Origin of the sequence: Pseudomonas sp. TWR2-1-1 (genome assembly GCF_049897045.1) — a bacterium.
Lineage (GTDB): Bacteria > Pseudomonadota > Gammaproteobacteria > Pseudomonadales > Pseudomonadaceae > Aquipseudomonas > Aquipseudomonas versuta.
This window is the reverse complement of record NZ_JAFCVM010000005.1, coordinates 457,387-515,057: the sequence shown is the minus strand read 5'-3', so window position 1 is coordinate 515,057 and position 57,671 is coordinate 457,387. Positions and strand designations below refer to the sequence as shown.

The 57,671-nt window shown below is 59.1% G+C and carries 48 protein-coding genes (1 of these 48 running past the window's edge); 27 read left to right on the top strand and 21 right to left on the bottom strand.

Going from position 1 to position 57,671, the window contains the following annotated elements; all coding sequences use genetic code 11:
- Positions 1-14: the 3' portion of a bile acid:sodium symporter family protein gene (locus tag ACP7BO_RS16000; RefSeq protein ID WP_073509969.1), read on the top strand. The gene continues 1,015 nt to the left of window position 1, outside the view; the window shows 14 of its 1,029 coding nt (coding positions 1,016-1,029); its start codon lies off the left edge, out of view; the stop codon is at positions 12-14.
- Between the two features lie 102 nt (positions 15-116).
- Here ACP7BO_RS16000 and ACP7BO_RS15995 read toward each other — a convergent pair whose 3' ends face one another.
- A complete protein-coding gene (locus ACP7BO_RS15995; RefSeq protein WP_426211368.1) occupies positions 117-1,391 on the bottom strand; it encodes an acetyl-CoA C-acetyltransferase in 1,275 nt (424 codons plus the stop codon).
- A gap of 122 nt (positions 1,392-1,513) precedes the next feature.
- On the opposite strand from ACP7BO_RS15995, the gene ACP7BO_RS15990 reads away from it, so the two are divergent.
- The 7 genes from ACP7BO_RS15990 to ACP7BO_RS15960 all read left to right on the top strand — a co-directional run bounded on the left by ACP7BO_RS15990 (position 1,514) and on the right by ACP7BO_RS15960 (position 8,287).
- Entirely contained in the window at positions 1,514-2,866 is a 1,353-nt protein-coding gene (locus ACP7BO_RS15990) for a 3-oxoacyl-ACP reductase (protein ID WP_426211366.1), read from the top strand.
- A gap of 3 nt (positions 2,867-2,869) precedes the next feature.
- Positions 2,870-3,724, top strand: a complete 855-nt coding sequence (locus tag ACP7BO_RS15985) for a MaoC family dehydratase (RefSeq protein WP_426211364.1) — start codon at positions 2,870-2,872, stop codon at positions 3,722-3,724.
- A gap of 96 nt (positions 3,725-3,820) precedes the next feature.
- Positions 3,821-4,126, top strand: coding sequence for a MazG-like family protein (locus tag ACP7BO_RS15980; RefSeq protein WP_060695566.1), 306 nt, complete (start codon positions 3,821-3,823; stop codon positions 4,124-4,126).
- Positions 4,123-4,872: a methyltransferase gene (locus tag ACP7BO_RS15975; RefSeq protein WP_426211362.1), complete on the top strand. Its 750-nt coding sequence runs from the start codon at positions 4,123-4,125 to the stop codon at positions 4,870-4,872. The genes ACP7BO_RS15980 and ACP7BO_RS15975 overlap by 4 nt, the downstream gene beginning before the upstream one ends.
- 22 nt (positions 4,873-4,894) lie before the next feature.
- Positions 4,895-5,509, top strand: a complete 615-nt coding sequence (locus tag ACP7BO_RS15970) for a DUF4136 domain-containing protein (RefSeq protein ID WP_426211360.1) — start codon at positions 4,895-4,897, stop codon at positions 5,507-5,509.
- A 28-nt stretch (positions 5,510-5,537) separates the two neighbouring features.
- Positions 5,538-6,122: a DUF4136 domain-containing protein gene (locus ACP7BO_RS15965; protein WP_397454964.1), complete on the top strand. Its 585-nt coding sequence runs from the start codon at positions 5,538-5,540 to the stop codon at positions 6,120-6,122.
- Between the two features lie 242 nt (positions 6,123-6,364).
- A complete protein-coding gene (locus ACP7BO_RS15960) occupies positions 6,365-8,287 on the top strand; it encodes a pilus assembly protein TadG-related protein (protein ID WP_426211358.1) in 1,923 nt (640 codons plus the stop codon).
- Here the strand turns inward: ACP7BO_RS15960 and ACP7BO_RS15955 are convergent.
- On the bottom strand, positions 8,276-11,050 hold the full coding sequence (locus ACP7BO_RS15955; protein WP_426211356.1) for a PAS domain-containing sensor histidine kinase: 2,775 nt from the start codon (positions 11,048-11,050) through the stop codon (positions 8,276-8,278). The two genes, ACP7BO_RS15960 and ACP7BO_RS15955, sit on opposite strands and share 12 nt — an antisense overlap.
- Entirely contained in the window at positions 11,047-11,490 is a 444-nt protein-coding gene (locus ACP7BO_RS15950; protein WP_060696975.1) for a TadE/TadG family type IV pilus assembly protein, read from the bottom strand. Before ACP7BO_RS15950 ends, ACP7BO_RS15955 begins: the two co-directional genes overlap by 4 nt.
- Before the next feature lie 71 nt (positions 11,491-11,561).
- Between ACP7BO_RS15950 and ACP7BO_RS15945 the strand changes: the two genes are divergently transcribed.
- Together ACP7BO_RS15945 and ACP7BO_RS15940 are read left to right on the top strand one after the other, a co-directional pair.
- A complete protein-coding gene (locus ACP7BO_RS15945) occupies positions 11,562-12,035 on the top strand; it encodes a prepilin peptidase (protein ID WP_426211354.1) in 474 nt (157 codons plus the stop codon).
- 105 nt (positions 12,036-12,140) lie between these two features.
- Positions 12,141-12,944, top strand: a complete 804-nt coding sequence (locus tag ACP7BO_RS15940) for a response regulator transcription factor (RefSeq protein WP_426211352.1) — start codon at positions 12,141-12,143, stop codon at positions 12,942-12,944.
- A 61-nt stretch (positions 12,945-13,005) separates the two neighbouring features.
- Here ACP7BO_RS15940 and ACP7BO_RS15935 read toward each other — a convergent pair whose 3' ends face one another.
- Genes ACP7BO_RS15935 through cpaB form a run of 8 tightly spaced genes read right to left on the bottom strand, consistent with a single transcriptional unit; the run spans position 13,006 to position 20,433 of the window.
- A complete protein-coding gene (locus tag ACP7BO_RS15935; protein ID WP_426211350.1) occupies positions 13,006-13,272 on the bottom strand; it encodes a DUF3613 domain-containing protein in 267 nt (88 codons plus the stop codon).
- Positions 13,273-13,289: 17 nt separating this feature from the next.
- Positions 13,290-13,982, bottom strand: a complete 693-nt coding sequence (locus ACP7BO_RS15930; RefSeq protein ID WP_060695587.1) for a hypothetical protein — start codon at positions 13,980-13,982, stop codon at positions 13,290-13,292.
- Positions 13,983-13,996: 14 nt separating this feature from the next.
- Positions 13,997-14,881 carry a type II secretion system F family protein gene (locus ACP7BO_RS15925; RefSeq protein ID WP_426211348.1) on the bottom strand — a complete coding sequence of 295 codons (885 nt, stop codon included), beginning with the start codon at positions 14,879-14,881 and terminating at the stop codon, positions 13,997-13,999.
- A 1-nt stretch (position 14,882) separates the two neighbouring features.
- Positions 14,883-15,767: a type II secretion system F family protein gene (locus ACP7BO_RS15920; RefSeq protein ID WP_426211346.1), complete on the bottom strand. Its 885-nt coding sequence runs from the start codon at positions 15,765-15,767 to the stop codon at positions 14,883-14,885.
- 9 nt (positions 15,768-15,776) lie between these two features.
- On the bottom strand, positions 15,777-17,051 hold the full coding sequence (locus ACP7BO_RS15915) for a CpaF family protein (protein ID WP_426211344.1): 1,275 nt from the start codon (positions 17,049-17,051) through the stop codon (positions 15,777-15,779).
- A complete protein-coding gene (locus ACP7BO_RS15910) occupies positions 17,048-18,247 on the bottom strand; it encodes a pilus assembly protein (protein ID WP_397454976.1) in 1,200 nt (399 codons plus the stop codon). Before ACP7BO_RS15910 ends, ACP7BO_RS15915 begins: the two co-directional genes overlap by 4 nt.
- Positions 18,244-19,470: a type II and III secretion system protein family protein gene (locus ACP7BO_RS15905; RefSeq protein WP_060695596.1), complete on the bottom strand. Its 1,227-nt coding sequence runs from the start codon at positions 19,468-19,470 to the stop codon at positions 18,244-18,246. Before ACP7BO_RS15905 ends, ACP7BO_RS15910 begins: the two co-directional genes overlap by 4 nt.
- A 27-nt stretch (positions 19,471-19,497) precedes the next feature.
- Entirely contained in the window at positions 19,498-20,433 is a 936-nt protein-coding gene (gene cpaB, locus ACP7BO_RS15900; RefSeq protein WP_397454979.1) for a Flp pilus assembly protein CpaB, read from the bottom strand.
- Between the two features lie 337 nt (positions 20,434-20,770).
- Between cpaB and ACP7BO_RS15895 the strand changes: the two genes are divergently transcribed.
- Complete coding sequence (locus tag ACP7BO_RS15895) at positions 20,771-20,995, top strand: Flp family type IVb pilin (RefSeq protein WP_397454980.1); 225 nt, start codon at positions 20,771-20,773, stop codon at positions 20,993-20,995.
- 5 nt (positions 20,996-21,000) lie between these two features.
- Positions 21,001-21,390: a response regulator gene (locus ACP7BO_RS15890; RefSeq protein ID WP_073509979.1), complete on the top strand. Its 390-nt coding sequence runs from the start codon at positions 21,001-21,003 to the stop codon at positions 21,388-21,390.
- A 157-nt stretch (positions 21,391-21,547) separates the two neighbouring features.
- Here ACP7BO_RS15890 and ACP7BO_RS15885 read toward each other — a convergent pair whose 3' ends face one another.
- The 4 genes from ACP7BO_RS15885 to pbpC all read right to left on the bottom strand — a co-directional run bounded on the left by ACP7BO_RS15885 (position 21,548) and on the right by pbpC (position 27,917).
- Positions 21,548-23,230, bottom strand: a complete 1,683-nt coding sequence (locus tag ACP7BO_RS15885) for a ShlB/FhaC/HecB family hemolysin secretion/activation protein (protein ID WP_426211340.1) — start codon at positions 23,228-23,230, stop codon at positions 21,548-21,550.
- A 189-nt stretch (positions 23,231-23,419) separates the two neighbouring features.
- The gene (locus ACP7BO_RS15880) at positions 23,420-24,679 is read right to left on the bottom strand and encodes a collagen-like triple helix repeat-containing protein (RefSeq protein WP_354383534.1); all 1,260 of its coding nucleotides are present in this window, start codon (positions 24,677-24,679) and stop codon (positions 23,420-23,422) included.
- Positions 24,631-25,143 (bottom strand): hypothetical protein, encoded by a 513-nt coding sequence (locus ACP7BO_RS15875; protein WP_426211338.1) that lies wholly within the window; start codon positions 25,141-25,143, stop codon positions 24,631-24,633. Before ACP7BO_RS15875 ends, ACP7BO_RS15880 begins: the two co-directional genes overlap by 49 nt.
- A 437-nt stretch (positions 25,144-25,580) precedes the next feature.
- Complete coding sequence (pbpC, locus tag ACP7BO_RS15870) at positions 25,581-27,917, bottom strand: peptidoglycan glycosyltransferase PbpC (RefSeq protein WP_426211336.1); 2,337 nt, start codon at positions 27,915-27,917, stop codon at positions 25,581-25,583.
- A 92-nt stretch (positions 27,918-28,009) separates the two neighbouring features.
- On the opposite strand from pbpC, the gene ACP7BO_RS15865 reads away from it, so the two are divergent.
- Positions 28,010-28,303: a hypothetical protein gene (locus tag ACP7BO_RS15865; RefSeq protein ID WP_397454983.1), complete on the top strand. Its 294-nt coding sequence runs from the start codon at positions 28,010-28,012 to the stop codon at positions 28,301-28,303.
- A gap of 91 nt (positions 28,304-28,394) precedes the next feature.
- Here ACP7BO_RS15865 and ACP7BO_RS15860 read toward each other — a convergent pair whose 3' ends face one another.
- Positions 28,395-33,284, bottom strand: a complete 4,890-nt coding sequence (locus ACP7BO_RS15860) for an alpha-2-macroglobulin family protein (protein WP_426211334.1) — start codon at positions 33,282-33,284, stop codon at positions 28,395-28,397.
- Positions 33,285-33,572: 288 nt separating this feature from the next.
- Here ACP7BO_RS15860 and ACP7BO_RS15855 point away from each other — a divergent pair, with 288 nt between their 5' ends.
- The gene (locus tag ACP7BO_RS15855; RefSeq protein WP_426211332.1) at positions 33,573-34,919 is read left to right on the top strand and encodes an MATE family efflux transporter; all 1,347 of its coding nucleotides are present in this window, start codon (positions 33,573-33,575) and stop codon (positions 34,917-34,919) included.
- Positions 34,920-34,925: 6 nt separating this feature from the next.
- Here ACP7BO_RS15855 and ACP7BO_RS15850 read toward each other — a convergent pair whose 3' ends face one another.
- The 5 genes from ACP7BO_RS15850 to ACP7BO_RS15830 all read right to left on the bottom strand — a co-directional run bounded on the left by ACP7BO_RS15850 (position 34,926) and on the right by ACP7BO_RS15830 (position 40,249).
- Positions 34,926-35,792, bottom strand: a complete 867-nt coding sequence (locus ACP7BO_RS15850) for an alpha/beta hydrolase (protein WP_426211330.1) — start codon at positions 35,790-35,792, stop codon at positions 34,926-34,928.
- Between the two features lie 87 nt (positions 35,793-35,879).
- Entirely contained in the window at positions 35,880-37,796 is a 1,917-nt protein-coding gene (speA, locus tag ACP7BO_RS15845) for an arginine decarboxylase (protein ID WP_060695617.1), read from the bottom strand.
- Positions 37,797-37,992: 196 nt separating this feature from the next.
- On the bottom strand, positions 37,993-38,364 hold the full coding sequence (locus tag ACP7BO_RS15840; protein ID WP_060695619.1) for a translation initiation factor Sui1: 372 nt from the start codon (positions 38,362-38,364) through the stop codon (positions 37,993-37,995).
- A gap of 271 nt (positions 38,365-38,635) precedes the next feature.
- Entirely contained in the window at positions 38,636-39,175 is a 540-nt protein-coding gene (locus tag ACP7BO_RS15835; RefSeq protein WP_426211328.1) for an NUDIX hydrolase, read from the bottom strand.
- A 3-nt stretch (positions 39,176-39,178) separates the two neighbouring features.
- The gene (locus tag ACP7BO_RS15830; RefSeq protein WP_426211326.1) at positions 39,179-40,249 is read right to left on the bottom strand and encodes a DUF2333 family protein; all 1,071 of its coding nucleotides are present in this window, start codon (positions 40,247-40,249) and stop codon (positions 39,179-39,181) included.
- A 363-nt stretch (positions 40,250-40,612) separates the two neighbouring features.
- On the opposite strand from ACP7BO_RS15830, the gene ACP7BO_RS15825 reads away from it, so the two are divergent.
- From ACP7BO_RS15825 to ACP7BO_RS15765, 13 genes are all read left to right on the top strand, one after another.
- Positions 40,613-42,574 carry a methyl-accepting chemotaxis protein gene (locus ACP7BO_RS15825; RefSeq protein ID WP_426211324.1) on the top strand — a complete coding sequence of 654 codons (1,962 nt, stop codon included), beginning with the start codon at positions 40,613-40,615 and terminating at the stop codon, positions 42,572-42,574.
- Positions 42,575-42,692: 118 nt separating this feature from the next.
- Positions 42,693-44,471 carry a protein-disulfide reductase DsbD gene (locus ACP7BO_RS15820; protein WP_426211322.1) on the top strand — a complete coding sequence of 593 codons (1,779 nt, stop codon included), beginning with the start codon at positions 42,693-42,695 and terminating at the stop codon, positions 44,469-44,471.
- A 130-nt stretch (positions 44,472-44,601) separates the two neighbouring features.
- Positions 44,602-45,057, top strand: a complete 456-nt coding sequence (gene aroQ, locus ACP7BO_RS15815; RefSeq protein WP_003439222.1) for a type II 3-dehydroquinate dehydratase — start codon at positions 44,602-44,604, stop codon at positions 45,055-45,057.
- 25 nt (positions 45,058-45,082) lie between these two features.
- Positions 45,083-45,541: an acetyl-CoA carboxylase biotin carboxyl carrier protein gene (accB, locus tag ACP7BO_RS15810; protein ID WP_003439221.1), complete on the top strand. Its 459-nt coding sequence runs from the start codon at positions 45,083-45,085 to the stop codon at positions 45,539-45,541.
- Positions 45,542-45,558: 17 nt separating this feature from the next.
- Complete coding sequence (accC, locus tag ACP7BO_RS15805) at positions 45,559-46,917, top strand: acetyl-CoA carboxylase biotin carboxylase subunit (RefSeq protein ID WP_060695629.1); 1,359 nt, start codon at positions 45,559-45,561, stop codon at positions 46,915-46,917.
- Between the two features lie 187 nt (positions 46,918-47,104).
- Entirely contained in the window at positions 47,105-47,983 is an 879-nt protein-coding gene (gene prmA / locus ACP7BO_RS15800) for a 50S ribosomal protein L11 methyltransferase (RefSeq protein ID WP_426211319.1), read from the top strand.
- Positions 47,984-48,076: 93 nt separating this feature from the next.
- Positions 48,077-49,327, top strand: coding sequence for a DUF3426 domain-containing protein (locus ACP7BO_RS15795; protein WP_426211317.1), 1,251 nt, complete (start codon positions 48,077-48,079; stop codon positions 49,325-49,327).
- Between the two features lie 196 nt (positions 49,328-49,523).
- Positions 49,524-50,537 (top strand): tRNA dihydrouridine synthase DusB, encoded by a 1,014-nt coding sequence (gene dusB, locus ACP7BO_RS15790; protein WP_060695635.1) that lies wholly within the window; start codon positions 49,524-49,526, stop codon positions 50,535-50,537.
- Entirely contained in the window at positions 50,534-50,854 is a 321-nt protein-coding gene (gene fis, locus ACP7BO_RS15785; RefSeq protein ID WP_003439210.1) for a DNA-binding transcriptional regulator Fis, read from the top strand. Before dusB ends, fis begins: the two co-directional genes overlap by 4 nt.
- Positions 50,855-50,935: 81 nt before the next feature.
- Positions 50,936-52,543: a bifunctional phosphoribosylaminoimidazolecarboxamide formyltransferase/IMP cyclohydrolase gene (purH, locus tag ACP7BO_RS15780; protein WP_426211315.1), complete on the top strand. Its 1,608-nt coding sequence runs from the start codon at positions 50,936-50,938 to the stop codon at positions 52,541-52,543.
- A 124-nt stretch (positions 52,544-52,667) separates the two neighbouring features.
- Complete coding sequence (gene purD / locus ACP7BO_RS15775; protein ID WP_060695637.1) at positions 52,668-53,966, top strand: phosphoribosylamine--glycine ligase; 1,299 nt, start codon at positions 52,668-52,670, stop codon at positions 53,964-53,966.
- Between the two features lie 98 nt (positions 53,967-54,064).
- Entirely contained in the window at positions 54,065-56,842 is a 2,778-nt protein-coding gene (locus ACP7BO_RS15770) for a hybrid sensor histidine kinase/response regulator (protein WP_397454993.1), read from the top strand.
- A 100-nt stretch (positions 56,843-56,942) separates the two neighbouring features.
- Positions 56,943-57,539 (top strand): MarC family protein, encoded by a 597-nt coding sequence (locus ACP7BO_RS15765; protein ID WP_073509989.1) that lies wholly within the window; start codon positions 56,943-56,945, stop codon positions 57,537-57,539.
- Positions 57,540-57,671 lie beyond the last annotated feature (132 nt).

Sequence of the window (57,671 nt, the reverse complement as noted above, 5' to 3'; positions counted from 1 at the left end):
TGCCCGCCCGCTAACAAGCGGCCTGCACAATACTGTGGGTGCCGGCTTGCCAGCGATGCAGACGACTCGATCGAACTGAGCGCCATCGCGGGCAAGACCGCTCTCGCAGGGCCGGCTCAGCGCTCAATAATCGCCGTCACTCCCTGGCCACCTGCCGCGCAGATCGAGATCAGGCCCCGGCCTTTCCCGGCAGTGGCGAGCAACTTGGACATGTTGGTCAGGATCCGCCCTCCCGTCGCGGCAAACGGATGCCCCACCGCCAGTGAACTGCCCTTGACGTTAAGTTTGCTGCGATCAATCGACCCCAGAGGCGCTTCAAGACCCAGACGGGTTTTGCAATAGCCTGGGTCCTCCCAGGCTTTCAAGGTGCACAGCACCTGCGCAGCAAACGCCTCATGAATTTCGTAGTAGTCAAAGTCCTGCAATGTCAGGCCATTGCGCGCCAGCAACCGTGGTACGGCATACACCGGGGCCATCAGCAAACCCTCCGCCCCATGTACGAAATCCACTGCGGCCGTTTCGCCGTCGCGAAAATACGCCAGCACCGGCAAGCCTCGCTCCCTGGCCCACTCTTCACTGCCCAGTAACACCACAGACGCGCCGTCGGTCAGCGGTGTCGAATTGCCGGCCGTCAGCGTGCCCTTGGCGCTTCGCTCGAACACCGGTTTAAGGGCCGCCAGTTTCTCCAGCGTCAGGTCTGGGCGCAGATTGTTATCACGGCTCAACCCCAGAAACGGCGTAATCAAATCGTCTTCCCAGCCCGCGTGATAGGCGGCTGTCAGCGCCTGATGGCTGTGCAGGGCCAACTCATCCTGTTCAGTGCGGGGGATGTTCCAGGTCTGCGCCATCAACTCGCAGTGCTGGCCCATCGACAGCCCGGTGCGCGGCTCGCCGTTGCGCGGAAACTCGGGTTTCAGAAAATGCGGACGCAACTGCAACAAGGCCTTGAGCTTGTCCACAGGCGCCTTGGTGCGATTGAGTTGCAGCAGCCACTCACGCAGCCCGTCGTTCAGGCCAACCGGCACATCAGACGTGGTATCGACACCCCCGGCGATCGCGCAATCGATCTGCCCCAAGGCAATCTTGTTGGCCACCAGCAATGCCGCTTCAAGGCCGGTGCCGCAGGCTTGCTGCAGGTCATAGGCAGGGGTTTGCGGTGACAGCCGGGAACCCAGCACGCACTCGCGGGTCAGGCTGAAGTCCCGCGAATCCTTGAGTACCGCCCCGGCTACTACTTCCCCCATCCGCAGCCCGTGCAAGTTGTACCGCTCGATCAGACCTTCCAGCGCCGCCGTCAGCATGTCCTGGTTACTGGCGTTCGCATACGGTCCGTTGGCACGCGCAAACGGGATTCGGTTACCGCCAATAATGGCTACACGACGCACACTCATACGATTCACCCTATTCTCTTACGGCCCATGATCGTTACAAGCGTAGGTCTTATCACTGATAGCGAACGACCCGCCTGTGTTTGTGGTCAACCCTTTGAACCCCATCTGTCGGAGAGTGTTCCATGTCAGACCGTTATATCGACTTCGTCAACTCATCCCTCGGCCAGCGACTGGTCGGCGCGTTGGGGCTGCCGTCACCGGTGCGGCTGGAACGCTGGCAGGCTGGACGGTTGCGTCCCATCGAAGGCCCGTTACTGATTGGCGGCGGCGCACTGGCCGGGCAGGTGAACCGCTTTGCGGCAAAACTCACCGACGCGGTATTCAGTTATGGTCCTGAACCGTTGGTCGCAACACCGTGGACTCCAGGTAGTGGCCCCAAGCTCAAGGCCGTGGTGTTCGACGCCAGCGAGTTATTGCACACCGACCAGCTCAAGCAATTACGCGAATTCTTCCAGCCATTGCTGCGCAGCCTAGAGCACAGTGCCCACCTGGTGATTCTGGGCCGGGCGCCGGAAACATTAAGCGATCCGTTTGCGGCCAGCGCCCAACGCGCCCTTGAAGGCTTCAGCCGCTCACTGGCCAAGGAGTTGCGCAATGGCGGCACCTTGCAGTTGCTGTATGTCGGCGAAGGTGCCGAAGACCAGCTTGAAGGCGCGCTGCGGTTCTTCCTGTCCCCCAAAAGCGCTTACGTCAGTGGCCAGGTCATCCGCCTGAGCACCTGTGCCGACCAGGTTCAGGACTGGACCCGCCCGTTGGCCGGACGCAAGGCGTTGGTCACCGGTGCCGCCCGAGGCATAGGCGCATCAATTGCCGAAACCCTGGCCCGGGACGGCGCCGAGGTGATTCTGCTCGATGTACCACCGGCCAAAGCCGACCTCGACGCTCTGGCTGCACGCCTGGACGGTCGCAGTATCACCCTGGATATTTGCGCCGCAGACGCCGCCACACAACTTGTCGAGCAATTGCCGGACGGCGTCGACATCGTGGTCCACAACGCCGGTATCACCCGCGACAAAACCCTGGCCAACATGACACCCGAGTTCTGGGATGCAGTGCTCGCGGTCAATCTCAACGCCCCGCAAGTGTTGACCAAAGCCCTGCTCGACAGCGGCACCCTGCGCGATAACGGCCGGGTCATTTTGCTTGCCTCCATCAGTGGCATTGCCGGTAATCGCGGCCAGACCAACTACGCCGCCAGCAAAGCCGGGCTGATTGGCCTGGCGCAGGCCTGGGCACCGCTGCTGGGTGAACGCGGCATCAGCATCAACGCCGTGGCGCCGGGATTTATTGAAACCCAAATGACAGCGCACATTCCCTTTGCCCTGCGCGAAGCAGGTCGGCGCATGAGCTCGCTGGGCCAGGGTGGCCTGCCCCAGGATGTCGCCGAAGCCGTGGCCTGGCTCGCCCAGCCGGGCTCGGGTGCGGTCAGCGGGCAAGCGCTGCGGGTATGCGGCCAAAGTATTCTGGGGGCATAGATCATGAGTGTTAATTGGCTCGACCTCAGCAACCCGCCGCATTTACCCGCGCTGTATGCCCACGCGGCGGCCAAACGCAAAATCACCGGCAACACCTTGCCTGAACAGGGCTTGCGCTGCTGGGTGCAGGTCGATGCCAAACCTCTGGCTGCCTTTCGTGACGTTTGCGGGCTGGCACCCGGCCCGCTGCTGCCGCCAACCTGGCCCCAGGTGCTGGCTTTCGGCCTGCAAATGCAGCTGCTGACCGACAAGCACTTCCCCTTCCCGTTGCTGGGGTTGATTCACCTGACCAACCGCATACGCGTGTTACGCCCCCTGGGCGGCGTGACACAACTGCGCATCGGGGTCTTTGTCCACAACCTGCAAAAACACCCCAAGGGCGCGACCTTCGATGTCGTCACCCAGGTTGACGATTTAATCGGGCCATTGTGGGAGGCCGACAGCACCTTGTTGTGCAAAGGCGTGGAGCTCAGCGGCGATGTACCGCAACCCGGTGCACAGCAGCCTGTGGCAATGAGCGAACTGACCCGCTGGTTCGCCCCGGCCAATATTGGCCGCCGGTACGCCAGGGTGTCGGGCGACTACAACCCCATTCACCTCAACGCTGCCAGCGCCAGGCTGTTTGGCCTGCCAAGCGCCATCGCCCATGGCTTGTGGCTCGAAGCCCGGGCGCTGGCGGCCCTCGATTCGCATTTGCCCAAGGCCAATGTCGAGATCAGCGTGGCCTTCAAAAAACCGGTACGCCTGCCCAGCGAGGTGATCCTGCTCAGTAGCGCGGCGGGCTCAAGCGGCGACTTCCAGCTCAATGGCCATGGCGATCTGGTGCACATGACCGGCAACTGGCGACCGATCAGCTAGCTCGCGCAGGGCATGGCCAGCGGGTTGCAGCGCCTTTCACTTGCGCCAACTTCGGTTCGGCCGCAAGCTTTGCGCCTTCTGGAGAGCACACCCTCGATGAACCTCGACGAACTGACCCAACGCCTGCACCGCATCCGCGATAACAACGACTGGAAACAGTTTCACAGCCCGAAAAACCTGGCCATGGCGGCCAGTGTCGAAATGGCCGAGCTGGTAGAAATTTTTCAGTGGCTGAGCGAGGACCAATCGCGCCAGCTCCCCGCCGACAAACTGGCCCACGCCGGGCAGGAAGTGGGGGATATCGTGTTGTATCTGCTGTTGCTGTGCAGCGAGCTTGGCTTGGACATGAACGAAGTGGTGCGCAACAAACTGGCCGACAGCGAAAGGCGTTTCAGCAAATGAGTGACCGTCACTTCGATCAACTGGCGACCCGCTTCGCCGAAAAAATCTACGGCGGTGCCAAAGGTGCCATTCGCCTGGCCGTGCTTCAGGCCGACCTTACAGAGTCGCTGCCCGCCCGACCGCTGCGCGTACTGGATATCGGCGCCGGGCTGGGCCACATGTCTCTGTGGCTGGCCCAGCAGGGGCACGATGTAACCCTGGCAGAGCCTGCAGGCCCCATGCTCGAAGGCGCGCGCCAGCGCTTTGCCGAGGCGGGGCAGAGTGGCACGTTCATTCAGGCACCGTGGCAAGAACTGCTGGGCCAACTGACCGAGCCTTACGACCTGGTGCTGTGCCATGCCGTGCTGGAATGGCTGGCCGAACCTCACGCCATCCTGCCCGTGCTGCACCAACTGACCACCAGGGACGGCTGGCTGTCGCTGGCGTTCTATAACCGTGATGCGCTGATCTATCGCAACCTGCTTAAAGGCCACTTCCGCAAAATGCGCAAGAACGATATGGCCGGCGAAAAACAAAGCCTCACCCCGCAGCAACCCCTCGACCCGCGAGAGTTGGCGACCGCGCTCGAAGGCCTGTGGCAGGTCGAAGCCCAAAGCGGCGTGCGGGTATTTCACGACTACATGCCAGTGGAGTTCCAGGCCCGCGCCGAACTGCAAGCGCTGGTAGAAATGGAGCTGGCCCACCGTCGCCACCCCGCCTTTGCCGGGCTGGGACGCTATCTGCATTGGGTGTGCCGCCCGGTATAAACCGCCCGCTCGGGAGAACATCATGCATCGCCGTTTTGCCTTAGTCGTTTTGAGCCTTGGCCTGGGGGCTTGCCAGAGCCCTAACCCGTATACCCCAAGCTCTATGCCGATGCCGCCGGCCCCGGCACAAGCGGCCAACACCCTGGATTTAAGCGCCTACCCTGCTCCACCACGGGATTACGGGCGCTATCAAAGCTGGGCGTGGCTCAATGGCCGGCTGCCCGCTGGAACAGCCTGGGCCGACTCGGCACAAATCGCCGACGCGGTAAACAATGCACTCGACCAGCGCGGCTTGCGGCCTGCGCAGCCCAATCGTGCGGCTGACTTGTGGGTGAGTGCTGATTTGCATACAGAAAAACGCCTGCGCCAAGTGCAGGACGACTATGGTTATGGAGCGGGTTACGGCAATGGCTACGGCCGTTACGGCAGTCAATACGGGATGTACAACTCGGTCCCGGTTGTACGCACCTATGAAGTGGAAGTCATGGTCGTGCGACTCAATTTCTACGATGGTAAAACCGGTCAGCCCGTATGGAGTTCCAGCGCAGAAACCAGCAGCAAAGGCAGCCTGAGCGAACGCAGTGACGCCCTGCGCGAATCACTGAAAAAGGCAGTGCAGGCTTATCCTCCTCAGTAAGACGGAATGTTGAAGCGGAGAAATCATCATGCTACGACGCATTGCATTATTGGGCCTGGCCCTGCTGCTCAGCGCCTGCGAAACAATGCAGGTCAGCAACGACTACAACCCTTCTGTGGATTTTGCCAAATTCCAGACCTGGGCCTGGAAAGACCCTGCACTGCAATACCAGCCCAATAGCCTGATGCTTAAAAGCGACCTGACCGAGCAGCGGATCATGCAGGCCGTGAGCAGTGGTCTGGATCAGCGAGGCCTGCGCCCGGCAGCCGCCGGCAGTAAACCGGATCTGCTGGTACAAACCTATCTGATCGTCGCCAACCGCCAGGAACAGATCGTCACCAACTACGGCTACGGCGGTCCATGGGGCGGGCCTTGGGGTTATGCCGGCGGCCCATGGGAAGGCTACTGGGGCGCACCGATGTACAACGAGACCCGTAACGTGGTCTATCAGGTGGGCACCCTGCAGATCGACTTGATCGATGCCAAAGACGGCAAATTGGTGTGGCGCGGCAGCGCAGAAAAAATCGTCGACAACAGCCCGACCCCGGCCGAGCGCAATGCGGCCATTCATGAAGCGGTGAACAAAATTCTTGCTAACTATCCGCCAAAATAAAGCCACAGGTTTATACGCAACAACTTACTCGCGATGTATATACCTCAGAAGGTATTAATACTTTCGCGAGTAAGTTAGTTACGCGACGGCCTTTCTTTTAATTTACTGATGACTTTTGATCAGTTGTTCACATCACGCCTATAAAACTGGCAACTGGCCAGCGCCTTGATCACTTTTTGGCTACACTCGCTGAAACTTTGGAGAGTTAGCGCTGGACTCTGTTCCAGCATCAGGAGTGCTCGATGTCTCCCCGTCTACGCAGTATCGGTTTCAATAGCCCACAGCAGCAACAAGGTGCAATCGGTTTAATGGCCGCTGTCACCCTCGGCGTGGTGCTGCTTTTCATGTTGTTGGTGATCGACAGCGGACGGCTGTACCTGGAACAACGCAAGTTGCAACGGGTAGCGGACATGGCCGTGCTGGAAGCGGTCAGCCGGGGAGGGAGTTGTACCAGTGGCACTGCCGTAACCTACGTCAATGAAAGCGCCACGCGAAACGGCTTCACTCCCGGGGCGGTGCAAATAATAACACCTACCTGCGGCACCCTTGTGACTATCAACAACCTGCGTACCTTCCAGGCCAGTACGACCCAGTCGAGTGCCATTCGCGTTATTGCCACAACTACTGTCCCTACCAGCGTGGCCGGGGGGCTGTGGAGCCTGTTTTCCCCAGGAGGATTTCAAAGCAAGACCAATTTGACGGCGAGTGCGGTAGGGGCTACACAGGGGCCGACGCTCGCACAAATCAGTATCCGCACAACGTTAGCCTCCGTCAGCACCTCACAATCACTGCTACTGAACTCACTGTTCTCAAACCTGCTCGGCGGCAACGTTAATATATCGGCTGTCGGCTGGGAAGGTCTGGCAAAAGCCGACATAAACTTGTTGCAATACCTCAATCAACTAGCAGTCAATCTTAATGTAACGGCTGGCGACTATACAAACTTGTTGAAAACTAACGCCACTCTCACTCAACTTATCAATGCCGCTGCAACCGTTGCCAACCTTAACGGCGCGACGCTTGATTTAAAAGGCAACATTGCCCAATTACAAGTTGCCGCCATTAACAATACCCCAATAAAAGTCGGCGACATCCTTAATCTTCAAACGGGTACTACCACAGCGGGTTTGGACGGCAACGTAAATATCCTCTCGCTTGTCCAGGCCTTTATTCAGCTTGCCAACAAAAACAATGCCGCCTCTGTAAGTTTGCCTATTGATATCTTGGGTCTCGCCAAAGTGACCACCAAGATCAAAATCATTGAGCCTCCTCAATTTTCATCCATAGGCAACCCCGCAACGGACAGAATATATGTTCGTACGGCTCAAGTCAGAACTCTCATAACCGTCGAACTGCCCGTCCTTAACACCATCAGCAATCTTATAAGTAAAGTCAACGCCCTGCTTAGCCCTCTTGCAGGACTTCTGAACACGCTTCTTGGCGGCCTGCTTGGCCCCTCTTACAATATAGAAATACTGCCGCCGCCATTGATCCTGAGTATTAACCTGGATGCAGGAGGGGCCGATGCTTTGGTCACTGGATACAACTGCCCTACCAGTGGAACAGGCAAGAGCCTGACGGTTAATGTCAATACTGCTGTCGCCAATTTGAACGTAGGCCAGATTGATGGAAGCAAGGCATTTTCATCCTCTGCCCCAGTGACTGTAACCCCCTACCCCATCGTAAACGTCACAAGTAAAGCCTGTGCCCTTGGATGCCCCACCGTGGATTATGGTGGTGGAGGAATAGCAATAAAGGCCAATTTGAACATTTTAAAAACCCAAAGCACCCTGTTCTATTCAGCCGTCGACGGAACTACCCCACCTAACCTAAAACAGCCACCAATGCCCAAATTTGCCTCTCCGACCAAGGATATTGTTGCCAGTCTCAAGGATATTCTTAATAACATACCCATTCTTCTTTATGCGCCCGTCGACAGTTCCGGAATTCTCGGTGCTCTAGCCACTGGGGTAACGAACTCTGTCAGCGCTGCACTTCAACTCGTAGTCAATATTGCGTCACCGCTGATTACCGCCGTGCTGAGCCCTATTGTTGATCCTCTCGTCAACAACTTACTGTCACTGTTGGGCGTCAATCTGATGAACACAGAAGTCGACGCTAACCTCTCTTGCGGACAAGGTGGACGCGCACAACTAGTCCTTTGATAATTCTGGCGCCTCAACCACCGGCAATTCCACGCAAAACCGGGCCCCGGGCCCGGTATTGCTCACGCTCAACCGTCCGCCCATGTTGTCGATAATGCCGTAGCTGACCGACAACCCAAGGCCGGTACCAATACCGATGGGCTTGGTGGTAAAGAACGGTTCGAAGATACGCTCCAGCAACCGCGGGTCGATGCCGTCGCCGTTGTCCTGTACCCACAGCCGTACACAGTTGCCGTCTGCTTCGGCGCTCAGGGTTATCAGGGGCTGGAAGTCGCGATCTGTCTCGCGCTTGCTCAACAAGGCATCACGCGCATTGACCAGCAGGTTGATCAACACTTGCTCCAACTGGTCTGAATGACCGCGCACCTGCACGCTACACGCCAGCCCCTCGGCGTGGATCTCTACGCCTTTACAGCGCAGACCTTCGCCCAGCAGGGCCAAAGTACCTTCCAGTGCCTGCACCGGGTTGAAGACCTGCTGCTCGATTTCGGAACGCCGACCGAACACGCGCATATGGTCGACTACTCGCGCAGCGCGCTGGATTTGCGAATCGATACGGGTGAGTTTTTCCTTCAGGTAATCAATCTGTACATCGCCGTTACTCAGGCGTTTGAGTACGTTGACGATAGCCATGCGCATCACATTCAGCGGCTGGTTGATCTCATGCGCCAGGCCGGTGGCCATTTCGCCGAGCGTGGCCATTTTCGCGCCGTGGGTCAGTTGCTGTTGCGAGCGCCGTACCTCGGTGTTGTCACGACCTACCGCCTGGACTTCGAGCAGTTGGCCCTGAGCGTCAAACACCCCCCGATCAGACCAGACCCACCACGCATGCTCACGGCCAGGCAGTTGCAGGCTGATTTCAGCCGTACTCACCGGGAACTCCGGGCTCAAGTTGGCAATACGCCGTTCAAACAACTCGCGCTGTTCGGCTGAGAGCCAGTCGCCCAGGTTGATCCCCGGCAGTAGCTCAGGGGCGCACTCCAGATAATTGGCCAGCGGCCGGTTGCCGAAGGTCAGGGTCAAGTCTGGCAAGTAGCGGCAAATCATCGCCGGGGAGTCTTCGACCAGAATCCGGTAACGCTCCTCACTATGTTTGACCCGCTCGGCCGCTTCGGTGGTCTCGGTAATGTCCAGCCATAACCCCACCGCCTCAACGGGTAGCCCCAGGTCGTCGCGTAATAATTTGGCCTCGTCCAGCAACCAGTGATAGTCGCCAGCGCGGTCACGCAGACGGAAACGGCTGCGGGTGCTGCCTTCACGCAGCAACTGGCGCGTACGCTCAAAGTACTGCTCGCGGTCATCGGGGTGGATCCTGTCGATCAAGGCCGCACCGGCACAGTCGTCCAGGCTCCAGCCCAGCAAAGGTTGCAAGCTGTCGCTGAAAAATGCCGGCAGCAATGCACCTTCGTCGTAGCGCTGCACGTAGATCACGGCAGGTGAACTGGCGATCAGGTTGTCCAGTCGCGCATGGGCGGCGGCGGCCTGCAGTTGCTGGTTTTTGATGTCGCTGATATCGAGCATGTAACCCACTGTGCGCCGGCTTGCACCTGTTCCCAGCACCTGGCCCTGAATCCGGTACCAACGGGTCGGTTGCGTACTTTGGGGCTGGTGCAGCCGCGCGCACAGCATCAGCGTTTTGCCATGCTCTAGTAACGCATTGAAACCGCTGCTCAGTTCATCCCGATCCGCGGGATGAAACAGCGCCAGCCACGCTTCACGGGTCAACGCCGAAGGTTCCAGCTGCGGCAATAAACTTGCGCTCAATTGCGGCGCCAGCTGCAATTGCCGGGAAGGCTGCAACCACTCCCACCACCCCGTACCCAACAGTTCCTGCAGCGCTTGCATGCGCTCCTTTTGTTGTTCGTGTTGCTGCTCACGCAGACGATCCTGCAGCGGCCCGGCCATTGCCGCACAGACCAGCAACCAGTCGCTTTCGCTCATCAGCGATGGGTGCTGCGTGGCCGGGTAAAAACCCAGCAGCAACCACACGGACTGCCCTTGCTGGTCGCAGTAAGGCACCAGCCAACCGTCGGCATTGCCAAACAGACTATTGAGCAAAGGGTTTCGGGTTCTCTCGACATCGGCGTTTATGGATCGGGGCCGTTTGGCATCCACACCATCCAGGACCTCGCCCAGGGTTTGTCCTGAGGTCCACAACGCCGGCGCATCAAACGCGTGATACGCGCTATATAGACGCCAACCCAGTGGCGTACCACTGCGCACGGCCAGTGCCATGCAGGGCACACGCCATTGCTGCGCTACACGGCATAGCGCCTCATGCATCACCTCAGGCAAGCGGGCGGCGCTGCACTGACGCAACTGTTCACCGATGCTCAAGACCAGTTGCGCACATTGCTCGCGGCTGCCGGCTTGCTGGCTGTCGCGCAATAAATCGCTGATATCCAGCAGTTGTAATAACCAGCAGTCAGCCTGCGGCTGTACCCAGCCCCGGGTGTGCAGCACGTTCAATCCGGGGCCTTGAAAATCCAGATCAAGACAGTGTCCGACCCAGTCCGCCGGGCCCCCTTCCAGCGCCAGCGTGCTGCCCGACACCAAATAGTCCAACAGCAGGCGCGGTGTAGCGTCACCAGCATCGCGCCCCAGGCCATGGCGCTGCAGACCATTAGCATCAATAACTCGCCCCTGCTGATCGAGCAGCAGTTGCATGCACCCATCGGTGCGTGACTGCAAACCAGAAGATCCGGGCAGGTGCTCGGTGGCCCGCCCCGTCAGGCGCCCAAAGAGCTTTTCACCCTGGATCAAAATTTCATACTCGATTGCGCGGTCAAGGTGGTCGGCAGTTGAGGCACGCTGACAGTGCCTAACGTGAGTACCGGCATAAGGGTCGCCAACGCAGCGGACGGAAGAGAGACAGTGGCCGTTAGAACACCCGCAACGGGGTCATAAGATGCGGTTTTGACCAGACTTGGGGCCACGGCTGTAGGTACCCAGCGCAGTTTTTCGTCCAGCACGCCTTTGGCCACTGACTCGACTGCAGTTTTATAGGCCGCAGCCGTAAGCGTCGGATCAACCGCAACACTGCGCCGCACCGCCTCGGCTGTGGAGTTATTAAATGATTGCACCAGCAACAACGGCAGGCTGTAACTGAGCACGCCATAAAGAACAGCAAAAAAAATCACGAACACCAACGCGAATTCAATTGCGGCGGCACCTTTTTGTTTCTTGGGAAGGCCTATTTTCATGACTGCGTCCACCCTGACAATCAAAAGTAATATCATCATAGAATCATCAGTAAAAAAGGGATGTTAATTACGTGATCCACTTATCTGTTGTATTTATTTGGCTCTTTCTTTGCGCCACACAAGACCTTATCCAGCGCCATATTTCCAACATTCTGACCTTCGGCGGGGCGGCACTGGCGCTGCTGTATCTGCTCTGGACCGGTGACACCTGGCTGGGCGCCAGCGCTGAAGAAGGCGGCTGGGCGCTACTGATCGCGCTGCTGTTGACCCTCCCCGGCTACGCCCTGAACAAGCTGGGCGCCGGTGATGTGAAGCTAATGATAGCCTTGGCCCTGGCAACCGATCGTCTGACAATTCTGGGCACAGTAATTGGATCCAGTTTGTGTGCAGGGCTGTGGTGGTTAATAGCGTCAAAAATACTGCCTTTGTTGAATCAATGGTTTAACTCAGATGAATTTAAGGTGAAACGTTCAATGTCAAAAAAGCTTCCTTATGCACCTTTTTTGTTAGCCGGTTTTACCCTGACAACAATGCTACTTGTATAGTCAGCTTGAAGGATTAATACCTTGTACATAGTCGTAAAGTAGGTCTACGTTTAAATCAGTCACGTAAAACGTGTGGACCAAGATGTCCCTGATTGGTTTACCAGGATGGAGAACCGTGTGAATACACACACCCCCCTTATAAAAATTCTCGTCGTCGATGATCAGCCCTTGATTGTCGAAGAACTCTGCGAGTTTCTGGAAAGCAGTGGCTACCGTTGCGTGCCTTGCCAGACAAGCCGTGAAGCCATCAGTGCGTTTATTGCCGACCCACTGATAGGTCTGGTGCTGTGCGACTTGCACATGCCGGACATGAATGGCATTGAACTCACCCAGCATTTGCAAAAAACTGCCGGTAAGCAGCGGGTCTTTGAAAGCATTTTGCTGACCGGCCGCGCCGACAAACAGGATGTGATCAAAGCCTTGCGTATCGGTATCGCCGATTACTACCAGAAGCCGGTCGATCTGAACGAACTGCTTGAGGGCATCCAGCGCCAGGAACAGATCCTGCGCGAACAGCACAAGAGCAACCAGTTGGGGCAACTGAACCAGAAGTTGCAATACCTGGCCGAGTCCATTGACGACCTCTATCAGGATATGGAATACGCCCGCCGCCCTCCCCAGTCCAGCGCTGAAAACCCGAATAATCCCTCTTCGAACGACAGTGCCTGTCCTCAGATTCCGAGCATTTTCAAACAGCTGTCACCGCGCCAGCTGGACGTCGCCAAACTGGTGAGCAAAGGCCAGACCAACTACCAGATAGCCTGCGATGTGGGCATCACTGAAAACACCGTAAAACTCTACGTGTCGCAAGTGCTGCGCCTCACCCACATGAACAACCGCACCCAGCTGGCTCTCGCCCTGTCCCCCAACGCCTCAGTCCAGCATGGCCGGCAGACGGCTGGCAGCTAAGCCCCCAACAAGTACGACCCCATCCCCCTACCCTCACACCGGGCGGGAGATGGCGTCACTATCATTCCGACTTGGCTTTGCCGCCCTCATCCTGCTTGTAGTACTCAGGGACGGGGTGGGTGTAGCTGTCCAGCCAGCGCTGCAGGCTGCGCTCACGCTCCTGGGAAGTGGCCACCTGATGTATCGGTGACCTGGCCTGCCCGCTGACCTGAAGCTGCAACCAGTTTTCGGTGTCCTGCTGAGATCTGGACACAGGCCCCGGCTCGATGGCAAAGGCGCCAAACGGCAGGACGGCTAACAACACACCTACTCGAATATATAAATTCATGGCACACCTCCAACGCATTATTTGATCGCAGCCACTTGATTGCTGGCTGTCTTGGCTTGGGTTTTAAGGGCTTGCGCCCTTGCCTGGGCATCACCCACTTGCGCAGGGGTCAATTCGGCACGACTGGCAAGCTCGGCTGCCTGGCTCCACTGGTCCTGATAAATCAGCAAGGTCACCAGATTCAACGCAGCCAGCGAGTCCCCCTGCTTAAGCTCCAGAGAGGTCAAAAACTCAAAGCGCGCTTCGTCCAGCCGTAATTGATTGAGATACACCACGCCCAGGTCATTGCGGATTTTTTCATCGGTCGGTGCCATACGTGCAGCCCGTTCCAGATGGGTCGTTGCCAGTGCGTTATCGCCCCGCCCGGCGGCCAGCTGACCCAGACCATGTTCACCTTCCGCCGCCAGGCAAGTGCCTAGCAGCCCTTTGTACAAAGGTTCGGCTTCACTGCGGCCCAGTTGCCGATAGATTCGGGCCTTGCGCAATTGCACCTGCGCGTAGCGCTCCGGCAGACCTTGCAAGTTGGCCAGGCTGGCGTGCAGTTTGCCTTCCTTGGCCATGTCGTCAGCCAGGTTCATCGACAGTTCCTGGTCGCTACTCAACTTGGCGCAACTGCTGCCAGTCAGGCCCGCCCATGGCGAATTACCCTGGCCCCCTGTCGCACAACCGCCCAACATCAGCAACGCACACGCGGCAATGACAGCTTTCATATTCATACTCCTGATCACGAGCCAAAGGCCCGTGCAATAGCCATAAAACTCGGGCCGGCCAATACAATCATCAGCGCCGGAAACAGAAAGACCATCATCACCACCGACATCTTGGCCGACATTTTCGAGATGTATTCCTCCATTCGCGTCAGGCGACGGTCATCGAGCAGCTCTTTAAGTGCTTGTAACGATTTCATCGCGCCACCGCCCTGCTGAATCAATTGCTGAAGAATCACGCAGGTGTCATTGAATTCATCTACATCCAGCAAGGCCGCGGTTTTGCTCAACTCCTGGCTCAACTCCAGTCCAGAGTCCACCCGGACCAGCATCACTCGCAGCTCCCCTGTAAGTACTGGCAGCAATTGCCGCCCCTCCTGGCTCAGCACCCGCAGCGCCTGCTCGACCGCCATGCCCGACTCAAACAGAATGCGCAGTAAAGGGATGAAGGTTGAAACCTCTACAGCCACTTCTTGCTGACGTTTTTTCGCCACGTACGCCAACATCCGCTTGGGAATCAGATACCCCACGGCAAGCGCAAACAGCAGCACAATCAGTAGATTCCCCGACCCGGGAAAGAACAGCTCGTGCCCCAGAAAAATCAGCCCGGCAAACGCTACCGGGGTCCCGATCTGGAAGGCGGCAAACAATGAACGCTGGCTGGCTGTGCGCCAGCCAACGCGATTGAGCAAGAGCTGGGTTTCACTGTCCATCGAGACCGACCGCTGGCCGAACTTGCTGTTACCCACCGCCCGCATCCAGAGGCTTAACGTGCCAGGGCCGGTCTTGTCACCTTCCAGGCGCTGCATAACGCGCTGCTGGCTCAGCCGCTCCTGAATCACATGGTTAATCAACAGCCCCAGGGCACCCAACAATAAAATCAAACAAATCAGCAAGGCCATGTCATATGCTCCGCACCATGCGCCATAGTCCCAGGCAACCAATCGCCTGCAATGCAACGGCGGTAAGCAGCATGTGCTGACCGCTCGGATCGCTCCATACCTTGGTCAGGTAACTGGGGTTGGTCAGCATGAAATAACCACCCACCAATAACGGCAACACCGCCAGCACCATCGCAGTGATACGTGTTTCACCGGTCATTGCCTTGAGCTTGCGAGCACCTTGATCACGTTCACGAATCAGCAGGATCAGGTTTTCCAGCAGTTCACTGGCGTTGCCGCCGTAGCGATGGTTGACCTTCAAGCCAAGGGCGAACATACGAAACTCATCGCGCTCATACAGCTCGGCAAAATCTTCCACCGCCTCGGGCAAACTCACACCCAACTGCACGTTCCGCGAGACCCGGCTGATGCTGCTTTTAAGCGGATCGCTGGACGACTCAATCGCATGCAGCACCGCATCGGACAAGGTGCGCCCCGCTTTCAGGCTACGCACGCAGTGATCGAGTAACTGCGGCAATTGCTCCACCATGCGCCGTACCCGACGCTGATAACGCCAACTGACATACAGCTTCAAAAGCAAGGGCGGCAGCACCAGGAAGATCAATAAGTACGCCCAGCCTCCCAACAAGCCCGCCAATACCGCTACCACGGCCCATATCCCCAACCACAAGCCAAGACGATCGGAAGGGCGGCCCAGACCTGCCTGCAAAAAGGCCCGGTCCAGCCACGCCACACTCAGGGGCTTCTGTGCAATTACAGGCTGACCTTCACCTAAGCGGTCCAGCACCCTGTTGGTGGCAGGGTCACGCAATGCGCGGTAGACAAGACTCAGCGACATCACAAACATCAAAAAGCTGATCAGAAAAAGTATCAAGGCCGGGATCATGGAAGCACCTCAGCCGTTTGCATTCAAAATGGGGTCGCGACGCAACTTGTCGCCTGCCGGGTTCAAGGCTTCGCGCATAAAACCAAAGTCCGTACGCTTATCCAGCCGGAACAGGGTGTTGGTGACATAAACATCGTCCCGTACTCCCACCACCTCCAGCACCTCACTGACGCAGCGTCGACCATCCGGCATACGCGTCAGCTGGATAATGACGTCCAGTGCGGCGCAGATCATCTGGCGCAAGGTTTTTTCCGCCACCGTGCGCCCGGTCAGGCCCACCAGAGTTTCCAGACGCAGCAACGCATCTTGCGCAGTGTTGGCATGCACGGTACTCATCGAACCATCGTGGCCGGTGTTCATCGCGGTCAGCACATCGAGCACTTCTACACCGCGAATTTCGCCAAGGATGATGCGGTCCGGACGCATCCGCAGGGCGTTGCGAATCAGATCGCTGGATTTGACTTCACCGTGCCCTTCAGCATTGGGCGGCCGGGTTTCAAGACGCACCACGTGGGGGTGGCCGAGCTGCAGCTCCGCCACGTCTTCGATGGTGACCAGACGTTCATGGGGGTTGATCAACTGACTCAAAATGTTGAGCAACGTGGTTTTACCGGTACCGGTACCGCCGCTGATCAAGATATTGCAGCGCTTGCCGACCGCCTCCTGGAAAAACTCAAAGATCGGCTGATCAATGGTTTGCATCGCCACCAGGTCACTGCTTTTAAGCATGTCCTTGCGAAATTTCCGGATCGACAGGCAAGGACCGTCCAAGGCAATGGGCGGAATGATCGCGTTGACCCGGCTGCCGTCAGGCATTCGCGCATCGACCATCGGCGAGGACTCGTCCAGACGCCGGCCCAGCGGCGCGAGAATGCGCTGCATCACCCGCTCCACGTGATGATCATCGATAAAGCGCAGGTCACTTTGACTGAGCAGGCCTTCGCGCTCGACAAATACCCGGTGCGGTCCGTTAACCAGAATCTCAGTCACCGCCGGGTCGCGCAGCAGAACTTCAAGCGGGCCGAAACCGGTCAGTTCGTCGACGATTTCCTCAGCCAGGCGTTCCATCTCGTAACGCGAGATCGCCAGATGCAGGCGCGACACGTATTCCGCGACCCGCTCGATGACAAATTGCGACAGGACCTGGCGCGAATCTTCCAGCAGGTTTTTCCCGGTTTCCTCGATGGCATCAATAATGTAACGGTGCAGCACCAGTTTCAGGCCGTCATGGTCCGCGCGACCGTCCTTGTACAGGCCCGAGCCGAACAGCTGTTCATTGCTCATTTAGACCCCCACAAACGGTTGAGCCAACTGTCCGACTTGCCCTGCGAGCGACCCGGCAGTTCTGAGCGCAAGGCCAGCCGCTCGCCGAGTTTTTTCAAACCCAGGCTCAGGGGTTCTCGCGGGCCCAGTTCGAAAAGTGTCACGGCCTGATTTTTGGCATTGATGCGCAATTCCGGGCTCGCCGGGAGAGTGGCCAGCACTGGCAAGCCAAAGCTTTTGGCCAGTGCATCGGCATCGGGGGCCACGCCACGCAGGTAGCGATCAACCAGCAGCCCCGCGTGTTCGAGCTTCATTCCCTTCGTGCGCCAGACGCTAAGCACGTCCAGGTTGCGCCGGCAATCGAGTACGTTTTGATCGGTGTAAAACAGCAACTTGTCGCAATGGCTGACAAAGGTGCGCAGCGCTTCGCTGTCAGGCTGGCCCGTCAGGTTGACCACAATATGCTGGAAGTGCTGACGCAAGGCGCTGAGCAACATATACAACTCGGCGGCGCTGGTTTGCTCCAGCGGTTCGTCGTTGTCGCTATGGACCAGGATTCGTAAACCTTCAGAGGTCTTGGTAAATGCACTGTCGATCAAGGTGCTGTCCAGCCGCCGTAAATGGCGCAGGGCATCTCCAAAAAAAAACGAGCTCTCTAGGCCCAACTGCGTCAGACCGTCGCCACGGGGCAAGCCCAGATCCAGGAACAGGGTTTTTTGATCCTGCTTTTGCACCACCAGTCCCAGGTGGCAAGCGAGCAATGCACCATCTGCATTGCACTGGGCACTGAACAGCACGGTCAGCCCGCCCAGCTCCGCGTTCGGCGTGACCGGCGGCAAGCGTTTACTCAAGCGCCGTACCAGACCGGCCACCTCGCTGGAACGCGAGCCGTAGGCGACAAAATCCCGAGCGCCGGCGCGCATGGCATTGAGCACCAACTGGTTATCCATGCCATCGCCCAGGGCAACCACGGCCAGCATGGGCTTAGCCTCAAGCAGCCCCTCGATCAATGCGCACTGAGACACGACTTTCTCTCGGTCCAGCCCGACAAAAACCAGACCGGCGAAAGTTACGTCAATCAATGCCAACAACTCATCCAGACTGCTCGTACCTACGCCCACGACCTGGCCCAGGGGCGCCAATGCGCCTTGCAGCCACTCAAGATCAGTGTTGTTGCGCGTCAGCGCGAGAAATGTCTGGCTCAGGCTTTGGCTCATTGGGATAGCCCGCTACGGGTATTGAACTTACCGTTTTCAAGGAAATACAGGCGATACCAGTTAGGGTCGTAATTGCGCAGTTTTTCACCAGGCAGGGCTGGTAATTGCGCGTTGGCCGCCAGTGGTTGAACCAGGTGCGGCGTCACAATCATCAACAGTTCTTTTTCTTCGCTGGTGGTGTTGGAGTCGCGGAAAAAGGCGCCAAGAACGGGGATATCCCCCAGCCCCGGGAATTTGTTGACCTGGGCACTGTTGCGCGAGCTGATCAGGCCGCTGATGACAAAGCTCTCGCCATCGGCCAGGGAAATACTGGTATCGGTACGGCGAACATTAAGGCCAGGGACTAATGTCCCGGCGATATTCACCGCGTTGGTGTAGTCCAGTTCGCTCACTTCGGGGGCGACTTTGAGCATGATGCGGTCACGCCCGACCACGGTCGGCGTCAACGTAAGACGAATACCGAACTCCTTGTACTCAATCGACACGTTGTCACTGCCGCTGCTCGGTACCGGGATAGGGACTTCACCGCCGGCGAGAAAGGTCGCACTCTGGCCGCTTAACGCCACCAGGCTCGGACGCGCCAGGGTGTAGGCAAAACCGCTGCCCTCCAGTGCGTTAATCAACGCTTTGACCCGACCACCGCCGAAGCCAATGTTGAAATACTTGCCGTTAGCTACCGGGCCACCGGTAATCACGTTTTCCGCATTGGAAATGAACGATCCGGGCGAGCCAAACAAAAAGTCTTTACCCATGCCAAAGATCGAAGTACTGGCTTCCTGCATCTTGGTGCGATTGACTTCGACAAAGCGAATATCGGTTTGCACCTGGCTGGGCAACGTCGGATCTTCAGAAGGCAATATTGAAACGCTGGTATAGCTGGTGGCGGCTTTGCCCTTGACGAACACCATGCTCTGGCGCGGTGATTTCGAACAGGCTGTCCAGACCATCAGGCTGGTGGTGCCCGGCGCAACGCCTGTGAGCAAGAAGGCGTTGCTGCCATTGGCGTGAACATCCGCAACGGTCGGATCACCCACCGCAATGCGGGTAATACTGACTGGCGAATCCAGTGCTTGCTGGGCCCCTTGGGCCACTTCCAGTACCGAGGGTAACTGACCGAGAGCAGCGCAATTGTTTGAAGCAGCCAGGGCCATTTCAAAGGGCAAGCTGCTTAAAATCAGCGTCCAGACAGCTCGTTTATACAGCGCAACGCCAGGATTTCTCATGCTGTGCTTCCCTTGCAGATCGTATTTTTATTGAGCCGGCTGTTGCGTGGTTTGGTTGCCGCGAATGATTTCAATCCCGCGCACCCTTTGAACCCCGGGGTTACCCGCCACAGGTGTGCGCACCGGGCTGGCCATGGCTAACTGGTTGAACTGGTAAAGACTGCGTTTGGCGTTCTCAAGATTGCCTGGAGCATCCTTCTCACCCGCCCAGTACTTGCTCAAACGCTGCTCCTGGGCGCTGCGTACTGCCAGACGCAAGGTGCCGGCCTGAGTGGCCAGCATCAGTTGATTGATCAAAGGCTCCGGAACTGCCAGCACCGCCGTGCGCGCACCGACACGGCGCTGCGCTTGTTTGAGGGCTTCTTCGGCATTCAGCGGTTGACTGGCCGGCTGACCGTCGCTGGTCATGCCCAACTCATCACCCACGCTCAGCACCCGCACTGCCGGCAACACTGTTTGCGCCGACTGCTGCGGGTTGGCCGTGTCCTGACGCAAAAACAGCAAGATATCAACGTAGTCACCAGGCGTTAGCTGCCCTGCTGCACCGGTCACTTCATCGATGGCCACTGCCAGTGCACGCTCATCAGGGCGGATCATGCGAGCAAGAGGGCCGCCGATTTCAAAGCTTTGCTTGGTCAGCCAGGTACCCGCACTCAACGCTCGCCATGGGGTAAGGCCAACCGCCTGATCGATAGCCGTAAGGCTGCCGGCGGGTGCGGTCTTGAGTTTTTCCAGGGTCAAGTCTTCGGCGGTCAGGGCCACATGCGGGGGAACATCACGGACCAATACCACCACTGGCTGTCGGGTCTGATCCTCAACCGAGGCGACACTTTGCTCCACCACCTGCGTCACCGGAACTTCAGCTACCGGCTGCTGACGAGTCAATACCAACCCCCAATAACCGGCCGCAATAGCCCCGATAAACAAAATGGCCGCCAGTACTAAACTGCGTCGATTGTTCATAACAAACTCCTTTTGCAACTAAGCACTGCAGATCAAAAATAATCATTCGCAATCAGGCAGCCATGCCCCAATAACGCTGTTTGAACCATTTCGCTATTTGAACGTAGCGCAGGTAAATCAAAATGCCATTAGTGGCTTTAAAAATCTCTATTTAATTTTGAATTGTTTGATTTACCACACATTTTTTTCACACGTATCATTTGGATTAATACTTTGTGATTAGTGCTTTTTTACAGTTGCCTTAAGCTGCATTATTGCCAATGCTGTAATGGCAGAAGGAAATCACGCAACATCATTGTTAAGCGGCGCCCGACCCGGTGCACGAAGGAGAAGTCAGATGTTTTTAAATACTGTTCTTAAAGTGTATGTACCGACGCAGGTATTCCTGACTCGCCAGGTCAAATTATTTGCACAACGCACGGATGGCGCTTCAGGTATTGAATATGCGCTTATTGCAGGAATGGTTGCAGTGGCAATTGTAACTTTTGTAGCCCCGATCAAATCCGAGGTCGTTGCAATATTCACATCGATTAAAACTGCACTAACCGCTGCCGCAACTTAAAGAGTGTGAGTATCTCATTTCTTCGCCAACAGCTACTTTTAGTTGATGACGAGGAGGATGCACTGCTGGAGTTGGCCGAACTGCTAGAGGGCGAGGGCTTTTGTTGCTATACCGCAACATCAGTCAAACTCGCTCTTTTGCAGTTGACCCAACATCCGGACATTGCACTGGTCATCACAGACCTGCGCATGCCGGAACAAAGCGGTATAGAACTGATCAGGCGCCTGCGCCAGCACACACAACGCCAGCATTTACCGGTGATTGTCATTTCCGGACACGCCGATATGGACGATGTAAGTGACCTGCTCCGCTTGCAGGTACTGGATCTGTTCCGTAAACCCATCTACCACGTGCGCCTGCTCGACACCCTAGACAGCCTCTTCCCGAAGCCCTAGTCACCCGCCTCAGGCACGGGCTCCCCCTCATATGCTTTCCTGAAAGCCTGTGGCTGCCTGCTTAGCCACAGGCTTTATGCGCGTATCGCTTATATCCCCTTCGCAGGACGGGCAATGCAGCCCACTTGAGTGAACTGCATTGCGCAAGAGACGGCCCTTACAACTGGTAACTGAAGCTCAAGGTGTAACGCGGCCGACGGTTAAAGCTGTCCAGCGCGACGTCTGACATCGGCTTGGCAACTTCCAGGGCAATGTTGTAGTAACGCTTGTCACCAAAGCGCAGCCCCACCGCCGCCGAAGACATATCCGAGCCCTTCAGGGGCAGTTCGTTGAACCAGGTTTTGGCCTTGTCCAGTACCGCATAGGGTTGCAGCAATTTCACCCACTCCCCGTCGCGGTTGAAGCTGTAGTTCAGCTCGTAAGCCACGCCCCAGCCCTTGTCCCCCGAGGCCTGGTCGTCCGGGTAGCCGCGGCCGAAGTTCTGCCCGCCGAAGACCGCCCGTTCGCTGTCGGGCAAACTGTCGTCGCTCCAGTACAAGGCCGCTGACGCCACGCCCTGCCAGTCTCCGAAGAAACCGTCGCTCTGCACTCCCGACAAACGCAAGCGGAAGAAGTCCAGGTCATAGCGGCTGCCGGTCAAATCGGTCTCGGTCTTGGCTCCCAGGCCATTGATGCCTTGATATAACCCGCCGCTCACAATGCGTAACTGTTTGTCATTGGACTTGCGCCATTCACCTTCAAACGCCAGCGCACGCACGTTGGTTTTATCGCTGATGGTCTGGGAATATCCGACCACGTGGTAGTCCGTGTTGTCGTTGACCCCATACAGCCTTGCCGCGACGTTGAGCAATTGATCGGGGGCCGCGATCAGCGGGTGGCTGACACCCACCGAAAAGCGGTCATTCTCACGATGGGGCTTGAGTTCAAAGCCATCGCTGGTCGCGATGTTGGTGCCGGGATCACTGCGATAACGCGCGCCATACAGGCTCAATTGAGTACCTTCAGCATTAAGGAACTGGCTGTAATCGAGGCGGTAGTAGTGCTCCTTGTCATTGCCCGGCGGGAACAGCCCGCTCAAGGACAGCTGTTCTGCCATGGCTGTCTGTGAATTGCTGCTGACCCCGAACAGTGCCTGGGTACTGTCGCGACTGCCTTCAGTGAGGCTCATGCTGGTGGTGTAAGGTTTGCGGCTGGCATTGACTTGCAGGGTTGCCGCACCATCGGTGGTTGCAGGCGGCGGTACTTGCGCCTGCAAGGTCACACCCGGAATCCGGCTCATCAGGGTGGTATAGCGCTCAAAGGTTTTACGGGTCAACGGCCGCTCGCCCTTGAGTTTATCTACCAGTTCATCGATAAAACCCTTCACGCGCCCGATATCACCGTCTACCCGGTAATCCTTGATATACCCTTCGACCAGTACGACGCGCACCAGCCCTTGATCAAAGTTCTGCGGCGGTAAAAACGCATAGGACAATAAATAACCGTCGGCCTGATAACGCTGCGTGATACTGCGCGTGGCTTCAATCAACTCGCTCAGGGTGATTTCATGATTCAACAAAGGCTTATACGCCGCCCCCAACTCCTGGAGCGGATAAACAGTACCCCCTTCAATCTGCAACTTACGGATCGTCAACTTGGTGCCCATCACTAATGGCTGAGGCTCGGCAGCACCGGGTTTAGGTAATTCCAGGGCAGGCGTTTGTGGCCGATAAGCATCCACCGGCAAGTTGGGTGACGGTAAGTTCTGGATACTTTCATTGCTGTTCAAATATCGTGGAAGCGTTTCAGCACTCACATAAGGGGTAAGGGCCAATAATAAAAAGGGGACGCAAGTACGCATATGAGACTCCATGCTCAACAACCGCGGCACAACTAAACCAGGGGCAACGCATCATAGTGTGGCGAAGCTACCCGGCATTAACCTTACAATCCTGCAAATGAAAAAAGACGAGAGATTCATTTGAATCTCTCGTCTCAACCAAGCGTAGGCGCTGTAGGTAAGGCCGTCGAACCGGCCAGGTGCAATTAGTTAGTTTTTCTTGCCCAGGTTACCAAGCCCGCCCAGTACTGTGCCAAGACCACCCAAGCCTCCAGTTGTAGTGCCCCCGGTTGTGTTGTCAGCCTTCACTAAACCGCCTAATGCACCCACTGTTCCACCAACGGTACCTACCAATTGACCCACCGCACTGCCGACCGGGTTTGCAGTGCCGCTATCAACCTTGGCCCCCACACTGCTCACTGCGCCGCCAACTTGAGTCAGCAAGCCGCTAACGGGAGTCCCAAGACCGGTTGCTGCTCCGACATTTTGGGTAATGGTGGTCACAGCACCCGTTACCGGATTAAGCGCCGTACCCACAGTGTTGCCCACTGCCGCCAACGGAGCCCCGGCAGCGTTGTTCGCTATACCGGTGCCGCCTACCACGCTACCGAGGGAGGCCACGACATTACCGCCACCGACAACGTTGCCGCCGCCCGCCTGAACCACACCGCTGGTGCTGCCGGCCACCAGGCCTGAACCAACACCATTAACGACCCCGCCCACTGTCTCCAGCAAACCGCTGCCGCCCAGCCCTGGCAGGCCGCCGATACCACCTGTGCCACCTGTGCCGCCAGTTGCAGCTGGTGGATTGACGTAGCCGCCGGCTTTATCAGCCACACCGCCCACACCACCCAGCACACCGCCTACCAAACTGGTTACAGGATTGTTACCCGTAGCCGCCACTTTCTGGCCCAGGTCTGTAACGACACCGCCGACCTTGTTCAGAACGCCATCCACCGGAGCACCCAGGCCGGTAGCCGTTCCCACCTTGCCGGTGACGCCCTCGACCATCGAAATCACTGGCACCAGTACCTTGTCATTGACCCCGCCAGTCACCTTGCTCAAAGCCCCGGTATTCACCGAGCCGGTCAACGTGTTGCCAAGCATGGTGACGGTGGTACCCACCTGGTTCACCAGCCCGCCCGCCACATCCGTGACTTTGCCCGTTACCCCACCTACGACCGGAATCTGGCTGATGGGCGTGTTGTCGAGCAAGGTGCTGACACCTGTGCCCACTGATGAAACACCCTTGCCGACATCTGCCACTGCATTGGTCACGCCCGCCGCGGTAATGCCCAGCGAGTCTTTGTCGGTACCGATCGAGCCGACGCCATTGGTTAAACCACTGCCTACGGAGGACACCGCATTGCCGGTATTGACCACCAGCCCCCCGCCCAACGTGCCCACTACCGGAACAGTGGTCAGTGTGCCGCCAATACCGCTGACCGTGGAGCCGACACCACTGACCACTGGACCCACTTGCCCAACAATCTGACCTGTGACCAGAGGCGTGGTACCTGCTCCAGTGCCGCCACCGGTGCCACCGCCTGTACCGCCGCCGGTGCCGCCACCTGTACCGCCGCCTGTACCACCGCCGGTACCGCCGCCTGTACCACCGCCATCGCCGCCACCTGTACCGCCGCCTGTACCACCGCCGGTGCCACCACCATCGCCGCCGCCAGTACCACCACCGGTGCCGCCACCTGTACCACCGCCAGTACCACCACCGGTGCCGCCACCATCGCCGCCGCCCGTACCACCACCGGTGCCACCACCAGTGCCGCCATCCGTACCACCACCTGTGCCGCCACCCGTACCGCCGCCAGTGCCATCACCGCCGCCTGTACCGCCACCCGTACCGCCGCCATCGGTACCACCAGTACCCGCACCGCTGTCAGGAGTGCTTGCCGATACATGGCTCTTGGAGCCGCCACCGCCGCTGCTGCAACCCGCAAGGCTCACGGTCATGACTAACAGGAGGGCTGTACTGGTTTTTAACCACAGTTGAGTGTTCATAATTAATATCCATGCACCTGGAACGCCTAGGTTCGAAAGTTCTCTGTTCTGATGTCAGAGATACATTTCACTCGTGTAGACATCACAACCCCAGGGGCCTTTTCGAACAATCCGCTACTTGGTATTAACGCCTTATATAATAAATCCACCAATTAATTAAAAGCCTTATAAATCAATAGGTTGCATAAATAAAAAGCGGCTTAAAAGCAGACACTCACTAAAGTTATAACGCTATTTAACAGGCCTAAATCCCCGGGCAGGCTTATTCAAACCTGCTCGCCCGGCGGTTGCCATGAAGAGGGGCACGCGCGGCCTTGGCGAAACCAGGGGTGGCCGCTACCGGCATTGGCCCGTTTCAGTCCACCACGCTGAACTCAACGCGTGCGGTTTGCCCGCTTTCGTCGAGGACGCTCAGCTCATACCGCCCCTGGTGTTCAAGTGGGGTGATGAGCGCAGCCTGATGGTCGCTGTCGCCCACCGGCTCACCATTGAGAAACCACCAGCGCCGACCGTCTCCGCCCAGGGCCGAGACCGAGAGCCGAAGCGCGGTTTGACTTGCCGCCGGGCGGCGCAGACGGTCGCCGTCGCGAACCCCTGCAATTGACAGCCCTGTCACCGAATTCAAGGGCGGCGGCGGACATTGCGCCGAAGCCATTGGCAGCCGTGCCTCACGCCGCTCATTACGCGGCAACCAGGGTTCAAGCGGTGCCGGCCACAACACCACTTGGCGCATTTGTGCTGCGGGGCATTGCGGGCCAACTCGCAACCCCTGTGCATCGACCCAAATGGTCTCCCGCAGCCCTGTGCCCAATGGCTGATCGGCGGCAAGCAAGGTAGGCGGCGTGGTGTGATCCAGCGTCCAGGCAAAGCGCTGACGCCGGCAATTGGGGTCGTTTCTGTTCAGCGGCTGACCCAACGGCCAGCAAATGGCCGCCACCCCGACCGTAGCCGGCACCGGCTCCACTGGCGCGACAATGCCGCGCTGACTGTCGCGATTACTCAGCACATCATGTACTTGCAGCATCAGCGGCGCGGCCGAAGCCAAGCCAAACTGCCCGGGCACCGGCGTACCATCCGGACGCCCGATCCAGACACCGATCAAGTAACGCGGCCCCACACCAATGGCCAATGCGTCGCGAAAGCCATAACTGGTACCGGTTTTCCAGGCCAGCAACGGACGCTGTACCAGTTCGGCACGCGGATCGCGATCAGGTCGGGCCTGCCCGCTGAGGATGCGCCGGATGATCCACGCCGAGCCGGGCGACAGCATGCGTCGCTCGTGCAACGCGTCCTGGGGCTGCAAGCGCAAACTGGCGCTTTTCCCACCACGGGCCAGCGCGCTATAGCCACTGACCAGATCCTCCAGGCGACTGCCTGCACCGCCCAGAATCAACGCCAGATTCGGCTCGGCCAACGCCGGCAGACTCAGCGGTATACCGCCGTTGCGCAGGTCTGCGGCAAAGCGTTTCGGTCCATAGGCTTCAAGCAACTGCACCGCGGGAAGGTTCAGCGACAGGGCCAATGCCGAGCTGGCCGACACCGGGCCACTGAAGCCCATGGAGAAATTGCCCGGACGGTAATCGCCATAACGCCGGGGCACGTCCTGCAACAGTGACTCGGAGTGAATCAGACCGGCATCCAACGCCATCCCGTACAGGAATGGCTTGAGCGTGGAACCCGGCGAGCGCATGGCGCTGATCATGTCGACATGGCCAAAGCGCCGCGTATCGTTGATGTCAACCGAGCCCAGGTACGCACGCACCGCCATGCTGCGGGTTTCGACCACCACAATGGCGGCCGAGGTGTGCTCGGGCAAGCGGGCGCGCCAGCCCAATAACAGGTCTTCAAGACGGCGCTGCAAACCGGCATCGATGGTGGTGCGAATCAGCGGCGGGCTGTGGGGCCGGTTTAGCCGTCGCGCCAGTAACGGCGCCAGGCTCGGCTCCAGTCGCGGCGCCAGCAACAGAGGTTCTTCAAGTGCCTCATGCACCGCCGGCTGCGGCCACACCTGATACTCGGCCAGACGCCGCAGCACCTTGTCCCGCGCTACTTGTGCGCGCTCCGGATGACGGTCGGGGCGCAAGCGGCTCGGTGCCTGTGGCAGCACCGCCAGCAGCGCTGCTTCAGAGCGTGTGAGCTGCTGCGGCGATTTGCCCAGATACGCCCAACTGGCCGCCGCCACCCCCTGCAGGGTGCCGCCGAACGGCGCGCGATTGAGGTACAGGTTGAGAATCTGCTCCTTGGACAGATGCCATTCCAGCTGCGCCGTGCGCCACAACTGGCGCGACTTGCCGAGCAACGTACGCTCATGGGGATCGAGCAAGCGAGCGACTTGCATCGACAAGGTGCTGCCACCCGACAGCACCCGGCCACCGCTCAGGTTCTGCCAGGCCGCCCGGGCCAATGCCAGGGGATTGACCCCAGGGTGCTGATAAAACCAGCGGTCCTCGTAGGTCAGCAACGCCTCCAGGTAGTAGGGCGACACCTCATCCGTGCGCACCGGATAGCGCCACACGCCATCGGCGTCGGCAAAGCGCCACAGGGGCGTACCGTCTTCAGCCAGCACCACACGGGCCAGGCCATCTGCGGGCAAGGGCAACGGCCAGAGCCGGTCAGCCAGCCACAGCAACGCGCACGCCAGCAGCAGGCTGGCGGCGGTCCGGCCCAGTATTTTTTTAATGTTTGAACCCACTAACCTTCACCCGGTACGCAACTTTGCATCATGACTGGTTGCCCAATGCGTATCTCTGGCACAGTGGCCACCTTATTGATCGGGACATACCCATGCACGTCGAAAGCTTTGTTGGAAATCTGGGCCTGTGGCTTGGCACCTTGGTGCGTTTTATCGTCGAAAGCCTGAACGGACTGTTCAATACCATCACCCAGGCCGGCAGTAACTTCATCGATGGTATGGCCCGCGCACTGGGCATGGACACATCGATCGTGAGCATTGCCGTGCTGGTCATCGGCCTGCTGTTTTTGTACAACGCAGTGCGCGCCTTCATGCGTGCCTCGATCATTGGCGGGGTGATCTGGTTACTGTTGGGGCTTTGGGTACTGAGCTGGATCATCAGCTAACTACCACCGTACCCGTAGGAGCGAGCTTGCTCGCGATCTTTTGATCTTAAAAAGCTCGCGAGCAAGCTCGCTCCTACAGTTCAGGTCAGGGTTACCGGCCCTTGATCACCATCTCTCCCGGCGTCTCGCCCACGGCTTGCCAGTCAGGGCGATACATCGACTCCACTTGCGGCGGCGGTACGCGGTAGGTGCCCGGGGTCACGGCACGGGCCAGGTACAGCAAGTGCGTGGTGCCGTAGCCATCGAGTTTCAGCGCAGCCACGTAACGATCATCCCGGTATTCCTGATGCTGCACGCTGGCGTTCTGCATCGACTCGCGCCATTGCTTGACCTGGGAACTGGCATTTTCAAGGCTCGCGGCGCTTTGGCCCAGGTTCTGGTTCTCCAGCTCCAGGCCCGCCGGCAGCAAATCGACCACCAGCGCATCGGGCACCTGCTGGCTGGCCGTCACTGCCAGATGCACCAGCACCAGATCACCACTTTTCAGCGTATTGAGATCAAGCGGCTCGCCATTCATACCCAGGTAATCGCGGCGAATGCTCATGTTCTTGCCGCCCGCCACCGGCGCCTGCTGTGGATAACCCGAAATCGTCAGCTGTTGATAAACCGCTTCGCTTCCCTCATTGCGCAGGGTCAGCGGCGTGTCCAGCAATGCCCCGTCCAGCTTGAGCCCGGGCTGGCTGTTGTTCAGCTCGCGGGTCTGGCCACCGCTGGCAAGCGTGGCCGTCCAGCTGGCTTCAGGTTTGCCCAGCAAATCACGCCCCGCCAGGAACAGCGAATTACGCTCTTGAGTCGACAACCACTGACTGGCCGCCAGTTGATCCGACAGCTCAAACAGCCGCTGCTCACGCTGGCCGTCGAGCAAATTGTTTTCTTCCAGCAGCGCCAGAATCAGCGCCTGATCACGCAGCGGGCTGCCGTAATCGCCCAGCCACTGATCGGCTTTACGGGTGACGGCCAGGCCTGCCGCCAGGGCCTGATCGGCCCGCGGCTGATCACCCATCTTCTGCAGGGCAATCGACAGTTGCACCAGTGGTAACCCGGAACGGGCATCACTGCGCCGTTCAAAAATACTGCGTAATGCGCCCAATGGCGCCTGCTGGCTGCGGGCCAGAACCAGCGCGGCATAGGCCTGAACCGCAAAGCGGGTGTGATCGAGGTTTTCGCTGTAATCGGCTTCGATCAGATTGCGTTCCTGCACATAACGCAGCAGGCGCTCGCTGGCTTTTCTCAATGCTTCAGGTGGTACCGCGTAGCCCTGGTCCCGTGCACGTAACAGGAAATCGGTGACGTAAGCGCTCAGCCAATACTCTTCCTGGCCGTCGGCGCCCCATAGACCAAAGCTGCCGTTGTAGCGCTGCATCCCCAGCAGGCGCTCGATGCCCAGTTCGATTTTGCGCTTGCGGTCGGCATCCGGCTCGCCTTCAAGGCCCAGCCGCTTGAGTAATGCCGCGTCGGCGTACAGCGCCGGGTACAGGCCGCTGGTGGTTTGCTCCGAGCAGCCATACGGGTACGCCTTGAGTGCGCGGATTTGCTCGCCCAGGTTCAGCGGCGGGCGGCTCGACAAACTCAGCATGGCTTCACGCCCCGCCGGCTCAAACACTTGCAACGCACCTTCGGGCAAGCTCCATGGCTGATCCTTGAGTACCGCGCGGTAATGCTTGAGCAGCGCCGGGTACGCCGGGCGCACGCCCAGGGTCCACTCGCGGGTAAAGGGCGCCAGGGTTTCACCCGGCAAGTTGAGGCCGCTGACCGTAACCTTGACCACTCCCGTGCCGAAACCGCCCAGGGCCTTGACCGGGATCTGCAAGGTGCTGCGCTGGCCGGGGCTCAGGGTGACGTGTTGCGCGGTATCGCCCGGCAGGCTCAACAGGCCTTGGGTATCGAGTTTCACTTCCAGTGTTTGCGGCTTGTCAGTGAGGTTGGACAGGTCCAGCGCCATCCGGGTCTCGTCGCCACCGGCCAGAAAGCGCGGTGCTGCCAGCTCGGCGACCAGGGGGGCGGCGACAACTGTTTTGGCTTCGGCCATGCCATAACGGTCATCGGTCCAGGCCTGTGCCATCAGACGCAGCTCACCGTTAAAGTCGGGAATATCGACGCTGACTTCGCCTTCACCCTGCTCATTCAAGGTCACGGGCGCGCTTTGCAACGCCACGATGGTCACGCTGGTGGCTGGTCGCTTGCCGCCTTTGGCCAGCGCCGCATCACCGCCAAATGCCAGGCTGGCCAGACGGCCCTGCCCGGCTTCGATCAACTGCCCGTAAATATCCAGCTGATCGGCACCGTAGGCCTTGCGCCCGAACAGGCTGGCGTAGGGGTCCGGGGTTGGGTAGTCGGTGATATTCAGCACCCCGACGTCCACCGCAGCCAGCAGTACATGGGCCCGCTCTGGAATGCTGCCATCGGCGTTTTTGGCGTGGATCTTCACCGTCAACGGCTGCTTGGGGCGCATTTTTGCCGGCGCATCAAGGGTCAGCGCCAACTTGCGCGCAGTGCGGTCGAGCGGCAGATGCAGCACGCCCACGGCCCGTTTGGGAGTGATATTGGTCTTGCGCTCGCCGGGGCGGATCACCAATGCACTCACATACAGATCGTGGCGGGCCCAGGCCGGATCAAGCTTGATGTCGAAGGTTTTGCCGTCGGCCGGCACCTCGATTTCTTCCCACCACAGCGGGCCATCACTGCCTTCGACCAGCAAATACCCTTTGCCGGCTGCAGGCGGCGTGACCGTCACTTTGGCGGTGTCACCATCGGCATACGCGGCCTTGTCCAGCGCCAGCTTGACCTGATCGGGGCGCACGGCACCGCCTTCCGTATTGTCCTGGGCACGATAACCGGCCCAAAAGCGCAAGCTGCTGATCAACCCGGTTTGCGGGTCTTCGACTTCAACCCGATACGGGCCCCACTCCACCGGGAAGCTGACCTTGGCAGTTTCTCCGGCCTTGAGGCTGACCGTTTCTTCGTTGAGGTTCAGAAATTTCTCGTTGAAGTGATAGCTCCAGCCGTCATTGTCCGAGTAATTCCAGTAGTAATCGCGGCGCTCGCGCACCAGCCTGACCTTGAGGTTTTCAGCCGCCAGCTTGTGCCCTTCGCGGTCAGCCACCAGCAGTTCGAACTCAACCGGGCCATCGCCATCGGTTTGCGTGCCATCAAACAGACCGCGCAGCCCCGGCAAGCGCTCAGCGGGCCACACGGGCTGGACCAGACGCCGGGTAATCGGGCGCCCGCCCGACTCTTGCAAACTGGCCTGAACAATCAGTTGCAGCGGCGATTTGGCATCGCTCCACTGGCTTTCCAGGCTGATGGTTTCCTCGCCTTCGGCGTTGAGGACGCTTTCGTCCAGCTCCAGGTCCTGAGTCAACTCGGGCTCTGTTACTGAACCGAACTGATAACCCGGCAGCGCGCTGACCGCATCACGCAACGGGCGCACATAAACCTGGCCGCTGAGGCGATTGCCCGCAGCCGGGGCACCGTACAAATAGCGGCCATTGACCTGGATTTCGGCCGTCTGATCGGGGCGCAGCGGTGTGTCGCTGCCCTTGAGTTCCAGCGCCAGGCGCTCGGGCAGGAAGTCTTCGACCAGAAACTCATACAACTGCGGTTTGCCGTCGCCCAGATCAAACACCAGTTGCCAGCGCCCGGTCGGGGCTTCAGCCGCCAGTTGCAGCGGGTATTGATAAAAGCCCGAAGCATCAGGCGACCAGACAAACTTGCGGCTCACCTGCTCGTCGGGACGACGCACCTCGACACTCACCGGCTGTGGCTTGACCGGGTTGGCGTCGCGGTCGCGCAACAAGGCATTGAGCAGCACGGTTTCGCCGGGGCGATACAGATCACGCGGGCCAAACACAAAAAATTGCAGCGGGTGCGCCTGCGGCCCGCCAATGTCGAACTCGGCCAGATCCAGCGCCGCAGTATTCAAGCGCAGCACGCTGGTCTGGTCGCCCTGACGCGCCACCAACACTTCAGCTTTGGGCGGCAACGCCAGTTCGGCGTGCCCCTGCTTGTCGGTCTTGCCCTGGGCCAGCATCTTGCCCTTGCCGTCCAGCAGTTCCAGCTCCACGCCGGCCAGGGCACTGCCACCTTCCAGCGCCTGGGTGAACACATCCAGACGTTTCTGATAACGATGCACGGAAAGGCCGATATCGCTGAGGGTGAACAACGTGGCGGGCGTCGAATAGTTGTAACTGCCGGACGCCTTCATCACTGCCAGGTAAACACCCGGCTGCTGCAACGGCTTGATCCCGGAAGTCGGCAAGATCAGGGTCTCACGAGTATTGCGCGCCGGGTTCAAGTCAAAGCGCCCGCCATACACCAGATCAGCCATGCTCAGCAGGTCCTTGGCTTCGTAGCTTTGCAGGGTGCTGTTGCGGCCCCATTGGCTGAGAAACGTCGGCAACGACTCGGGTTTGACCCGGAAGAACTCGACATCCACTTTGTCGACGTTCAACGCGATCACCGGCAAACCTTCGGCCAGGCGGGTGGGCAACAGGTTGCCCCGACTGGCAAAGCCGACAGTGGGCTGCAGGTCACGGGTTTCCAGGCGGCTGACGTACTCGGCGGCGAGGGCGGTGCCGTTGACTGCGCGCAGGCCGGGGTCGACGGTGAGGATCAATTTGCGCTGCGGTTCCAGATGGCGCAGATGCAGTTCCATCAGGTTGTCCGACAGTTCCCAGGCGCCATCGACCTTGCCGGTTTTGGCGTCGACCAGGTGCAATTTGTCGGCGAAGTTCTGCTCCGGGTCCAGCGGCACCGAAAAGCTGACGGACAAGGTGCTGGCTCCGTCCAGTTGCACTTCGGATACATCCACCACACTCAACTCGCGCCCGGCATAGCGCTCGGCCAGCACCTTTACGTCCTGTACCGGTCTGGCCGCCTGCGCGTTGACAGCCGCCGGTGCCACGGGTTTGCCGGAGGACGATGAATCACAAGCGCTCAGCAGCGCCAGCGCACAGGCCAGGAACAGTCCTTTGTTAAGCATGGTGTACTCGTTGACTAGGCATTGAAGGGCTCGACTATATAACAGCGCGCCATGAACAACTGACGCACCGGTCAGATTGACCGGTAAACGGGCGATTGGTTGCGCTGCCTCATGAGCAACACAAAAACGGTGGGAGCTGGCTCGCCAGCGATGCAGGCGCCCCGGTTTGCCGGGTGTTGATGCCATCGCCGGCAAGCCGGCTCCCACGGTGGAACTGCCCTGAACTGAAACCCGGCTCCCACACAAATGCTGCGGCCCGGCTACAATGCGCTCCCCAAAGGAGCCTGCATGTCTTCCCTATTAGCTGACTGGCGTGATCGCCCGACCCACCGCCGGGTATGGGCGCTGGCAGCACCGATGATGCTGTCCAATATTTCCGTGCCTCTAGTGGCACTGGTGGACAGTACGGTAATTGGCCATTTGCCCCACGCCCATCAACTGGGCGCAGTAGCCGTGGGTGCCAGTCTGTATATCTTCCTGGCCTGGATGATGGGCTTTTTGCGCATGGGCACCACGGGCTTTGCTGCACAGGCCGCCGGGCGTGAAGATGGCACTGCGCTGCGGCAGATCCTGCTGCAGGGTTTGTTGCTCAGTGTGCTGCTGTCGATGCTGCTGGGGGCGATTGCCGTTCCTTTCAGCAGCCTGGCGCTGAGTGTGATGCAACCGTCAGCCGAGCTACATGCACTGGCCCTGGACTTCTTCCATATCCGCCTGCTTGGCTTGCCCGCGGCTTTGGCCAGTTATGCACTGGTGGGCTGGTTTCTGGGCACGCAAAACGCGCGGGCGCCACTGGCCATTCTGCTGACCACCAACCTGATGAACATTGCACTTAACCTGTGGTTTGTACTCGGCCTGGACTGGGGCGTAGCCGGTTCGGCACGGGCCTCGGTGATCGCCGAATGGAGCGGCGCGCTGCTCGGCCTGTGGCTGACCCGCGGCGCGTTGCGCAAATATCCGGGCACGATCATGTGGGCCGCCTTGCGGGTCTGGCATAACTGGCAACCGCTGCTGGGGGTCAACCGCGACATTTTCATTCGCAGCCTGATGCTGCAACTGGTGTTTTTTTCCATCACCTTGCAGGGCGCCCGGCTGGGCGATGCCACCGTGGCGGCCAATGCCCTGCTGCTCAATGGTTTGCTGCTGGCCGCCCACGCGCTGGATGGCCTGGCCCACGCCGTGGAAGCGCTGTGCGGGCATGCCATCGGCGCCCGGGATCGCCACGCGTTGCGCCGTTCAATGGTGGTTGCATGCGGCTGGTCACTCATGGCCAGCACAGCGTTCGCGCTGTTATTCCTGTTTGGCGGGCATCTGTTTGTCGAGATGCAAACCGACATTGCGAGCGTGCGTGAAACTGCCTTCCAGTACCTGCCGTATCTGGCGCTGCTACCGCTGATTGCGGTGTGGAGCTACTTGCTCGACGGACTGTTTATCGGCGCCACCCGCGCCCGGGAAATGCGCAACGCGATGCTGATCAGCGTAGTCATCGCCTTCCCCGCCGCCTGGGCGCTGCACGGTTATGGCAACCATGGCCTGTGGATAAGTTTTCTGCTGTTTATGGTGCTGCGCAGCCTGACCCTGGGTGTGTATGCGTTGAAGATGCAGCGCAGGGATGAGTGGTTTACTCCAAGAGCTTGATCCGGCTCAGTGATCACTGACGAACTCGCCAATGTTATCCAGCACCGGGGCCAACCAACGTAACGGACGTGAAAGCGCCGCCACCAGGGTCACGTGGCTGGCGCGCGAGAAATAGAGCTCCTGAACCGGCACCCCGGCGCCCCGCAACGCAGTTGCCAGCCCCCCGGTATTGCGCGTCGGGTTGACCAGCGTGTCCGTCTTGGCCGCCATCAATAACGTCGGCGGTGCTGCTCGGCTCACATGCCGCACAGGTTGCGACTCGGGTGGAGAGTCCGGGTAGAAAAATACTGGCCGCACCGCTTCGTCCTTGATCGGCAAAAAGTCATACGGCCCTGCCAGCCCCATCCATCCGCGCAAATTGGCAGGGCTCATGCCTACAGCCCGCAACCATTGCGGATCAAGGGCAAGCATTGCGGCGTTGTACGCCCCGGCGCTGTGGCCCATCAAAAACAGACGCTGCGGGTTGCCGCCATAGTCTGCGATGTGTTGATAAGTCCAGCCTGTGGCTTGGGCGCTGTCTTCCAGAAACTGCGGATAACGCACCTGTGGATACAGTCGGTAATCGGCGATCACCGTCGTTATCCCCCGCGAAGCCAATGCTTCACCGACAAACAAATAATCGCTGCGCGAGCCGCTGTTCCAGCTGCCACCATAGAAAAAAATCACCACGGGGGCTCCGGGGGCGGGCTGCTTGGGGCGATAGATATCGAGGGTCTGGCGCGGGTCTGCGCCGTAGGCAATATCACTGGTTTTATCGAAGCTGTCGGTCGGGGTCAGGCCATTGATGATGCGTACCGGCGAGCAAGCGCTGAGCACCCAGCCCATCAGGCCTGCGCAAGCCAGTCCCGCTGCACGCTTGAAGCTGATCAACATGCGGTTCGACCTCCAGGCAAAAAAAAACGCTGATCTGCACATAGCACAGATCAGCGTAGTTCAGTCACCAGAGACCGGGTCGGGCTATCAGTGGCTCGACAGGTACGACGAACGGGTCAGGCCAAGACGTAGTGCATCGAGGTACTGGGTACGCTCTTTGGCACTGATATTGGCGCTGGCCACTTTGTCGCGGTAGTGGTTCATCAACTCTTCCGGCGACAAGTGCACGTAGCGCAGCATGTCTTCGATGGTGTCATGGGTCTCGATCCCGGCGTGGTAAACACTGCCGTCGTCGTTCTGGTAGATGTTCACCGAGTCGGTGTCACCGAACAGGTTGTGCATGTCACCGAGGATTTCCTGATAAGCGCCCACCAGGAAGATACCCAGCAGGTAGTCCTCGCCTTCGTTCAGCCCGTGAACCGGCAGGCTGGTTTCGATGCTCTGCTCGTCGACGTACTGCTTGATCTTGCCGTCGGAGTCGCAGGTCAGGTCTTGCAGTACGGCACGGCGCATCGGCTCTTCATCAAGACGGTGCAGCGGCAAAATCGGCAATACCTGGCCAATCGCCCAGGTGTCCGGCAGGCTCTGGAAAACCGAGAAGTTGCAGATGTACTTGTCGGCCAGCTTGTCGTTGAGTTCGTCGAGCACCTGGCGATGGGAACGCTGACGCGCTTTCAACGAGTTGTGCAGGCGACGGCAAACAGCGAAGTAGCACTGCTCGGCCAGGGCTTTTTCAGCCAGGGTGATTTTGCCGTCGGCGTACTGGGCAGCGATGTCGCTCATGTAGTGCGTGGCACGCCAGTAGGTTTCAGTGACCATCTCGATATCGGTCGGGCCCAGCAGGTCCACCAGCCATTGCACGGTTTCCGGCAGGATGTCCTTGTTCTCGATCACCGGCACGTCGTCGTTGTGTTTCTCGACGTCGGTGACCTGCACCACCAGCATGGCGTGGTGCGCGGTCAGGGAGCGGCCGCTTTCGGAGAAGATGTTGGGATGCGGCAGGTTTTGCGCATCGCAGAACTCTTTGAGCATGCCCACAACTACGCCGGCATAGTCGTCCATGTCGTAGTTGATCGAGCTGGCGTTGCGCGAGTGCGTGCCGTCGTAATCCACGCCCAGACCGCCGCCCACGTCGATGTGATCAACCGGCAGGCCAAGGTTGCGCAGTTCGCCGTAGTAGCGAATCGCTTCTTTGAAGCCGTGCTGGTAGTCCGCCAGGTTGGCGATCTGCGAGCCCATGTGGAAGTGCAACAGGCGGATGCCCTGATCCAGACCGGCCACCCGGAAGCGCTCGACCACCGACAGCAACTGCGCGGCAGACAGACCGAACTTGGATTTTTCACCGCCGGTGTCAGCCCACTTGCTCGAAGCCAGGGACGACAGACGTACGCGCAGGCCTACCTGTGGCTTGACCTTGAGCGAGGCGGCCTCTTCGATGACCAGGTCTACTTCGGATTCTTTCTCGATCACGATGAAGACGTTGTGACCAAGCTTCTGGCCCATGAGCGCCAGACGAATGAATTCGCGGTCCTTGTAACCGTTGCAGACGATGGTGCCGCCCTTGGGCGCCAGCGCCAGCACGGCCAGCAGCTCAGGCTTGGAGCCGGCTTCAAGACCGATCGACACGTCTTTGGTGGCGATGATGTTTTCGATCACAGCTTCTTGCTGGTTCACCTTGATCGGGTACAGCGCGGTGTACTTGCTCTGGTATTCCAGACGCTCGATGTTGGCATCGAAAGCGCCGGTCAACTGGCGTACACGGTCTTGCAAGATATCGGGGAAACGCACCAGCAATGGCAGGGACAAACCACTTTTGCGCAGTTCGTCTACTTGCTCGTACAGATCGATGGGCGAGCTGTTCGGGCCGTTCGGACGTACTTCTACGCGACCGGCTTCATTGATCGCGAAATACCCGGCCCCCCAATGGCGAATCCCGTAAACACTGCGGCTGTCCGCAACTGTCCATTGGCTGCCATCGTCTTTGCGTGTGCGTCGTACGGACATCGAAGTCCCCTATAAAGAAGTCAAATAGCCCAACCTGAAGGCAGGCTGGCGCAGTCTAAAGAGTAAATATGAAGATTAGTCTGCGCAGGGGTAGACCCTGACAACAGCGCGGAGTTTAGAAACCGGTCAGAACAGGCTCTGTGAAAACCATGGCGAGCGACAAAAACACACTCGGCGGTGGTCTTCACAGAGGCTGCTAGCCGCCGGACTTCTTGGCTTTGAACCCGTGCTTGACCAGCTCGGCCAATAGCAAGTCGACGTGATCGCCCTGGATCTCGATGATGCCGTCTTTCAACGCACCACCGGTGCCACAGCGTTTTTTCAACGCCGTTGCCAAATCCTTGAGCGCGTCTTCAGCCAGCGGCACGCCGGTCACCGTTGTGACTGTCTTGCCGCCACGGCCCTTGCTTTCGCGACGTACGCGAGCAATGCCATCGCCATCAGGGATGCGGGTTTGTTTGCAGGTACAGGCGTCCACCGGCTGACGACAGTCCGGACAGTGACGACCTGCGTCGGTGGAAAATACCAGGCCACCAAGGGCGGCGAAGGATGCGGCTTTTTTGGCCACCGGCAATCCTCATATGGAGGACAAAAAATTGGCCGGTACCTGACACTGTTGCGCCAAGGTATACCGACCGCGAAGCCCCACTCTGGCAGGGGCAGCGCAACTCAGGGCGGGGAAACCGCCTGAGCCTGAAAAAGGTCGCGCAGTGTAACGACAAATGCGCTGGCGCCCAATAGCCAATCGGCGGCAATTTATAAACCAGTCAACCGCAACTTTGTAGGAGCGAGCTTGCTCGCGAGCTTTTAACCTCAACAGCTCGCGAGCAAGCTCGCTCCTACGGTTTGATCTGCGCCAGGTAACGCTTGAGGGCCGCCAGCGAATCAGGGCAATAGGGCTGGATTTGGCTCAGATGCAAGGCTTGGTCGACGGTCATGAAGCTCGCATGCTGAACTTCTTCCGGCTGCACCTGCAACGGGCCATCCCATACGGCCGAAAAAACCGCGCACCACAGGTGGTTTTCTTCACCCTCGAAGTAAAAGCGCTCGTGGGCCGTCAGCGCTACACCGCTGACGCCCAATTCTTCTTCCAGTTCGCGGGCTGCCGAGTCGGCGTAACTTTCATCAACCCCCACCATGCCACCCGCCGCCACATCCCAAAATCCGGGATACAGCGCTTTGCTCAGGGTGCGCTGATGCACGCACAACTCACCGGCAGAATTGAACAGCAGAATAAAAGTGCCGCGCCCGATCAGGCCCTGCTCACGCAATTGCTGACGGGGCAAGCCGCCCAGCAGCCGGTCATCACGATCGACCCAGGCCACCATTTCGAGATCAGAGGCCGCACGGTGTGCGGCCTCCTTCGCTGAAATCGGCATCACTCAGCCTTGTGACAGCAGTTGGCGCAGGTCCATGACTGCCGCGTTGGCGCGCGAAATATAGTTGGCCATGACCAGCGAGTGGTTCGCCAGAACGCCGTAGCCGCTGCCATTGAGAATCATCGGGCTCCAGACCGGCTCCTGGGCCGCCTCCAGCTCGCGAATGATCTGACGCACACTGACCGTGGCATTCTTTTTCGCCAGCACGTCAGCGAAGTCGACTTCAATCGCCCGCAGCAAGTGCGACAACGCCCATGCCTGACCGCGTGCTTCGTAGAACACGTTGTCGATTTGCATCCATGGGGTTTCTTCTATTTCCTCATCAACCACGGGCACCTGGCCGGGTTGCAGGCTTTCTGTCTTCAGTGCGCCATTGAGCTTGACCCGGCCCACACTGGCTGACAGGCGTTGCGACAGCGAACCCAGACGAGTCCCCACATCCCCCAGCCAGTTATTCAGGTTATCGGCGCGCGCATAGAACAGGGCGTTCTTCTGATTGGGATCGGACAAACGTGCCTGGTAGCGGCTAAGGGAGTTGATCCCTTCCTGGTACTCCGACTCACTGGAAGGCAGCATCCAGCTCTTGTTGTCGAAGTTGAAGCGCGGTTCGGCCTTGGCCAGATCGGCATCTTCAGCCGACTGCGACTGTGAACGGGCAAAGTCCTTGCGCAGGGCACGGGTCAGGTCACGCACCTGTACCAGTACGCCGTATTCCCAGCTCGGGATGTTGTCCAGAAACACGCCCGGCGGGAAACGGTCGTTTGACAGATAACCACCCGGCTTGTTGAGCAGGGTACCGGCAACTGTTTTAAGGGTTTCGACAGTGGTAAAGCCCGGGACCATTTGCTTGCCGTTTTTCTCGGCAGCCAGCTGGGCGTTTTGCTGCACCGGGAACAAGTCCGGTTCCTGGCTCCAGTACCAGCCCAGCCCCAGGCACACCACCACGTAGATACCCACCAGCACAGCGATTGAGCGGCTAAACAGAATGCTTTTGAAATAGCCACGCGACGGGGCACGGGTCTCCCTGACCGACTCACGGGCACTGCTGCCCTCACGTTTTTTCCAGTCCAGCATGGCTATATCCTTTCAAATACCAAGTTCAATCGTTCGACCACAACCCTACCTCATAGTGCCTAGGGTCTGTTGGCGTTTCATTGCGTACGGGGTTTTTAATCAAGCCCGGACCACGCAGTTCGCAGGCAGCGCCACGTACGCCCGGCACTATAGAACATGGATGTGCGAACGATGAAAAATATGCCTGCACGGCCGTCAGTTGCAAGCCGGGACTGCTTCATTCGAGACCCACAGGCCCATGCAGCCATCACAAGAAGGCAAAAAGCCACTATTTGTACGAAATACCACTGATGCCGTCACACCGATGTCATACAAACGCAATAACTTCAGCCGCTTCTTACTGCGTTGTAGGCAAAAACCCGGATGCGCCTGAAGCTGCTAACCAACTTGAACACACTGTTGCTGGTCGCCGTTTGCCTGGCGCTGGGCGCAACCCTATGGTGGTCGCAAAGGGCTCTGGAGCGCCCCTTCCTGTTGATGGAGCGCTACTTGAGTCTCTCGCAACAGTTCCAGAACCAGGTGGCGCGCAACGTTGAGGACTACCTTGGCAGCGGCGACGCCGTGCGCCTGAGCGATGCCAACAGTGCTCTGGACACACTCAAGACAGAACTCGTCTCACTGCCCCCGGCCATGGCCGACGCCTTGCGCCCCAGCCTTGATGACCTGAGCACCTTCAGCAATAGCCAACTGCTGGCCGCGGGCAAATTGGCCGGTGACCCGCAAGCGTTACTGCTGCAGGCCGAACGCGAGCTGGCGGCCAACCTGGAACAACTGAGCCAGTACGCCAATCAGGCCGACACTGCCCAAGCCCGTCTCTATTTACCGCACCTGCTGACCGCCTCCCTGCACCTGGCCAGGCTGTCCTTGAGCCGTGACAAACTGGTCAGCAGCGCACGCAGCGAGCTGGCAGGCGACGTGGAGCGCGAACTCAGCGGCATCAAGGCCGAGACACAACAGATCCAGGCCCTGCCCTTGCTCGGGATCCGTGCTCAGAGCACTTCGGGCAGTGACGACTTTGCCGCATTGATGGGGCTCGAAGCCGATCACACGGCCCAGGCCGAAGATGCCGGGGTCGGATTCAAGCGTGAACTCAACAACCTGCTGAGCCGCTACCCCACCGAACTCAAGCGCACCCAGGAGCAAATCGAACAACGCGCCCTGCTCAGTAACAGCACCCACCAGAAACTCGGCGCCGTGCAACAGGCAATTGCCGCACTGGAACCGCAGGTGCGCGCCGAGCATGGGCACATTCAGAGTGAAGTACGGTTGATCCAGGGTGTGATGATTGGCCTGATTCTGCTGATCGCGCTCCTGATCGACACGCTGCAGCGCAGGCTGGCCAGGGTTCTGACCTGCCTGGCCGGGCTGCTGTCGACCTGGGCAGACGGAGACTTCAGCCGCAACATCCAGCTGGGCAAGACCAATCGTGAACTGCATGACATCGAGGCTTCGCTCAATCGTCTTCGCGTATATCTGGTGAATCTGGTGGGCACCTTGCGCCTGAATGCCGAACAGGTCGCCGCCAGCAGCCAGACCCTGGCCGGGCTCAGCAGCGGTCTGCACAGCGGTGCCGAACGTCAGGCCGGTGATACGGCCCAGATCCGTGACGCGCTGGGCGAGCTGGAAGCAACCATCACACAGGTGGCGGGCGATGCCAGCCATGCCGCCGACGCCAGTCGCAGCGCAGGTACGGCCGTTGCCCAGGGGCAGCGGGTCATCGGCCAGAGCCTGAGCGGGTTACACGCACTGGTCACTGAAGTACAAGGCAACGCACAGAGCATCGAACATCTGGCAGAGGAGTCAGCGACCATCGGCGGGGTATTGACCGTGATTCGCTCCATCGCCGACCAGACCAACCTGCTGGCACTTAATGCCGCCATTGAAGCCGCCCGCGCAGGAGAAATGGGCCGCGGCTTTGCCGTAGTGGCCGAAGAAGTGCGCTCCCTTGCCCAGCGTACGGCAGGTGCCACCAGCGAGATCCAGACCCTGATTGGCGGGCTGCAACTGGCCGCCCGCCAATCGGTTGAGGGCATGCGCATACAAGTTGAACATGCCCGGGCCACCGCGCAAAAAGCCCAGGACGCTGAAGGCGCGCTGGATGAGATTGTCGGGGCCATCACCACCATTTCCGGCACCGCAGTGCGCATCGCCGAGGTCACCGCGCAACAAAGTGCAGCGGTCGCCGAGATCCGCGACCACAGCGAACGCATTCACCAATTGGGCGACGACAACCTGCAACGCATCGGCATCGCGCGGGATCAAAGCCAGCAACTGCTGGAGCTGGGCGGCAAATTGAATGCAGCCGTGCACACCTTCCGCCTGTAGGAGCGAGCTTGCTCGCGAGCCGTTTGCGATTTAAAAGCTCGCGAGCACGCTCGCTCCTAAAGGGCATCTGCGCATTCACTCCGCTATCATGCGCCCACGTTTGATTTGCGAGATTCCTATGCGCCGCCTGCTCCTTCTTTTGTGTCTGCTGTTCGCCGTACCGGTCATGGGCGCCGGTCTGCTGGATAACCGGCCCAGTTCTACGCTGGGCGCAATCAATAACAGCAACGACTTTTTACCGGTGCGTGACGCGTTCAGGCTCAACTTGATCGACACCACGCCCGAGACGATCAAGCTGCGCTTTGTGCCGACTGAAGGCTATTACCTGTATCGACACAAGTTCGCGTTTAAAACCGAACCCGCCGATATCGCCCTGGGCACGCCACAGCTGCCGCCCGGCGAGCAAAAACACGATGAGTACTTCGGCGACATCGAGGTCTATCACGGCATTCTCGATGTCGACATCCCGCGCCCGGCCAATGATTCGCGCCCGTTCACCCTGGTGGTCACTTACCAGGGCTGCGCTGACAAGGGTTTGTGTTATCCGCCGGAAACCGAACGCCTGAACATCGGCGGCACACCGGTTTCGACCGCTGTCGCCGAGGCTGCAGCGCCCGCCGCAAAAAGTTGGGGCTGGCGCGAGCTGGCACTGTTTTTCCTCGCCGGGCTGGGCCTGACCTTTACTCCCTGCGTGTTGCCGATGCTGCCGATTTTGTCGGGCGTAGTGTTGCGCGGCCAGGTGGGCGGGCTTCGCGGCTTTAGCCTGTCACTGGCCTACGTGCTGCCCATGGCCGCCTGCTTTGCATTGCTTGGCGCGCTGATGGGGATGTTCGGCGCCCAGCTCAATCTTCAGGCGCGCCTGCAATCGGTGTGGGTGCTGGCACCGTTTGCGCTGTTTTTCGCGATTTTTGCCCTGGCCATGTTCGGCGTATTCGAGCTGAAGCTGCCGCAAGCCATCAGCAACCGCCTCGATCGCGTCGCCAACCGCACCCAGGGTGGCTCGCTATGGGGCGCTGCGGTGCTGGGGGTTGTGTCCAGCTTGCTGGTGTCGCCCTGCGTCTCGGCCCCGCTGGCCGGAGCGTTGCTCTATATCAGTGCCAGTGGCGATGCCCTGGGCGGCGGTTTGAAACTGTTTGCCCTGGGGCTGGGCATGGGCGCGCCCCTGCTGCTGGTGGCCACAGGCGGCGCCGCCTGGCTGCCAAAAAGCGGGCCGTGGCTGGTCAGCGTCAAAAATGCCATTGGCGTGCTGTTGCTAGGACTGGCCATCGGCCTGCTCAGCCGCGTGCTGCCCGGGCCCATTACCTTGCTGCTGATTGGTCTGCTGGCGGCCGGGGTGAGTCTGTTTCTCGGCACTCTGGAGTTCGGCTACAAAGCACCGCGCCAACGTCTCGCGCAGTTGCTTGGCCTATTTCTGCTGGTCTATGCACTGGCCTGCTGGTACGGCGCACTCAGTGGCCAGAGCGATCCGTTTAACCCTGTGGGGCACTCACAGCCGGTGGCGCCTGCCGCCAGCGCGCCTCAGACCGAAGATCAGTGGCAAACCGTCAGCACCGCAGGTGAGCTGGACAAGGTGTTGGCACAAGCCAGTGCCGCTGGCCAGCCGCTGTTGCTGGACTGGTACGCCGACTGGTGCATCAGCTGCAAGGTGATCGAGCACGAGGTCCTGAACAACCCGCAGGTGCTGGACCGGCTCAAAGGCTACCGGCTGGTACGGTTTGACATGACCGCCAGCAATGCCGGGCAACGTGCCCTGCTCGATCGCTATCAATTATTCGGGCCACCGGCACTGATGTTCTTTGGCAAAAATGGCAGCGAAATAAGTGACCAGCGGGTCATCTGTGAGATCAATGCAGCGGACTTCGCCGAACGTGTCGACAACGCGAATGACCAGATCTAGAGGGCTGGTCACAAACTTTTCGCGAACATCGGTCATCGTGCTGGCTATTGCAGTTAACTGGACAGCGAATCCTCTTTTCGGCATAGTCGCCCGGCACTGATACCTGCACACACATAACAAGGAACAGCAGATGGCGACTTTTCTGGTTCTGCACGGCCCCAACCTGAATCTGCTTGGCACCCGTGAGCCGGGCGTCTACGGCGCTACTACCCTGGCGCAAATCAATCAGGACCTGGAACAGCGGGCCCGCGATGCCGGTCACCATTTGCTCTATCTGCAAAGTAATGCCGAGTATGAATTGATTGACCGGATTCATGCCGCCCGCGATGAGGGGGTGGACTTTATCCTGATCAACCCGGCTGCTTTTACCCACACCAGCGTGGCATTACGTGACGCGCTGCTGGCGGTGAGCATCCCATTCATCGAAGTGCATTTATCAAACGTGCACAAACGCGAACCTTTCCGCCATCACTCCTACTTCTCCGACGTTGCGGTAGGTGTGATCTGCGGCCTTGGCGCCAGCGGTTATCGACTGGCCTTGGAGGCCGCCCTGGAACAGCTTGAACTACAAGCTAAACGCCCCTGACCGACCCATTGGGAGTTGACGATTCATGGATATCCGTAAAGTTAAGAAACTGATCGAACTGCTGGAAGAGTCCGGCATCGACGAGCTGGAAATCAAAGAAGGCGAAGAGTCCGTACGCATCAGCCGTCACAGCAAGACTCCTGCTCAACAGTTCTATGCACCAGCGCCAATGCAAGCTCCGGCCGCTGCGCCAGTTGCCGTAGCTCCGGTTGCAACCGTGACCGAAGCACCTGCTGCACCAAAACTGAACGGTTTTGTGGTCAAGTCGCCAATGGTCGGTACTTTCTACCGTACCCCGGCGCCAACGTCGCCAGCCTTCGTTGAAGTCGGCCAGACCGTTAAAGTCGGCGACACCATTTGCATCGTCGAAGCGATGAAAATGATGAACCACATCACGGCCGAGAAAGCCGGTGTTATCGAATCCATCCTGGTAGAAAACGGTCAACCGGTTGAGTTCGATCAACCGCTGTTCACCATCGTTTGAACCACGGGGAGCCAACGATGTTGAAGCCTCAGAAGCTGGAAAAAGTCCTGATCGCCAACCGCGGTGAGATCGCCTTGCGCATCCTGCGGGCCTGTAAGGAACTGGGCATCAAGACCGTTGCGGTGTACTCCACCGCCGACAAGGAGCTGATGCACCTGGGCCTGGCAGACGAAACCGTCTGCATCGGTCCTGCACCGGCCAACCTGTCCTACCTGCACATTCCGGCCATCATCGCGGCAGCCGAAGTCACTGGCGCCACGGCGATCCATCCGGGCTACGGCTTTTTGGCTGAAAACGCCGATTTCGCTGAGCAAGTCGAGAAATCCGGCTTTGCATTCATCGGCCCGAAAGCCGACACCATTCGCCTGATGGGCGACAAGGTATCGGCCAAGCACGCCATGATCGCTGCCGGCGTTCCGACCGTTCCGGGCTCTGACGGCCCGCTGCCGGAAGACGAAGCAACGGCCCTGCGCATTGGTCGCGAAGTCGGCTACCCGGTGATCATCAAGGCCGCTGGCGGCGGCGGTGGTCGTGGCATGCGTGTTGTGCACCGTGAAGAAGACCTGATCGAAGCTGCCAAGCAGACCCGTGAAGAAGCAGGCGCCTGGTTCAGCAACCCGATGGTCTACCTCGAAAAATACCTGACCAACCCGCGTCACGTGGAAGTTCAGGTACTTTCCGACGGCCAGGGCCATGCGATCCATCTGGGCGACCGCGACTGCTCGCTGCAACGTCGTCACCAGAAAGTTCTGGAAGAAGCACCGGCACCGGGTATCGATGAAACTGCTCGCGCAGAAGTCCTGGCGCGTTGCGTCAAGGCCTGCATCGACATCAACTACCGTGGCGCGGGCACCTTCGAGTTCCTGTATGAGAATGGTCGCTTCTACTTCATCGAGATGAACACTCGTGTGCAAGTAGAGCACCCGGTTTCCGAAATGGTCACCGGCATCGACATCCTTAAAGAGATGTTGAGCATTGCGGCAGGCAACAAGCTGTCCTTCACCCAGGATGACGTGAAAATTCACGGCCACTCCCTGGAATGCCGGATCAACGCTGAAGACCCGGCGACATTCATGCCGAGCCCTGGCCTGGTCAAGCACTTCCACGCTCCGGGCGGCAACGGCGTTCGCGTCGATTCGCACCTGTACAGCGGCTACAAGGTTCCGTCGAACTACGACTCCCTGATCGGCAAGCTGATCACCTGGGGCGCGACCCGCGACGAAGCCATGGCCCGCATGCGCAATGCGCTGGACGAAATCGTGGTCGACGGGATCAAGACCAACATCCCGCTGCACCGCGATCTGGTGAATGACGAAGGCTTCTGCAAAGGCGGCGTCAACATTCACTACCTGGAACACAAACTGGCTAACCAGTAAGTTTGATTCCAGATCAACCAGGCCGCCTTCGGGCGGCCTGGTCGTTTCTGAAACTCACCCACTAGCGATGTATGACCACAGGGCTTTTCATCGTTTTTTGATTACCCGCCCTGCCCTCGCTCGCGTAAACTGGCGCGCTTCTCGCAGCCCACCGGTTGCACACTCCTATTTTTCAAAGGTGCCCGCCATGCCTTGGCTGCAAGTACGCCTCGCCATCAGCCCGGAACAAGCCGAAACCTACGAAGACGCGTTCCTCGAAGTCGGCGCCGTTTCGGTAACGTTCATGGATGCCGAAGATCAGCCGATCTTCGAACCTGAACTCAACACCACCCCGCTGTGGTCGCATACCCACTTGCTGGCACTGTTCGAAGGCGGCACCGAGGCCGACCTCGTTCTGTCCCATCTCGAACTGCTGACCGGCTCGCCCCTGCCTGAGCACCATGCCGAAGTCATCGAAGACCAGGACTGGGAACGCAGCTGGATGGACAACTTCCACCCGATGCGCTTCGGCCAGCGGCTGTGGATCGTCCCGAGCTGGCACGCCGCTCCGGAACCGGACGCCGTGAACCTGCTGCTCGATCCGGGCCTGGCCTTTGGTACCGGCACCCACCCGACGACCGCGCTGTGCCTGGAATGGCTCGACGGTCAGGACCTGAAGGACTGCAGCGTGCTGGACTTCGGCTGCGGCTCGGGGATTCTGGCAATCGCCGCCCTGTTGCTGGGGGCCAAACAGGCCATCGGTACCGACATTGACGTGCAGGCGCTGGAAGCCTCGCGCGATAACGCCGGGCGCAACAATGTTGCCGAGGAGCTGTTCGCGCTGTACCTGCCCGAAGACCTGCCACAGGTTCAGGCCGACGTCGTAGTCGCCAACATTCTGGCCGGCCCTCTGGTTGCACTGGCACCGCAGCTGTCGAGCCTGGTCAAACCGGGCTGCCGCCTGGCGCTGTCGGGCATCCTCGCCGAACAGGGCGAAGAAGTTGCTGCTGCTTATGCCGCAGACTTTGATCTGGACCCGATCGCCAATCGCGATGGCTGGGTACGTATCAGTGGCCGTCGCCGCTAGGGTCGGTTGACGTTTGGTTGTGAGCCGCAACGCGGCTCGCAATCCAGCGGGAACAGCACCTACAATGCACGCCTGCCCAATCCGGATGGCCACATGAGCGATAGTTTCGTTACACAGTGTCCTCACTGCCAGACCAGCTTCCGCGTCAACCATGCTCAATTGAGCGTGGCTCGCGGGGTGGTGCGCTGTGGTGCCTGCCTGCAAGTGTTCAATGCCGCACAGCAACTGCTGGATAAACGCACTGAAAATGAGCAACCGCCAGCAGTAACGGCTACTAATGTGGCAGCGCCCGGGGTCATCGAGCCGCCAGCCAGGCCCGGGGCCATCAACCCTGAGCACTGGCAGGCGAGTGAACTCGACCTCGACCACCTGGATCTGGATGAAGAACTGGCCAGGCTCGAAGAGCTTGAGATCCAGCCCAGCAAAAGCTTTGGTCAGCCACACAAGGTAAAAGACAGCTCCCTGAGCGCTCGCCGCGACAGCCCTGACGCTGAAGAAAGCCAATGGTCTGACAGCCTGTTCAGCGACTCTGCCGAAGAACGTGCCGAGACTTCAGCGCTCGCTGCCAAATCTGCAGAAAAGCACATCGAGCCCACGTCAACGGGGCGTACCGAACCCTCGTTATCGCTGGACCTCGACGAACCGGATGAAACGCCGACCCGCAGGCTTTCGGTCGATGACGAGCTGGAGCCGCCGCTGACAGGTGAACACCTGAGTGCCAGCGATGACGAGGACGACGAACCGTTTGAGCCGGTGCCTACGGGCAAACACAAGCGCAAACGCAACGAACCGGGAGTGCGTGAAGATGCGCTGCTGGATCTGGTCGACGACCCGCTGCAACTGGACTGGCAAAAGCGCCGTACCCCCTGGGGCAAACGCCTGCTTTGGCTGTTGCTGATACTGCTTGCCGGGGCAGCACTGGCCGGCCAGTACATTGCCAACCATTTCGATGAACTGGCCAGGCAGGACCAATACCGTCCGATCTTCCAGCAACTGTGCCCACACATCGGGTGCACGGTACCGTCCAAGGTTGATATTGATCGAATCAAGAGCAGTAACCTGGTGGTGCGCAGTCACCCGGAGTTCGCCGGGGCGCTGGTGGTAGATGCAATCCTCTACAACCGCGCACCGTTCTCCCAGCCTTTCCCGCTGCTGGAACTGCGGTTCGCCGATCTGCACGGCAAAATGATCGCTAGCCGCCGCTTCAAACCCGGCGAATACCTGAGCGGCGATCTGGCCAAGGCCGAAATGCCCCCGCAAACGCCTATCCACATTGCCCTGGACATTCTCGACCCGGGGCCAAAAGCGGTGAACTACAGCCTGAGTTTTCACTCGCCCGAGTGAACCCGTTGCCCTTTTAGCGGTTATCCACAGCCGCGAGTGAAGAGTGATTGGCCTCTGGCTTGAGGCATATAGCTCAAAACTTGCCTTTTGCTGTTCAATTTTTATCCAATTGCGTCTTTAACCGGTCATCGAGAGCGGGTATCATGCCAACCCTTTTTCGAACTCCCAAGATCCGGCCCCACAACAGGGAAGTCCTATGTCGGCGGTACGCATCGGCCCATATACATTGCACAACGGTTTGATCCTCGCCCCAATGGCGGGCGTCACCGATCAACCTTTCCGTCAGCTTTGCCGACGGATGGGCGCAGGACTGGTTGTCTCGGAAATGGTCACCAGCGACATGAGTCTCTGGAATAGCCGCAAGTCACGCTTGCGCATGATTCACGACGGTGATCCCGAGCCCCGCTCGGTACAGATCGCCGGCGGTGACGCGCAAATGCTGGCAGATGCCGCCAGGGCCAATGTGGAACTGGGCGCGCAGATTATTGATATCAACATGGGATGCCCGGCAAAGAAGGTCTGCAACAAGGCCGCCGGCTCCGCACTGCTGAAAGACGAAGCACTGGTAACCGAGATCCTGCAGGCCGTCGTGGCTGCGGTTGATGTGCCGGTCACCCTGAAGATCCGTACCGGCTGGGACCGGGACAACAAAAACGGCCTGACCGTGGCGAAAATAGCCGAACAGGCCGGGATTGCGGCGCTGGCGGTACACGGCAGAACCCGCGCCGACCTGTACACCGGCGAGGCCGAGTACGACACCATCGCTGCGATCAAGCAGGCGGTGTCGATGCCGGTGTTTGCCAACGGCGACATAGATTCACCCCACAAGGCCCGACACGTGCTGCAAGCGACCGGGGCTGACGGACTGTTAATTGGCAGGGCGGCTCAAGGGCGGCCCTGGATTTTCCGCGAAGTTGATCACTTTCTGCGTACCGGGCAACTCTTGCCGGCACCACAGATGAGCGAAGTGGAACGTATTCTGCTAGAGCATTTGGCTGCACTGCACACCTTCTATGGGGAGGTATTGGGGGTACGTATTGCCCGCAAGCATGTCGGCTGGTATCTCGCAACCTTGCCGGGCGCCAAGGAGTTCCGCGCCCACTTCAATCGTTTAGAAGATACGGAAGCACAATGCGCCAACGTTCAGGCGTTTTTCGCCGAACGACACAAGAGCCTGGGGACAGGGGACGAAGGATGGGTGGCCGCATGACGATGATGACCGAGACATTAGTGAGTGGAACAACGCCCGTGAGCGACAACGTCAACCTGAAACAGCACCTCAATACACCGAGCGAAGAAGGTCAGACCCTTCGTGGCAGTGTCGAAAAGGCGCTGCACAATTACTTCGCCCACCTGGAGGGCGCTGAAGTCACGGACGTGTACAACCTGGTACTTTCCGAAGTCGAGGCCCCTCTGCTCGAGTGCGTCATGAACTACGTCAAGGGCAACCAGACCAAAGCCTCCGAGCTGCTGGGACTTAATCGCGGCACCTTGCGCAAAAAACTCAAACAGTACGATCTGCTGTAAGCATTCAATCAAACCTGAAAGGCGTCCCGGTAAAACGGGTCGCCTTTTTTGCTGACTCCTTTGCTTTTGATGGAAATCGAGATGACCGATCAGACTACCCGCCTGCCGATCCGCCGCGCTTTAATCAGCGTTTCCGACAAAACCGGAATCCTTGATTTCGCCCGTGAACTGGAAGCCCTCGGCGTCGAGATCCTCTCCACCGGCGGTACGTTCAAGCTGCTGCAAGACAACGGCGTGGCCGCTGTTGAAGTTGCCGACTACACCGGCTTTGCTGAAATGATGGACGGGCGGGTTAAAACCCTGCACCCGAAAATCCACGGCGGCATCCTGGGCCGTCGCGGCATTGACGACGACATCATGAACGAGCACGGCATCAAGCCGATCGATCTGGTAGCCGTTAACCTCTATCCCTTCGAAGCAACCATCAACAAGCCGGGCTGCGACCTGCCGACCGCCATCGAGAACATCGATATCGGCGGCCCGACCATGGTCCGTTCGGCAGCAAAAAACCACAAAGACGTAGCGATCGTGGTCAATGCCAGCGATTACGCCAATGTCCTGGAAAACCTCAAGGCCGGTGGCCTGACCTACGCCCAGCGTTTCGACCTGATGCTCAAGGCGTTCGAACACACCGCCGCCTACGACGGCATGATCGCCAACTATCTGGGCACCGTTAACCAGACAGCCGAAACCCTGAGCACCGAAGGCCGCAGCCTGTTCCCGCGCACCTTCAACAGCCAGTTCATCAAGGCCCAGGAAATGCGCTACGGCGAGAACCCGCATCAAAGCGCGGCGTTCTACGTAGAGGCCAAGCCGGCTGAAGTCAACATCGCGACCGCCACCCAGCTGCAAGGCAAAGAGCTGTCGTTCAACAACGTGGCCGACACCGATGCCGCGCTGGAATGCGTAAAAAGCTTCGTTAAACCGGCCTGCGTGATCGTCAAACACGCCAACCCGTGCGGCGTTGCCGTCAGCCCGGACGCGGAAGGCGGCATCCGTCAGGCTTACGAGCTGGCTTACGCCACTGACACCGAGTCGGCATTCGGCGGCATCATCGCGTTCAACCGCGAGCTGGACGCCGAAACGGCCAAGGCGATCGTCGAGCGTCAATTCGTTGAAGTGATCATCGCTCCGTCCGTGAGCGAAGAAGCCCGCGCCATCGTGGCCGCCAAAGCCAACGTACGCCTGCTGGCCTGCGGCGAGTGGAGCGCAGACCGCGCACCGGCCTGGGACTTCAAACGGGTCAACGGCGGCTTGCTGGTACAAAGCCGTGACATTCAGATGATCGGCAGCGAAGACCTGAAAGTCGTGACCAAGCGTGCACCGACCGAGCAAGAGATCCACGACCTGATCTTCGCCTGGAAAGTAGCCAAGTACGTGAAGTCCAACGCCATCGTCTACGCCAAGAACCGTCAGACCATCGGTGTCGGCGCCGGCCAGATGAGCCGCGTAAACTCGGCCCGGATTGCCGCGATCAAGGCTGAACACGCCGGTTTGCAGGTACAGGGTTCGGTCATGGCCTCCGACGCGTTCTTCCCGTTCCGTGACGGTCTGGACAACGCAGCCAAGGCGGGTATCACTGCGGTGATCCAGCCGGGCGGCTCGATGCGTGACAACGAAGTGATTGCTGCTGCCGACGAAGCCGGGATTGCCATGGTATTCACCGGTATGCGCCACTTCCGTCACTAACTAGACGACGTCCCTTTCTGTAGGAGCGAGCTTGCTCGCGATCTTTTGACTGCTCGCGAGCAAGCTCGCTCCTACAGAGAAACAAAGCGTTTCCCAGAATTCAGCGTCATCCGAGGTTTTTGAAATGAATGTTTTGATCATTGGCAGCGGTGGCCGTGAACACGCACTGGCCTGGAAAGTAGCTCAGGACCCGCGTGTCGCCAAAGTGTTCGTTGCCCCGGGCAACGCCGGCACCGCCATTGAAGCCAAGTGCGAGAACGTCGCTATCGACGTGCTGGCCCTCGAGCAGCTTGCAGATTTCGCAGAGAAAAATGTCTCGCTGACCATCGTTGGTCCTGAAGTGCCACTGGTTGCAGGCGTGGTTGACCTGTTCCGTGCCCGCGGCCTGGATTGCTTCGGCCCGACTGCCGGCGCTGCCCAGCTCGAAGGCTCCAAAGCTTTCACCAAGGACTTCCTGGCTCGCCACAAGATCCCGACTGCCGATTATCAGAACTTCACTGAAATCGAGCCGGCACTGGCGTACCTGCAAAAAGTCGGCGCACCTATCGTGATCAAGGCTGACGGTCTGGCAGCGGGCAAAGGCGTGATCGTCGCCATGACCCTGACTGAAGCCGAAGATGCCGTGCGCGACATGCTCGCGGGCAACGCATTTGGCGAAGCCGGTTCGCGCGTCGTTATCGAAGAATTCCTCGATGGCGAAGAAGCCAGCTTCATCGTGATGGTTGACGGCAAGAACGTCTTGCCGATGGCCACCAGCCAGGACCACAAACGCGTAGGTGACGCCGACACCGGCCCGAACACCGGCGGCATGGGTGCTTACTCCCCGGCGCCAGTGGTTACTGCGCAAGTACACCAGCGCGTGATGGACCTGGTTATCTGGCCAACCGTCCGCGGCATGGCCGAAGAAGGTAACGTCTACACCGGTTTCCTGTACGCAGGCCTGATGATCGACAAAGCCGGCAACCCTAAAGTCATCGAGTTCAACTGCCGCTTCGGCGACCCGGAAACCCAACCTGTGATGTTGCGCCTGCAATCGAGCCTGGTGCTGCTGGTAGAGGCCGCTCTGGCCCAGGCGCTGGACAAGGTTGAAGCACAATGGGATCCGCGCCCGAGCCTGGGCATCGTGCTGGCAGCAGGCGGTTACCCTGGCGACTACGCCAAGGGTGCCGTGATCCACGGTCTGGATGCGGCAGCCAAGCTGGAAGGCAAGGTGTTCCACGCCGGAACCGCGCTCAACGCAGCTGGCGAAGTGGTGACTGCCGGTGGCCGCGTGCTGTGCGCGACCGCCATGGGCGACACCGTGCAGGCGGCTCAGGAAAAAGCGTATGCACTGGCCAAAACCATCGAATGGGATGGCTGTTTCTACCGTAACGACATTGGCTACCGGGCCATTGCACGTGAGCGTGGCGAAAACCAGGAATAAGTAGCCCATATGGACAGGCAGGGGATCGAACCCTTGCCTTACTATTCCAGCGCCGCGCATAGTTACCGTCAAGCTTCAATATACGAAGGGATTTCAGCGTGCGCTGGCTTAGGATCGCCATAGGTTTTACCGTCAGTCTTATGACTGCCCTGCTCTGTTCAATGCCGGCGCAGGCGGCCGAAGGCAACCTGTGGTCTGCCCTTTTGGACCATCGGGGCGACCTGCAACTGGGCGATGTAAGCTCCGCCCGGTTCAGCAACCAGTTCAGCCCCATAGAACTCGAAGCAATCACCGCCGCCAACCCCGACCAAGCGTTGTGGTTGCGATTTCGGCTGAAGCCAGACAAGCATGAGCAGGTCCTGCGCGTCTTCGCGCCAGATCTGTTACAGCTGGAACTCTACGTTCTGGACGATAACAAACTGATCAGTGAAGTCAGCACCGGCAGTAACTCGCCTGCGGCACAGAAGCCGTTGTTGAGCAGCGACTTCCTGCTGCCTTTGCCTCAGAGTTCCAAAGAGCTGGATGTCTATCTGCGCCTGGTATCGGAACATCAGTTGCGGCCACACATCACCCTGGATTCCGCAGTCGTGCTCGCCGCCAATCAAGGCATGTCCTTACTTTACGGGCTGTTGCTTGGCTGCCTGGCCATGCTGGTGCTGCACAACCTGATCCGCTTTGCTTTCTCGCGCTCAGTCAGCAGCCTGTGGCTCGCGGCCTGTGAAGCCTTGCTTCTGATCAGCTCGGCGCTGTTCTTGAATCTGCTGGGACCGTGGTTTCCCCTGTGGCACAGCGCACAACCCCCCGGAGCCTATCTGGCGCTCATCCTGACCGCGCCTTGCGGGCTGATGTTTACCTACACGTTCTTCTCCTCCTGCAAGCCCAGCCCGCTGCACAAGCTGTTGCTGCTGGACATCGTGATCATCAGTCTTGGTGGTTTGTTGTTGCTGTTCAGCGATACCCTGCCGCTAAACCTGATCACCTATGGCCTGGTCGGGCTGGCGAGCCTGAGCATCCTGCTGGTTGCAACTCACCACTGGCAACAAGGCTATCGCCCTGCCCGCCTGTTTGTGGTTGCAATGATCATCTTCAACATTGGCACTCTGGTTATTCTTCCGGCACTGCTGGGCCTGACCTTGATCGCCCCCCAGGAACTGGTCCTGCTACTGCTGGCGGTAGTTTGTGTCTGCGGCCTGCTGATGAGCATCGCCTTGAGCGAGCGCACTCGCAGCATCGCCGAAGATCAGTTCAGCATCAGTCGGGACCTGGCCGCCAGTAACGCCGAAGTGAATGCCAAGGCCGAATTCCTGGCCAAAATCAGCCATGAAATCCGCACACCCATGAACGGTGTACTGGGCATGACCGAACTGCTGCTGGGCACGCCTCTGTCGGTCAAGCAACGTGATTACGTGCAGACCATCCACAGCGCTGGCAATGAACTGCTCACGCTGATCAATGAGATCCTCGATATTTCCAGACTTGAGTCGGGACAGATCGAACTGGACGATGTGCAGTTCGACCTCAATGCCCTGATCGAAGACTGCCTGAATATTTTCCGTACCAAAGCCGAACAACAAAACGTCGAACTCATCAGTTTTATTCAGCCGCAAGTACCACGGGTCATCAGCGGTGACCCCACGCGACTGCGCCAGACCTTGCTGAGCCTGCTCGAAAGTGCGCTGAAGAAAACCGTCGAAGGCGAGATATTGATCGTCGTGGCACTGGAAGAGCGCGCCCGACCGCCGCGCCTGCGGATCGCCATCCAGGACTCCGGCCAACCGATGGATGAACAGGAGCGCGAAGCCCTGCTCAATGCCGAACTGCACAGCAAGAACTTCCTGGCGGCAACCCGCCTGGGCGGGCACCTGGGGCTGGTCATCGCCCGCCAGCTGATCAGCTTGATGGGGGGAGAGTTCGGCATCAAGGCCGGGCAAACCAAGGGCAGCAATCTCTGGCTGACCCTGCCTCTGGACCCGCAACACCTTGAACATCAAACCTCCGACCTGGACAGCCCGCTCAAGGGTGCACGGGTACTGGTGGTCGATGACAACGATACCTGCCGCAAAGTCCTGGTCCAGCAATGCTCGGCCTGGGGCCTGAGCGTCAGCGCTGCGGCATCGGGCAAGGAAGCCCTGGCCCTGTTGCGCACCAAGGCCCATCTGCGCGACTACTTCGACATTGTGCTGCTGGACCAGAACATGCCGGGCATGACGGGCATGCAACTGGCCGCCAAGATCAAGGAAGATCCAAGCCTGAACCACGATATTTTGCTGGTGATGCTGACCGGCATCAGCAACGCACCCAGCAAGATCATTGCGCGCAATTGCGGGATCAAACGCATCCTGGCCAAGCCGGTGGCGGGCTACACCCTGAAAACCACCCTGGCCGATGAACTGACCCAGCGCAGCAAAGGCCAGGCCAGTGCACAAACACTGAGCAATGGCCCGACAACGCCGGTTACGGTACCTGGCGACTTCCGCATTCTGGTCGCTGAGGACAACAGCATCTCGACCAAGGTTATTCGCGGCATGCTGGGCAAGCTCAACTTGCAGCCCGATACAGCCTGTAACGGCGAAGAAGCCTTGAAGGCCATGAAAGCCCAGCGTTATGACCTGGTGTTGATGGATTGCGAAATGCCGGTGCTCGATGGCTTCTCTGCCACTGAACAATTGCGGGCATGGGAAGTCAGCCATCAGCGAACCCGCACCCCGGTGGTCGCGTTGACCGCGCACATTCTGGCAGAGCATAAAGAACGGGCGCGCCAGGCCGGCATGGACGGGCACATGGCAAAGCCGGTCGAGCTGTCGCAACTGCGCGAGCTGGTGGATTATTGGGTCGAGCAACGCGAGCTGCGTGAATCACAGGCACAGCATTCCTAGTGCGCTGGCCGGTAGCCTGCAGTTGCTGCTCAACACCGGCCGACAGAGTGCAAGAGGCCTGATAGACTTTCGTCGCCTTTCTTTGGTGTGAGCTCAGACCATGCTCCATGTTTTGTTCAGTGTGTATTTGAAGATGCTGGTGCTCTACAGCCCGTTCTTCGTGCTCTCATGCTTTATCAGCCTGACCCGGGGTTACTCCAACAAGGAGCGACGGCGTCTGGCCTGGAAAGTCGCGCTGGCCACCTTGATTTCCAGCGTTCTGCTCTACCTGTTCGGGCGCATGATCTTCAGTGTTTTCGGGATCACCGTAGATGCCTTCCGCATCGGCGCCGGCAGCGTGTTGTTTATCTCGGCCTTGGGCATGGCCCAGGGCAAGTCCGCGGTACAGACCGACAACGTGCAGCAAGATGTCACCATCGTGCCGCTGACCATTCCGCTGACAGTCGGGCCGGGCACTATCGGCGCCTTGCTGGTAATGGGGGTCAGTCAGCCCCATTGGGATGACAAGCTGATGGCAATCGTGAGCATCACCCTGGCCAGCCTGACCGTAGGCGTGGTGCTTTACCTGTCCAACAGGATCGAGCGGATACTGGGAGACCAGGGTTTGCAGATCGTCAGCCGCCTGATGGGGCTGTTCGTTTGCGCACTGGCGGCGCAAATCATCTTCACCGGCATCCGCGGGTATTTAGTGCCCTAGGCAACCTGACCCCGTAGCAGCTGACGAGTGACACGAGGCTGCGTCCGGCGGCGAAGCCGTCGTAAGTTCAGCCCCTGCGATCCCTCAGATAAACCGGGCACTGTGGATTACGATCGCTGCGCAATCGGACGT

Bases quoted from the DNA above. Each gene is read 5' to 3' on its own strand.
- ACP7BO_RS15995 (WP_426211368.1), bottom strand. From the start codon at position 1,391: ATGAGTGTGCGTCGTGTAGCCATTATTGGCGGTAACCGAATCCCGTTT.
- ACP7BO_RS15990 (WP_426211366.1), top strand. From the start codon at position 1,514: ATGTCAGACCGTTATATCGACTTCGTCAACTCATCCCTCGGCCAGCGA.
- ACP7BO_RS15985 (WP_426211364.1), top strand. From the start codon at position 2,870: ATGAGTGTTAATTGGCTCGACCTCAGCAACCCGCCGCATTTACCCGCG.
- ACP7BO_RS15980 (WP_060695566.1), top strand. From the start codon at position 3,821: ATGAACCTCGACGAACTGACCCAACGCCTGCACCGCATCCGCGATAAC.
- ACP7BO_RS15975 (WP_426211362.1), top strand. From the start codon at position 4,123: ATGAGTGACCGTCACTTCGATCAACTGGCGACCCGCTTCGCCGAAAAA.
- ACP7BO_RS15970 (WP_426211360.1), top strand. From the start codon at position 4,895: ATGCATCGCCGTTTTGCCTTAGTCGTTTTGAGCCTTGGCCTGGGGGCT.
- ACP7BO_RS15965 (WP_397454964.1), top strand. From the start codon at position 5,538: ATGCTACGACGCATTGCATTATTGGGCCTGGCCCTGCTGCTCAGCGCC.
- ACP7BO_RS15960 (WP_426211358.1), top strand. From the start codon at position 6,365: ATGTCTCCCCGTCTACGCAGTATCGGTTTCAATAGCCCACAGCAGCAA.
- ACP7BO_RS15950 (WP_060696975.1), bottom strand. From the start codon at position 11,490: ATGAAAATAGGCCTTCCCAAGAAACAAAAAGGTGCCGCCGCAATTGAA.
- ACP7BO_RS15940 (WP_426211352.1), top strand. From the start codon at position 12,141: ATGGAGAACCGTGTGAATACACACACCCCCCTTATAAAAATTCTCGTC.
- ACP7BO_RS15935 (WP_426211350.1), bottom strand. From the start codon at position 13,272: ATGAATTTATATATTCGAGTAGGTGTGTTGTTAGCCGTCCTGCCGTTT.
- ACP7BO_RS15930 (WP_060695587.1), bottom strand. From the start codon at position 13,982: ATGAAAGCTGTCATTGCCGCGTGTGCGTTGCTGATGTTGGGCGGTTGT.
- ACP7BO_RS15925 (WP_426211348.1), bottom strand. From the start codon at position 14,881: ATGGCCTTGCTGATTTGTTTGATTTTATTGTTGGGTGCCCTGGGGCTG.
- ACP7BO_RS15920 (WP_426211346.1), bottom strand. From the start codon at position 15,767: ATGATCCCGGCCTTGATACTTTTTCTGATCAGCTTTTTGATGTTTGTG.
- ACP7BO_RS15915 (WP_426211344.1), bottom strand. From the start codon at position 17,051: ATGAGCAATGAACAGCTGTTCGGCTCGGGCCTGTACAAGGACGGTCGC.
- ACP7BO_RS15910 (WP_397454976.1), bottom strand. From the start codon at position 18,247: ATGAGCCAAAGCCTGAGCCAGACATTTCTCGCGCTGACGCGCAACAAC.
- ACP7BO_RS15905 (WP_060695596.1), bottom strand. From the start codon at position 19,470: ATGAGAAATCCTGGCGTTGCGCTGTATAAACGAGCTGTCTGGACGCTG.
- cpaB (WP_397454979.1), bottom strand. From the start codon at position 20,433: ATGAACAATCGACGCAGTTTAGTACTGGCGGCCATTTTGTTTATCGGG.
- ACP7BO_RS15895 (WP_397454980.1), top strand. From the start codon at position 20,771: ATGTTTTTAAATACTGTTCTTAAAGTGTATGTACCGACGCAGGTATTC.
- ACP7BO_RS15885 (WP_426211340.1), bottom strand. From the start codon at position 23,230: ATGCGTACTTGCGTCCCCTTTTTATTATTGGCCCTTACCCCTTATGTG.
- ACP7BO_RS15865 (WP_397454983.1), top strand. From the start codon at position 28,010: ATGCACGTCGAAAGCTTTGTTGGAAATCTGGGCCTGTGGCTTGGCACC.
- ACP7BO_RS15860 (WP_426211334.1), bottom strand. From the start codon at position 33,284: ATGCTTAACAAAGGACTGTTCCTGGCCTGTGCGCTGGCGCTGCTGAGC.
- ACP7BO_RS15855 (WP_426211332.1), top strand. From the start codon at position 33,573: ATGTCTTCCCTATTAGCTGACTGGCGTGATCGCCCGACCCACCGCCGG.
- ACP7BO_RS15850 (WP_426211330.1), bottom strand. From the start codon at position 35,792: ATGTTGATCAGCTTCAAGCGTGCAGCGGGACTGGCTTGCGCAGGCCTG.
- speA (WP_060695617.1), bottom strand. From the start codon at position 37,796: ATGTCCGTACGACGCACACGCAAAGACGATGGCAGCCAATGGACAGTT.
- ACP7BO_RS15835 (WP_426211328.1), bottom strand. From the start codon at position 39,175: ATGCCGATTTCAGCGAAGGAGGCCGCACACCGTGCGGCCTCTGATCTC.
- ACP7BO_RS15830 (WP_426211326.1), bottom strand. From the start codon at position 40,249: ATGCTGGACTGGAAAAAACGTGAGGGCAGCAGTGCCCGTGAGTCGGTC.
- ACP7BO_RS15825 (WP_426211324.1), top strand. From the start codon at position 40,613: ATGCGCCTGAAGCTGCTAACCAACTTGAACACACTGTTGCTGGTCGCC.
- ACP7BO_RS15820 (WP_426211322.1), top strand. From the start codon at position 42,693: ATGCGCCGCCTGCTCCTTCTTTTGTGTCTGCTGTTCGCCGTACCGGTC.
- aroQ (WP_003439222.1), top strand. From the start codon at position 44,602: ATGGCGACTTTTCTGGTTCTGCACGGCCCCAACCTGAATCTGCTTGGC.
- accB (WP_003439221.1), top strand. From the start codon at position 45,083: ATGGATATCCGTAAAGTTAAGAAACTGATCGAACTGCTGGAAGAGTCC.
- accC (WP_060695629.1), top strand. From the start codon at position 45,559: ATGTTGAAGCCTCAGAAGCTGGAAAAAGTCCTGATCGCCAACCGCGGT.
- prmA (WP_426211319.1), top strand. From the start codon at position 47,105: ATGCCTTGGCTGCAAGTACGCCTCGCCATCAGCCCGGAACAAGCCGAA.
- ACP7BO_RS15795 (WP_426211317.1), top strand. From the start codon at position 48,077: ATGAGCGATAGTTTCGTTACACAGTGTCCTCACTGCCAGACCAGCTTC.
- dusB (WP_060695635.1), top strand. From the start codon at position 49,524: ATGTCGGCGGTACGCATCGGCCCATATACATTGCACAACGGTTTGATC.
- fis (WP_003439210.1), top strand. From the start codon at position 50,534: ATGACGATGATGACCGAGACATTAGTGAGTGGAACAACGCCCGTGAGC.
- purH (WP_426211315.1), top strand. From the start codon at position 50,936: ATGACCGATCAGACTACCCGCCTGCCGATCCGCCGCGCTTTAATCAGC.
- purD (WP_060695637.1), top strand. From the start codon at position 52,668: ATGAATGTTTTGATCATTGGCAGCGGTGGCCGTGAACACGCACTGGCC.
- ACP7BO_RS15765 (WP_073509989.1), top strand. From the start codon at position 56,943: ATGCTCCATGTTTTGTTCAGTGTGTATTTGAAGATGCTGGTGCTCTAC.